The following is a 56826-nucleotide window of genomic DNA, read 5'->3' on the forward strand; positions in this document are numbered from 1 at the left end:
TGGCAGCTCCACCGGGGACTCCAACGGGCGTGGCGTGCAGTAGGTTGCTGGGTATGGAAAAACCGAAGTTCCGCAAGACCGTGGTGAAACCCGGCACCGATGCAAAGGCCGATCAAACCGTCGAGACCGGGGCAGTAGACATGGCGACAGAGGAAAGCGACGACGGCGCCACGCAGGTGCACGTCAACGTCGAAGAGGAACCTAGGCGTGGGCGGATCGCCTCCTGGATCGTCACCGGTATGGGCGCGATTTCAGCGCTCGCGGCGGCCGCGGCCACCGCGTCCGTGGGCCTGAACAGCGCGAATACCTCGAACGCACTGGAGGACCTTGCCAGTAACAGCGAAGAGCAGGCGCAGATGCAGCTCAACCTGGCACACCAGGAGCAGGTGCTTCCGGTTCGCCTGACTGCCGAAAAGGTCGATGTCGAGGCACCTGAGGGCTTCGAGGTAATCGAGGTCACGGTGGCAAACCCGGGCGAGGCGATGCTCATGGGCGCACGCATTCAGCTGCCCGGGGATGCCGTTGCGCTGGATGGCACTGGTGGCGAAGACCTCGTGCGCACCAACGTGATCAACGCGGACGTGGTGGTCGACGAATTCGTGGCGCGTGCGTTCGTTCCATCAGGTGCCGACGCGGACGACAGCATCGCCGCCGGATTCACTACCTCGTGGGACCCGCGCGAGCGATGGGTGATCGCGCCTTTGACGGCGCCGACGCTGACGTCGTGTGTCTACGGCGGCGACGTGGCGGCCGGCGGCGGGGACAACGGAGGCACCGAAGAAGCCAGCGGCCAGGAAGTCAGCGGCCAGGAAGTCAAGGTCGGCGATGTCAGCGATATCGGCGAGCGCATGTGGGTGGGCTGCGACGCGGTGTACGACGACGCCTTCGGTGAAGGCGGTCTCGCCGGTCTGGCCGACCTCGACGATATGGGCGACATGGGCGACATCGCGGACGCCGCGAAACAGCTTGGCACGGAAGACGAGGAGCCGGTGACTCGTTCCCGCTACTCCGGCAGCGTGATTGAGATGCAGCCGCCGAAGACGGAGCCGTTGAACGACGAGGACGCGGAGAAGTTCCGCCCGTTCATCGAGTCACTTCAGCTGTAACGTGCCATGCTTGTCTTGATTGCGCTTGCGGTGGGCGGGATCATCCCAATCCAAACTGCCGCGAACTCCCGGCTACGTTATAGCGTGGGCAACCGCCCAATCCTGCCCGCCCTCATTTCGTTTTCCACCGCGCTTGCCTGCGCCACCCTGGCGACGGTGCTGTTTAAGGGCAACCCGTTGCCGCAGTTCGCCCCGGAAGGGCAGGCCACGTGGTGGGTTTGGCTCGGGGGATTTTTCGGCGTCTGTTTCGTTATCGGCAATATCGTGTTGTTCCCCAAGCTCGGTGCGGTGCAGACGGTGGTGCTGCCCATTTTGGGGCAGGTGGTGATGGGACTTGCCACCGATCAATTCGGCCTGTTCAACTCGCCGCAGCTCGAAGTAACGCTGCCGCGTGTACTTGGCGCGCTTGTGGTGTTGGCGGGCATTGCGTTCGTGCTGGTAACTAGCCGTGGAGGGGTCTCCGGTGGTACGGCGGACGGGCCTGAAGTGTGGCTCTACCGTCTTCTCGGGGTGGCCATCGGCGCGGGCTCGGCTGCCCAAACCGCGGTGAACGGGTACCTCGGCACCATAGCGGGGTCCTCGCTGCACGCATCCGTGATCAACCTGTTCGTCGGTTCGCTTCTGTTATTGATCGCCGCCGCGATCACCAGCCCGAAGCAATTGGTCACGCGTCCCACGCCTGGGCCGTGGTGGATGTGGCTCGGCGGCGTTGTGGGCGCGATCTACGTTGCGGCTGGCGCCACGATCTCCCCGCGGATTGGCACGGCAACCACAGTCATCGCGTTCAACGCCGGCACGATCGTCGGCGGGCAGATCATGGAATCCTTCGGCGCGTTTGGTGCGAAGAAGAACCCGTTGACGCTGCCGCGGATCATCGGGCTCGCGCTCATCTTCGCAGGCGTGCTTATGGTGCGCCTGCTCTAACTCTCAACCCGCACTCGAATGAACAGGGGGATCAAGTGTTGGTTGAGGGTTGCCTGCTGCGACGGGTGTGACGCAAGATCGGCATCGAGTCGCACGAGTTACATGAGGCCGTTGGGGAAGACGAACCTCTCGTCTCGCGCTCCGCCGCACAGAACCCGCCTACGTCTAGTCAACGTGGGCGGGCCCGCCTAGTCACCGGGGATCACAGCGGCGAAAGCGCGCCGCCCGCCAAGGAAGGTCCCCGATCAATGACACTCACACTTGCCGCACCCGCCGAAACGCTCACGTGGACGCTGCGTATCGAATCGATGCCAGCGCGGGTCCGCGGAGACGCCGAAAAGCTATTGCTCCTCCTGCCTCCCGCGCAGGAGTACGGCGATGTCTGGTTCACGCGTTGGCGCCGCGCCCCGGATCGCACGTACGGGTGCCGCGAAACCCTGCGGGGTACATACTCCGAGGTGGGTACCTTCGCGGAGGAGTTGGAGCGGCTCTCGCGTACCCATAACTTCGTGGCACAGATCTCGGCGCGTACCTACAGTGGGCTGCATGAGTAACCCATACCGCGTACAAAACCCGAAAACGAACGAAATCGTCGAGACCTTCGACTACATTAGCGATGACGCGTTAGAAGAAGCGCTTTCCACCGCCGACGAGGCATTCGCGCAGTGGCGCGAGAAGTCCTTCGAGGAGCGCGCTGAGGTGCTGCACAAGATTGCGCAGCTTTTCGACGAGCGCCGCGACGACCTCACCAAGATCATCGCCGAGGAGATGGGTAAGTCCATCGCCGAAGGCGACGGCGAGGTGGACGACTGCGTAGAGATCTTCAATTACTACGCCGACAACGGCGCTGAATTCGGAGCGGACGAGGAGATCCCGACCAACCAGGGCGGCACCGCGATTATGCGCAAGGTCCCGCTCGGCGTGATCGTGGGCATCATGCCGTGGAACTTCCCGTATTACCAGGTCGCACGCTTCGCGGCACCGGCGATTATGGCGGGCAATGTTGTGATGGTGAAGCACGCGGAGATCTGCCCGCGCTCCTCGCAGGCCATCCAGGACATCTTCGAAGCAGCCGGCGCACCGAAGGGCCTGTTTACCAACATTTATGCTTCCCACAGCCAGATCTCCACGCTGATCGAGGACGACCGAGTGCAGGGCGTTTCCCTCACCGGCTCCGAGCGCGCCGGGCGCGAGATCGCGGGCCAGGCAGGCAAGGCGCTGAAGAAGTGCGTGCTTGAGCTCGGCGGCACCGACGCATACATCGTCCTCGACGCCGACGACGTGAAGGAGGCTGCGAAGACCGCTTGGGACAAGCGCATTGGCAACACCGGCCAGGCGTGCACCTCCAACAAGAAGATCATCGTGATGGAAGACATTTACGACGAGTTCGTCGACGAGCTGGTCTCTCTGGCCGAGAGCTACACCGAGGGTGACCCGCTCAACCCGGGTGAGGGCAACGAGTTTTACCCGCTGTCCTCCCGCGACGCCGCCGAGAAGCTCGTGCAGCAGCTCAAGGTCGCCGTGGACGAGGGTGCGACCCTGCACACGGGCGGCGAAGTCACCGGCGAGGGTGCCTACATCACCCCGGCCGTGATCACCGGCATTCCGGCCGGCACCGACTCCTTCTATGAGGAGTTCTTCGGGCCTGTCGCCGAGGTGTACAAGGCGGGCAGCGAGGATGAGGCCGTCGAGCTGGCCAACGACTCCCGTTACGGCCTTGGCGGCGCCGTGATGTCGACCGACCCGGAGCGTGCGAAGAAGGTCGCAGCCAAGATCGACACCGGCATGATCCACGTGAACATCCCGCAAGCCCGCGGTGCGGAGCTGCCGTTCGGTGGTGTGAAGGCCTCCGGTCTGGGCCGTGAGCTTGGCCCGCTGGGCATGGACGAGTTTGTGAACAAGCAGCGCTTCTACGTCGCTGGGTCCGACTCGAAGGTGTAAGCCCCGTGGCCGACGTACTGCAGAAGCGCACGCACACCTCGGCGCACGGTGTGGTGCGCTACTGGGTGACGCCGAATCCAAACCCGGAGCAGCCGTGGCTCGTGTTCTTACACGGCATGCTGGTGGACCACCGTCTTTTCGATGGCCAGATCGAGCACTTCGCGGACCAGGCGAACCTGTTGGTGTGGGACAGCCCGGGGCACAACGAATCCCGGCCGTACTCGCTCGGTGCGCTCAGCGTGCTGGGCGTGGCTGGTGAGCTCGCGGACATCCTCGCCGCGGAAAACATCACCTCGCCGGTCCTGGTGGGGCAGTCCTTCGGCGGCATCGTTTCCCAGGGGCTCATGCAGCTGCGCCCGGAGCTCGCGGCGGGGTTCATCGGGGTAGACACGTTGCCGCTCAAGCGTGAGTTTTGGTCTGGCCCGGCGCTGGTGGCGCTACGCGGCACAGGTCCTGTGCTCCGACTGCGTCCGTTTGAGAAAGTACTGCGGTCTGCGCCGAAAGAAACCGCAGCTACGCCCCAGGGCCAAGCCGCCACCCGGGAAATGCTCGGCGAGTACGGCAAAGAGGAATACTTCACCATCGCCGCGCGCACCTTCGAGGAACTCGCCGAGGCAATCGCGCTGGAGCTGCCCTACGGGGCGAACTGCCCAGCGATGCTGCTGTGCGGCGAGCACGACAGCACCGCAGGAGCGAAGCGGCTCAACCGCGAGTGGTCCGAGCAGGAAGGGCTGCCACTGCGGTGGATTCCGGGTGCCGCGCACAACTCTCCGGTTGACAACCCCGAGGCGATCAGCGCCGAGATTGAGCGCTTCCTGCGCGAAGAGCTCTAGCCCCCGCGCGGTCTGGCCCTAATCCCCTTCGGCGTCGGCGTAGAACCCGTCGCCGAACGGGTCGTGGACGCGCTCCGCCAAAGCTGCCACCGAGTCCACTACCGCTGTGGGGCGGAAGGGGTACTTCGCTATCTCCTCGTCGTCCGAGATGCCGGTGCGCACCAACACCGTGCGCAGGCCCGCCTCCAACCCGGCTTTCACATCGGTGTCCATCCGGTCGCCGATCATCACCGTGTGCTCCGAGTGGGCGCCGATGTTGTTCAGCGCTGAGCGCATCATTACCGGGTTGGGCTTGCCCACGTAGTACGGTCGCTGCCCGGTCACCGCGGTAATCATGCTGGCCACGGAGCCAGTCGCCGGCACCACGCCGTTCGGCCCCGGCCCGGTGAGGTCCGGGTTCGTGGCAATAAAACGCGAGCCGCCGCGGATCAAGTTCGACGCAGTGGTCAACGCCTCAAAGGAGTAGGTGCGGGTCTCTCCCAGCACCACAAAGTCCGGGTCCGCGTCGGTGAGAATCCAGCCCATCTCGTGCAGCGCGGTGGTCAGGCCCGCCTCGCCGATAACGTACGCGGATGCCTCGCCGGCCTGCTGCGAGAGGAACTTCGCGGTGGCAGTGGCGGAGGTCCAGATCCGCTCGGGCTCAATGTCTAACCCCATGCGCCGCAGCTTCGCCGACAAGTCGCGCGGGGTTTGCATCGAGTTGTTCGTCAGCACCATGAACTCGATGTCGTGTTCGCGCAGCGCCGTGATGAACTCCTGCGCGCCCGGGATCACGTCACCTTCGCGGTGCAGGACGCCGTCCATGTCGGTGAGGTAGGAAATCATTGCGTTTCTACGCCTCCAAGAAATCTGCGAGTTCGCCTGCGGTGGGGTGATCTTGGTACACGTTTTCGTCGATAAGCACCCCGAACTGCTCCTCGATGCGCACGGCGAGCTCGATGCGATCCAGCGACGCGATCCCCGCGTCGTCGAGCCGGGTGGCGCGCTCGACCTCTGCGCCCGAGACCCGCTCGACAAGTTCGGCGAGCTGAGAAAACGTGTCCGCCGAGGCCTGCTCCGGTGCGTCCTCGACGATATCGAGCTTGCCCAGGTCCAACCGCTGCGAAAGTTCCATGCAGCTATGATAGGCGAATGCTTAGCCCCGTCGATTTCGTCCGCGACCTCACCCCGGCCAAGCGCCGCACATTCGCGGAGGCGCGCAGGGGCCTGCACAGCGGGGAGTCGGGGATCGGGTTGCGCTACGACCGGCACGGCACGGTGCAACACGGTGCGGTAGAGGTGTATTACTACGAAGTTGGTCCGGTCGACGCGCCGCTTGCTGTGGTCTACGCGCACGGCTTCAACATCGCCGCCGAGGAGTTCTACATGCAGGTCGAGGCACTTCGCCCGCTCGGGGTGAGGCAAGTGCTTGTCGACGTTCGCGGACACGGCCAAACCGGCCGCATCGACCCCGGGTTGCTTACCATCGACGCCGCCGCAGACGACATCGCCGCGGTGATGGAGCATTTGCTTATCGACGTTCCCGTAGTCACCGTCGGACACTCCCTCGGCGGGCCCATCTCCCTGTCGCTCATGCGCCGCCACGACTTTTGCTGGGCGGGCAGCGTGCAGGTCTCTGGTGCCGTGGACCCGTTCACCGCCCGCGGGATGCCGCGCGCACTCGGCGGCGCGTTTGGCTCTGCGCTGGAGGCGATGGTGGAGAAACTGCCGCACACCGCAGAGGGCCTGCGGGTGGCCATCACATCGACGCTCGCGCCCGCACTTGCCCGTTGGTTCTACTTCCGGCCGATGAACTACCAGATCATCCAGTTCCACGCGGCGTTGATCCAGGAGACACCGCTTGCTACCTACGCGGGCTACTTCGACGACTTGAAGGACCACTCGGAGCGCGCCGCCGCCGGTGTACTTGCCGGTTTGCCCGGCTACATCCTGGTGGGGGAGCGCGACAACGTCACCCCACTTGAGCAGTCGGCCCAGCTGGCGGAAATCTGGCCCGACGCTTATTATCAGGTGCTCCCGGAGTCCGGCCACATGCCGACTCTCGACGCGCCCGCGGCCGTGACGTGCGCCATCGCCCGCGTCATCGAACGCGTCACATCCGAGACCAACCCCGAGCCCGATCCCGGCCTCGATCCCGGCCCCGATCCCGACCCCGATCCCGACCAGGAGGAAACCGAATGATCCGTAGCGCTTCTGTCTCGCTAGGCGCCGCCGTGTGCCTCGTGGCCGGGCTTGCGCCCGCCGCTACCGCAGCGACCATGGCGGATCAGTACGACCCGTACTTCGACATCACGCCGCAGGTGGTGTTCGCCCAGGGCGGCGATTCCTTCAGTACTCCCATTTTTTACGAGCTCAAGGGTGTGCCCGAGGGGACAACGTGGGACTTCTTACGAGGATCAGCTTCGACCTACAAAGGCTTCTGTATGGCCGAGAAAGATCCGGAGACCGGTAACTTTCGTGCGCAACTTTTTAACACTGACTTCGCCCCGCTCAAACCTGGAGTGAACACGTGTGAGCGGATTACCGTCCGGGTGAACTACCCCGAGGATGAGTCGTGGGAATATCTCGACGTCCAGCCCGAGCTCATCCCGTCCGACAACATGCTCTACGAGCCACAGTATGAGACGAGAACCGCCGACCCAGGTGATCCGATCGAGCTCACACCCGAAAACCGTTGGTCGATCGGACTGCCCGAGAACGCGGAGTGGGAGCTGAAGGTTCCGGCTGGTCGCGCCGACTGGCGGGCCAGCATAGACCCGGCCACCGGCGTGATCACCGCGACGGTGCCGAAAAACGCAAACCGCGGCATCGCGTTCGGGGTTGTCACCACGTTTAGCGACGGGACCGTGCGTGAAACCACCGCCCGTGTAAACAACACCGGCATCGGAGCGGTGTTCACGCCGCAGGTCGCCCCGGAGGAAGAGCCGCAGCAGCCGGGGCCAGAGCAGGTTGCGGGCTCCACGCCGCTGAAAACTCTCGCGGTGATTTTCGGCGTCCTCGCCGTCCTCGGCATCGCAGCAGCCGTTGCGATGCCGCACCTTCCGCAGTTCTAGCCACAGCACAACAAAAGGGGGACAGAAAAGGAGAATCCCCCGGCTCGCACCGGGGGAAACGTCGATAAGCAAATGTTTCTTACTCGACGGCGTTCTCCTCGCCCTCATCGTCCGAAGCCTGGTTCGGCTTCGCGGCGGTCGGGTCGTCGATCTTCAGATCCTTCGCAGCCTGCGCCGCGACATCCATGTCAATCTTGTCCTCGTTGGCCAGGCCCAGGAGCGCTGCGACCACCATCGACTCGGCGTCGATGTTGAAGAAGCGGCGAGCTGCCTCGCGCGTATCCGCGAAGCCGAAGCCGTCCGCGCCCAGCACGATGTACTGGCCCGGCACGTACGGGCGGATCTGCTCCTGCAGGTCAGAGGCGAAATCGCTGGTAGCGATGTACGGGCCCTCAGTCTGCTGCAGCTGGGTGGTGGCAAACGCCGTGCCCACGTCCTTGCCCGGGTTGAGCAGCTGCTCGTTGGCAATACGCTGGCCGTCGCGGGCGAGCTCCGTCCAAGACGTCACAGAGTAAATCGCGGCGCCAACGTTGTACTCCTCCTGCAGGATCTCCTGCGCGCGCAGTGCCTGCTGCATACCCACACCGGAAGCGAGCAGGGAAACCTTGTTGTCCAGGTCCTTGCCCTCGTCGTAGAGGTAAATGCCCTTGTGCAGGCCCTCCACGTCCAGGTTCTCCGGGCGAGCCGGCTGGTGGTGCGGCTGGTTGTAAACGGTGATGTAGTACATCACGTTCTCACCGCCGTCCTCGCCGCCGTACATGCGCTCGATGCCCTTGGAAATCAGGTACGGCATCTCGTAGGCGAACGCCGGGTCGTACGGAATCACGGCCGGGTTGGTCGACGCGAGGATCGGGGAGTGGCCGTCCATGTGCTGCAGGCCCTCGCCGAACAGGGTGGTGCGGCCAGCGGTTGCGCCGATGATGAAGCCGCGGCCCATCTGGTCGCCAGCTGCCCAGAAGTTGTCGCCTGTGCGCTGGAAGCCGAACATCGAGTAGAAGATGTACATCGGGATCATCGGCTCGCCGTGGGTGGCGTACGAGGTCGCCGCCGCAATAAAGCTTGCCGACGAGCCGTCCTCGTTAATGCCCTCGTGCAGGATCTGACCGTCCGTAGCCTCACGGTAGGAAAGCTGCAGATCGTGGTCCACCGGCACGTAGTTCTGGCCGTGCGGGTTGTAGATCTTCAACGTCGGGAACCAGGAGTCCAGGCCGAAGGTGCGGGCTTCATCCGGGATGATCGGCACGATGCGCTTGCCGATCTCCTTGTCACGCATGAGCGCCTTGAACGTGCGCACCAGCGCCATGGTGGAGGCGACTTCCTGCTTGCCCGAATCCTTGAACAGGGCCTTAAACGTCTTCTCAAAGTCCGGCAGCTCAAGCGGCGTGAACTTCTGGCGACGCTCCGGCAGGTAGCCACCAAGCTCCTCGCGGCGGGCCTTGAGGTACTTGATCTCCTCCGCGTCCTCGCCCGGGTGGTAGTACGGCGGCATGTACGGATCCTTCTCCAGCTCCTCGTCGGAGATCGGGATCTGCTGCTTGTCGCGGAACAGCTTCAGGTCCTCGGCCGCCAGGTTCTTCATCTGGTGGGTCGCGTTGCGGCCCTCGAAGTTGTGGCCCAGGCCGTAGCCCTTAATGGTGTGGGCGAGGATGACCGTCGGCTTGCCCTTCGTTTCCAGTGCACGCTTGTAGGCGGCGTAGACCTTGCGGTAATCGTGGCCACCGCGGCGCAGCGCCCAGATTTCCTCGTCGGTCATGTCCTCGACGAGCTTCTTCGTGCGCTCGTCGCGGCCGAAGAAGTGCTCGCGCACATACCCGCCGTCGTTCGCCTTGAACGTCTGGTAGTCGCCGTCCTTGGTGGTGTTCATGATGTGAACGAGCGCACCGTCCTCATCCTTCTCCAGCAGTTCATCCCACTCGCGGCCCCAGACCACCTTGATCACGTTCCAGCCAGCGCCGACGAAGAAGCTCTCCAGCTCCTGAATGATCTGGCCGTTGCCGCGCACCGGGCCGTCGAGACGCTGCAGGTTGCAGTTGATCACGAAGGTCAGGTTGTCCAGGCCGTACAGGGAAGCCATGTGGATCAGGCCGCGGGACTCCGGCTCGTCCATCTCGCCGTCGCCCAGGAATGCCCAGACGTGCTGCTGGTCGGTGTCCTTGATGCCGCGGTCCTGCAGGTACTTGTTAAAGCGGGCCTGGTAGATCGCGTTCATGGGGCCAAGGCCCATCGACACGGTGGGGAACTCCCAAAACGCCGGCATGCCGTGCGGGTGCGGGTAAGACGGCAGGCCGCCCTGCTCGCGGGAGTGCTCCTGGCGGAAGCCGTCCAGGTCGTCCTCGCTCAGACGGCCCTCGAGGAACGCGCGTGCGTACATACCCGGCGAAGCGTGGCCCTGGAAGAAGATCTGGTCGCCGCCCTGGGGGGCATCCTTGCCCTTGAAGAAGTGGTTGAAGCCAACCTCGTACAGCGCCGCGGCGGACGCGTAGGTGGAGATGTGGCCACCGACCTTGATGCCGGGGCGCTGCGCACGGTGCACCATGATGGCCGCGTTCCAGCGCATCCAGCGGCGGTAACGCTTCTCAATCTGCTCGTCGCCCGGGAACTCCGGCTCGAGGTTCGTGGGGATGGTGTTCACGAAGTCCGTCGACGACAACGCCGGCAGGTCCACGCGCTTCGCGTTCGCGCGCTCGATCAGGCGCAGCATGAGGTAGCGGGCGCGCTCCGGGTCGGACTCGTCGAGCAGGCCGTCGAGGGAGTCCATCCACTCCTGGGTCTCTTCCGGGTCCGCGTCATGCAGGTAGGAAGCCACTCCCTCGCGCAGGGAAAGGATGTTGGTGTCAACCTGCTGCGCGTTCTTCGCGCGCGCGTCCACCATGTCTTGTTCGGTTGTGTTTCCAGCGTTGTCCGCCACGAAAACCTCCTCGGGTGCATACGAGCATTGTCGGGGTCAATGGTACGTGGTTTCCGGTGTGGTTTCCGGCAGTCGGCAATCTTTGGTGACACTAATCACCCGAGCTGCTTGGTTCACGCGACGTGGGCCCGTTCCCGCAGTACTATGCCGGGTATGTGCCACCTGGCACGCCGCCCGAAAACACGTTTACTTTCTTGGAGGATGGAGAGACTTGAGTGCCACAGGAGTGGACACCTACGCCGACCGACTCGGCGTGAGCCCCGATGATGTCGTGCAGGAAATCGGCTGGGATGAAGACGCCGACTCCGCAATTTCGGAGGCAATCGAGGACGCCATCGGCGCCGAGCTTCTCGACGAAGACGCGCAAGAACCCTGCGACACCGTCCTCCTTTGGTTCCGTGACGGCGATGGTGACTTGGTAGACGAGCTCGTCGACGCTTCCCGCAACCTTGGCGGGCAGGGGCGCATCTGGCTGCTCACCCCGCGCGCGGACAAGCCCGGCGGCATCCACCCGGGCGAGATCTCCGAGTCGGCGCAGCTCGCTGGCTTCGTGCAAACCAAGGCGGACCGTTTCGGCGGGTGGCAGGGATCCTGCCTGACCAGTCCAAAGCGCTAAATGTCTGCGTGGTGAGCGCCCCGGTTTTGGGTCTAGCGCGTGCAGTTTGTTACTCTTTCCGAAGCGCGCCGTTAGCTCAGCTGGAAGAGCAACTGGTTTACACCCAGTAGGTCGGCGGTTCGAGCCCGTCATGGCGCACTACCACAACCCTTTCCCGGCCCAACCGGGGAGGGGTTGTTTGCTTCGCTGGTTCGGTCGCGCTGACCTGGGGGATCCCGAAGCCGCGCGAGCAAAAAGGGAACTACAACACCCGCGCTTCGATCGCCGCGAGGATGCCCAGTTCAAACACCGGTGAATCGCTGTCGAAGTCCACGTCCGCCACATCCCATTCCCCGAAGCGCACGCGGGCGGACCCGGTCTTCGCCCCAGAGTGGTCCGGCACTACAGCCAGCTCCCACAGGTTTTGCCCGGCGGCGTGTGCGGCTTTCGCGGCGCGCGCTTCTAGGTCGGTGTACGGCGACATGAGGGTAAACAGCTCTTCGCCTTCGGGGTCGCGAAGCGTAAGCAGTGAGCCGAAGGGCCGGTCGGGGAACGCGGTGGGGTCGTCGGCGATGGCGTCTTCCACATCGTCCGGCTCCACGTCTGGGGCGAGCTCGACACCCGCGGTGACCAGTACGTCTAGGATTTCGCGCACCCTGTTCGGGTCCGGTGCGAGGTCGCGGTTGTAGGCCATGGCGTAACTCCCCTTCGTCGCGGTGCGGCTTAGCGTTCTCGCTCCTTATCGTAGGCCTTCGCCCACGGGTTGGCGCGCGAGGAACCGTAGCGTTGCCGGGGAGCAGTTTGCTTGACGACGTCCACCTGCCCCTCCGCGTCCGCGTCCTCGGGAGGGGGCCCGGCGGGGGACGCGGTGGCGTCGGCAAGCAATTGCTCCTGCTCCTCGGCGAAGCGGCGACGCTCGCGCTGCTCGGCGAAGATGAAGTAGATCAGGCCGGCGGGCGCGGCGATGCCGAAGAGGATCCATTGCAGGCCGTAGGAGAGGTGGTTTCCCGTTTCGAGCTGGGGCAGCGGGATCGCGGCGAGTTCGCCCGGTTCGCCTGAGAGCAGCTGCAGGTAAGGGGAGACCAGGTCTTGGCCAAGCAGGTCGCCGACCTGGCCGGGGCTGATGGAGTAGACCATCTCGTAGCCCTGCTCGTGGAGTGGCGCGGAGGGGTGGACGCCCTCGTCGGCAAGCATGAGCCCCGTAATGGTCACGTCGCCGGTGGGGGCGGGGGTGATGTCGGGCACCTTCGTGCCGTCGACGGCAGGCACCCAGCCGCGGTTGACCAGGATCGTCGCGCCGGAATCCAGCGCGAACGGGGTGAGCACCTGGAACGCCGGGTTGCGGTCCACCGGGCGCATGCGCAGAAGCACGTCTTCGTCCGAATATCTGCCGGTGGCGGCTACCCGCGACCACTCGTCCTCGGGCGCGAGCGTGCCGTCGGGGCGCAGTACGTCGCCGATGGGGCGCGGGGCGTTGTCGAACGCCTCGGTGATGTGCTCGTTGCGCTCCACCAGCGCCTCGTTCTTGCCCAGCTGCCACGGGGCGAGGAAGGTGAAGGCGTAGTAGGAGAAGACGCCGATGAGAATCGCCGCGATAACCCACCCGGGGGTGAGAAACTGCCTGAAACCGCTGCGCTTCTTCGTCACACCGGGCTAGTTTAGCTGCTCGCGAACCCAGGCAATAATGCCGTCAGCAGCGGACTCAATCTGCTCGCGCGTTACGGTGAAGCCCTCCGGGCCGCCGTAGTAGGGGTCCGCCACGCCCGCGCCCTCCTCAGCGGCGGGGTCGAACGAACGGATGAGGCGCACTTTGTCCTCGTCGACGCCCCGGGCCACCAGCTCCGAGACGTGGTTGGTGTCTAACGCCACGATGAGGTCCGCGTCGAAGCGGTCGCCGCCGAACTGCGCCGCGCGGTGAGCTTCCCCGTCGTAGCCGTGTGCGGCAAGTTCCGCGCGGGCGCGCTCGTCCGCCTTGTTGCCTACGTGCCAGCCGCCGATGCCGGAGGACGTCACGCGCACTTGGTCGCGCAGGCCAGCGTCTTCGAGGCGGGAGCGCACGATCACCTCGGCCATCGGGGAGCGGCAGATGTTGCCGGTGCAGACGAAATCGATGTGCAGCGAGTTAGTACTCACGGATAATCCTTTCCAGCTCGGTGGCGTTCGAGGCCCGGAATCGGGCGAGGTCCCATTCCTCGGCAGCGCCGTAGCCCCAGGTGACGGCTACCGCGGGAAGGTCGAAAGTGGCGGCGCCCTCAAAGTCGTGCTTCCGGTCGCCCACCATAATCGGTCGCTCGGGGGCGAAGCCTTCGAGCACGTAGCGGATCACGTCCACCTTTTTGGAACGCACACCGTCGTTGGACGCCGCCCCCAGAAAGTCGACGTAGTCGAGCAAACCGGCGCGCTGAAGCGCCAGGCGAGTGAAGTGCTCGCTTTTGCTGGTTGCGGTGCACACCGCGAAGCCGTCGTCAAGCGCGAAATGCTCCATCAGCTCGCCCATGCCCTCGAAGACGGTGAAGCGTTGCCAACCCTCGTCCGACATGTAGTCGGAGTAGGCGCGCATGGCGCGCTCGACTGTCGGCTCGTCCATGCCGAGGGTGTGCATTGTCTCGCGCATGGGTGGCCCGGGGATGCGCCGGATGAATTCCTCGTCGGGCACGTCCCAGCCCACTTCGCCAAGGCCGATGAGGAATCCTTCGCGGATGCCGGGGAATGAGTCGATGATGGTGCCGTCGACGTCGAGAAGCAGGGTGGTAGTCACGCCTCCCCACCATTCCAAATTTGTAGGCTGGGTGCCATGGTTCAAGTCAAAGATGTCGTGGAGAAGCTCGAAGCCGCCTACCCGCCCCAGCTCGCCGAGAGTTGGGACCACGTGGGTTTGATCTGCGGGGACCCGGAGGCGCAGGTGGGCAAGGTCGCGTTTGCGCTGGATTGCACGCAGGCTGTGGCGGAAGCGGCGGTGGCGTGTGGTGCCCAGATGCTCGTGGTGCACCACCCGCTGCTGCTGCGCGGGGTGCACTCGGTGGCCGCGAACACCCCGAAGGGCAAGGTGGTGCACACGCTCATCTCCGGCGGCTGCGCACTGTTCGCCGCGCACACGAACGCGGATTCCGCGCGCCCGGGCGTCTCCGACATCCTCGCTGAGCTGGTGGGTATTACCCCGGGCCGCCCGATTAAGCCGGTCACCCTGGGTGGCACCGATAAGTGGGGTGTGCACGTGCCCCCGCAGGACACCCGCCGCCTGAAGCTCGCGCTGTTCGAGTCGGGGGCCGGCGCGATCGGGGACTACAGCGAGTGCGCGTTCTCCATCGACGGCACGGGCGAGTTCACTCCGCTCGACGGCGCCGACCCCACCGACGGGCAGGTGGGCGAGCACTTCACGGCCGCGGAGACGCGGGTGGAGTTCGTCGCGCCGACGAGGTTGCGCCGCACGCTTATCGACGTGCTCCGCGCCAACCACCCCTACGAAGAGCCTGCATTCGACGTGGTGCAGCTGGAAGACACCGAGGACCTCTCGCAGGCCACGGGCCTGGGGCGTATAGGCGAGCTGCCGGAGCCGATGACCCTGCGTGAGTTCACCCAGCAAGTGGCGGACAACCTGCCGGAGACGGTGTGGGGCGTGCGCGCCGCCGGCGACCCGGAGCAGATGGTGCAAAAGGTGGCTGTGTCCTCCGGCGCGGGCGACAGCTTCTTGGACGATGTGGCGAAGCTCGGCGTCGACGTCTATGTCACCTCCGACCTGCGCCACCACCCGGTGGACGAACACCTGCGGGCAGGCGGACCGGCGGTGGTGGACACCGCGCACTGGGCCAGCGAGTTTCCCTTCACCCGTCAGGCGGCGGGTATCGTGGCGGGTCTAGATGTAGCAACGGAGATCGTTGAAATCCGCACTGACCCGTGGACGGTTTCGGCGCACCCGGACCGTCCAGAACGCTAAAGGAGCCACCACTTATGCACCTGCAGCCAGACTTGCAGCCCGTCCTCCTGCAGCTCGCCGAGACCGAGCGCGCCGCCGGCCAGCCGAAATCCGCACGACCCGAGGAAAAAGAGTTGCAAAAGCTTCTCGACGAGCGCGAGCGCCTCATCTCCGCCTCCTCCGCCGCCCAGCTCGCGGTAGACGACATGGAGCTGGAAATCCTGCGTATCCAGGAAGACGAGCGCAAGCTGAAGCGCCGTGAGATGGACGACAAGCGCCAGCTCGGTGCGGAGACCGACCCGGAGCGCCGCAAAGACTTAGAGCACGACCGCTACGCAGCGAAGTCCCGCATCGCCGACCTGCTCTCCGAGCTGAAAGAGGCGATGGGGGAGGTCAAGGCGCTGCGCAACAACCGCGACGTGCACGCCGCCCGCGTGGACGACATCGAGCGCAAGGTTGAGGCGGCGCGCCGGGCGGCTGCTGCGCTGCCGGAGGAAGAGACGGTGGACACAGAGGCACTGCGCGCCAAGCTGCCGGAAGATGTACTCGAGGCCTACGACGACATCGGCGTCGCGCGTTTCAACGGCCGCACCTGCAACTCGTGCTTCATTCAGCTGCCCCCGGCGGAGCGCCAGGAGGTGCTCGCCGCGGCGGAAGACGAGCTGCCCAACTGCCCGAACTGCGGCACCTTGCTCGTGCGCGTGAACCCGGCCATGAATCCGACGGAGCAGTAAAAATGCGGGTTGAGCTGTATTGCGATGGTGGCTCGCGCGGCAATCCGGGTGTCGCCGGCTCGGGCGCAGTGCTTTACGACGAGCACGGGGACACCCTCGCCGAAGTCGCCTACGTGGTGGGCAAGAAGGCCTCAAACAACGTCGCCGAGTACCACGGCCTCATTCGGGGCCTCGAGGCCGCCCGCGACTTAGGCGCCACCGAGGTGGACGTGCACATGGACTCCAAGCTCGTGGTCGAGCAGATGACGGGGCGCTGGAAGATCAAGCACCCGGACATGCAAAAGCTCGCAGTCGAAGCGCGCAAGCTCGCCGGCGAGTTCGGAAACGTCACCTACACCTGGGTGCCGCGCGCGAAGAACAAAAAGGCCGACGAACTGTCTAACGTCGCGATGGACGCCGCCGCCCGAGGGGATGCACCAGGAATCGTGGAAGGCACCGGGGTTGTGAAGGGGGCAGAGGTGGCACCGGCAGGCGTCGATAAGCAAGCCAAGCCCACGAAAGAGACCTCGCGGAAGGCGCCCTGGGCCGAAGGGCCCCGCACCCGGTTCGTGCTGCTGCGACACGGACAAACCGAGCACTCGAAAGACATGCGGTTTTCCGGGTCCTCCGATCCGGAGCTCACCGAAACCGGCAAGCAGCAGGCAGCGCGCGCGGCCGAGGCACTGACGCAGTTCGCGGGTATCGACGCTATCGTGGCCTCCCCGCGTCGGCGCGCGCAGCAAACCGCGCAGGCCGCGACCGATGCGCTCGGCTTCGAAACCTTCGACACGGTGGAGGACTTCCGCGAGATCGACTTCGGCGCATTCGAAGGGCTCACCCGCGACGAAGCAATTGCCAAGGACCCGGACGCTTTCGACCACTGGCAGAGCTCGCCGAACAACGCCCCGCCGGAGGGCGAATCCATCACCAGCTTCCACCGACGCGTCACCCGCGCGCGCCTCAAGCTGCAGGAACGCTACGAAGGCAAAACGGTGCTGGTGGTCACGCACATGATGCCGATCAAGTCGGTGGTGCGCCAGGCGCTCGGCTCTAACGCGGAGAGCCTGCAGCACTTCTTCCTCGACCTTGCCAGCATCACCGTGGTGGAGTTTTACGGCGACTACGGGGTGGTGCGCTGCTTCAACGACGTGGCGCACCACCGGGTGTAGGGCGCGCTGGGGAGTTCTTCCCCAAACCCGGCTACCTACACGCAGCTAGGTCCCTAGTACGCGTACACTTATACACGCGAATGAGCTGGCCGGGTGACCGCGGCGTATGCGAACCACCCGCGAATGCGGGCAGGCGCGCGTCGAGGAAAGTCCGGACTCCACAGGGCACGGTGGTTGCTAACAGCAACCCGGAGCGATCCGCGGGAAAGTGCAACAGAAAGTAGACCGCCACCGGTTTCGGCCGGGGGTAAGGGTGAAAGGGTGCGGTAAGAGCGCACCGGCATGCGTGGTGACACGTGTGGCCAGGTAAACCCCACCGGGAGCAAGGCAAGAATCCCTGCCGTAAGTGGCAGGGATCGTCGGACGCGATGAGGCTGCCCGCCCATGTCCGAAGGTAGCTGCTCGAGGCCGCGCGGCAACGCACGGTCCAGATGGATGGTCGCCGCCCCGGAGACGGGGCACAGAATCCGGCTCATAGGCCGACTCATTCGCCCTAAATTTGGCACGATGGGCATTCATGAAGCTCTACGCCGCGCCCCTGGATTTCAGCGACATCGCCCGCGAGTTCAGCGTGCCCCGCGGCTTTAACGCCGCCGTGCACCAGGAGGCTGCAGAGCTGGAGGATAGGTTTGCGGGGCAGCGTCGCGACGCCCGGGACATCCCGTTTGTCACCATCGATCCGGCGGGTTCCATGGACTTAGACCAGGCGGTGCATATTGAGCGTGGTGACGGTGGCGATGCTGGTAACGGCGGCTACGTGGTGCGCTACGCCATCGCCGACGTGGCCGCGTTCGTGGAACCGCAAGGCCGGGTGCGCGAGGAGTCGCTCGAGCGTGGCCAAACCATCTATCTGCCGGACGAGCCTGCGCGCCTGCACCCGGCGGAGCTGTCCGAAGGATCCGCATCGCTGCTTCCCGACGTCGACAGGCCCGCCGTTTTGTGGACGTTCCACCTGGACTCCGCGGCCGAGGCCCGAGACGCACACGTTGAGCGTGCGCTGGTGCACTCGGTGGCACGCCTGGACTACGACGGGGTGCAGGAGGACTTCGAAGCAGGGCGTCCGCACCCCTCGATCGAGCTGCTGCCAGAGGTAGGCAAGCTGCGGCAGCGATCGTCGTTAAGACGCAAAGCCATCAACCTACGCCTGCCGTCCGTGCGTGTGGTGGGCGATGAGGCCGGGCACTTCGAGCTGATGATCGAGCCGCGGCACCCGGCGATGGACTACAACTCCGAAATTTCGCTGCTCACAGGCATGGTTGCGGGCCGAATGATGGTTGACGCGGGTGTGGGGTTCCTGCGCACGCTTGGGCCTGCCGACGAAGCCGCAGAGGCCGAGTTCCGCCGCGAGGCACGCAACCTCGGCTTCGAGGTGACAGGCGAAATCGGAGAATTCCTCGCAGGCGTGGACGCGGACACCCCGCGCGGTATGGCAGTGATGCGAGAAGCGCAGAAGCTGTTGCGAGGCTCCGGTTACGTCGACCTGGAAGAAAAGCATCCAGAGGTGCACGCGGGCATCGGCGGGTATTACTCGCACGTCACCGCGCCACTGCGCCGACTCATCGACCGCTACGCCACCGAGGTGTGCCTTTCCATCTGCTCCGGCGACCCGGTCCCGGAGTGGGTGCGCGCGGAAGCGCCGCGCGTGATCAAGACGATGGGCAGGTCATCCCAGCTGGCGAGCTCCGTGGAGAAGGCCTGCCTGCACCTCACCGAGGCCACCGTGCTGGAGCCGTGGGTGGGGCACAACTTCGACGGCGTGACACTGAAAACGAACGAGGAGCGCGCCCGCATCTTCGTGGTGGACCCTCCGGTGCTCGCTCAGTCGCTGGGCACGCCAGAGGAAGGCCACGAAACGAAGTTCTCCCTCATTAAGGCCAATCCCGGTGCGCGCGAGGTGGGGTTCGCGTGGCCAGCTGACTAAGGGGCTGCCTCGTCTACTCGGGCCACCTCACCGGGCAGTACTTCGACCACTTCGAACTCCGCAGCCATGCGTTCAGCGAAGTCGTCCGCGGCGTCTAGGGGGACGAAGGCGATCACTGCGTCGGAGGTGCCCGTTGCAGCAGGGCGCGCTGCCTGCGCACCTCGCTCACGCGCCAGGGCCACCAGCGCGTCCGGGGTTTCGAGGTCGTGCTGCTCCGACGGCGAATTCAAAAGCGTGAACAGTTCGTTGCCGCGCCTGGAACGCAGCGCCTTCGCGGCAGCGAGCGAGCGCAGCGTTTCCGTTTCGCAGAACTGCACCCAGCTGCGCGCCACGTCCGCCTCAGGTGCGGTCTCATCGCCTGCTTCGGAGCGGGCGTTGACCCACTGCACCACGCGCTCGACGTTCTCGGGCAGCTGGCGCAGGGACGTGACGCCGAAATTCGCTGCCGCCGCGTCGATGAAGTCGCGCCGCGCTGCGATCGCTTCCTTTTGACGGTCGTGCGGCCTGCCCAGCTCGGTCGCCAGGGAGAACACCCGCACCCCGTGACGCGATGGGGACGGGGCTTGGGTGAGCGAGCCGTCAGCGTAATCCACCACGGAAATCTGCTCGCCACCACGCAATGCCACCGTGTGCCGGGCGCGCAGTAGTGCGAGAGAGGAGTACGTGGCCACGGCGTGGGAACACACCTCGGCCAGGCGGGTGCGAAACGGCGCCGTGTCTACCTCGTCGCTGCCACCAGCGAGTGCGAGCGCGATCGCGCAGTCGCAGGCGTAGAGCGCCCCGAGGCCCGCGCCGAGTGGGACGTCGCCAGCGATCGTGATATCCAGGCCTGCGGTGTCGCGCGAGAGCAATTGGCGTTGGATGAGGGTTTGCACCAGGCCTGCCCAGCGACGCGCCAGCGGGTCCTGCGGGGTGCTGTCCGAAAGCTCAGCCAACGTCGTCTGCGCTTCGAAGGTATCGCCGAGCGAACTGGTCGCCGCGATGGAAATCACATCGTCGTCGCGTTCGCTGAAGGCCGCTGCCGCGCGCAGGCTAGCTGTGCCTGCGAGCGTGACACCGCCGAAGTGATCGACGTTTTCTCCGATGAGCACCCAAGTCCCCGGGGCAGAGGCCACGCGCTTCGGGTCGGCGCCGGTGCGTGCCCGGTGTGCTTCGCGGGCGCGCTCAACGGGCGCGGTGTCAGGTGCGACGTAACGTGCCATGGATCTTCGCCCTTCTTCTTCAGCCGGTAATTCCAAACCGGGGGTTGGCCCGTGCGGGGCCGTGACGCGCCCCACCCTACCAACCGCGTCGGTAGGGTTGGACAAAGAAAAATTTCCCGCAGAAAGGACAACACCGTGGCCGACGAGAAGTTCTACTACAACCCCTCCAACGGCGAAGTCACCCAGGGCAAGGAGGCCGCCTGGGATAACCGTATGGGCCCCTACGACACCCGCGAGGAGGCCGAGCAGGCCCTACAAATCGCGGCGCAGCGCACCAAGCGCGCCGACGCCGCGGATGAGGCAGACGACAACTGGGGCGAGCCCGCTGACTGGGAGAAGTAACTCTCAGCTCACCCCGGCTGGATCTACGGCTTGACCTTCTTGAAGGCCTTCTTCACCTCGCGGATCGTCTCGTCGTAGCCGTCGAGGGCACGCTGCCCGCGGTCCAGCTCGCGCTGGTAGAGCATGCCGTAGGAGAACGTGTCCTCGCCGCGCTCGCGCGCCTCCGCTGCGAGACGCTCGATGCGGTCGCGTGAGGTCACCGCGTCCTGGAAGTCGCCGAGCTGCGACTGTAGCGCCTTGCACGCCTTGGCAAGCCGACCCGACTTCAGACCTGCGCCCTGTGCCGCGACAGCAGAGTAGCGCAGTTTCTTCGCGGCTTTGCGCACGTCGTGGACGTAGTTTTCCCGCTCGTGTAGCGGCAGGTCGGTGTCGTTGTAGTGCTCGTCGACCTTGTCGTGGCGCTTCTTCAGTTTTTTGTAGCCGCGCTTCAGGTGGTCGTAGAGCACGTCCTTCGATTCGGGCTTCTCGTCCTCGTCACCTTCGTCTTCGTCGCCAACCTCATCATTATCTCCGTCGCCGGCGACGGGTGGGTCGGCCAAAAGCGCGTCGATATCGTCGAGAAGCTGCATGAAGCGCTCCGAATCGAGCATCTCCACAATCCGCGCGTGGGCGTCGTTGTACTCCCGGCGCATGTCGCCGGCGATATGGCCCTGTGCGGTGGCATCGATGAGCCCGGACTCGTCCATCTCGAGCAGGTCGGTGAAGCGCTCCTCCACCACCTCAGCGTCGCGCGCCTCGCCGAGCACCGCGGCGGTGTACTTCAGCTCCGCCTGGAGGTGCTCGAGCTGCTCGCCTTCCAAAATGCCCTCGAACGTCTCCAGCAGCGAGCGCATCTCGCGCGTGGCCACACGCAACTGGTGCACGGAATCGAACTCGTCGTCGCGCACCCTGGGCTCCCACGCCACCATTGCGTCGCGCTGAGTGCGCAACGCCTTGACGACGGCTGCCGCTGGCGAATCCTCATCCTTTTTTGCCGCCGCACGCTCCGCCTCCAAGTGCGGGGGCAGGGGAGCATTGCGCACCGAGTCGCCCAACGCGGTGGACAACTTAGACGGCGAGGAGGATTTGCGGGCACCCGCCGAGATCAAAAAGCTCGTGGCCTGGTTGATCAGGCGGTCGCCTTCCTCAGTGCCCGCGTACGCGTCGCCAAGCTCAAGCTCCCACTCGCGCCAACTCGTGCGCTGGCCGCCGGGAAGCAACGACCAGGCGGTGACGTGGTCGTCGCAGAATTCGGCGACCGGGGTGTCCTGCGCGTCGCCGAGCGTGATCTCCACGCGACGGTTGTCCACCTGCGCAATCGGCACCAGCGGCTCGTTGCGCACGATCGCGCGCACAGCAGCGATAAGCGTTTCGGGCACCACCGTCGGGTCCTCGAGCGGGACGCGCATTTCGCGACGGCCGTTCTCCAGCGGAATCTTCATGTGCCAGCCCTCGTCGTTACCGCCTGTGCGGCGACGCAGCGTGATCTTTGAGCGGGTGAGCCGCAGATCTGCGGTGTCGTAGTAAATCGCCGACAACTTCTGCTTCTCGGTGGACACGATGCGCTCCACGATCGGCAGCTGCTTGAGGTCCGGAATGCCGGTGCCCTCGTCGACGGCCAGCTTGACTTCAACTTCCAGGAAATTCTCGGGCTTGGAATCAGCCATGGTGAACGTTCCTCCTCTAATTCATCACTACCGGCGAGTCTACCGTGACCAGCAGCACGCCTTTTTGGCGTCGCGGCGCCCGCTAGAGTGAGGTGCATGATCTCGCATTCCGACGCTCAAACGGACAACGTGCTGCGATTGGTGGAGCAGCAGGACATCGCTTTCATCCGGCTGTGGTTCACCGACATCTTCGGTTCGCTGAAAACGGTCATGATGTCGCCGGCGGAACTGGAGAGCGCATTCGAGGAAGGCGTCGGGTTCGACGGTTCTTCGATCGAGGGCTTCTCTCGCGTCTCCGAATCCGACACGCTCTTGCGCCCAGATCCGTCGACGTATCAGCCCCTGCCGTTCGATGAGAACTCCGGGATTCAGACCGCGCGGATGTTCTGCGACATCACCATGCCGGACGGCGATCCCCTCTACGCCGACCCGCGCGAGGTGCTGCGCCGCCAGCTCAGCGTGGCGCGCGACATGGGGTTCGAGTTCGTGGCGAGTCCGGAGATCGAGTTCTATGTGGTCAAACCTGGCGGCGAGGGCGAGCTACCTGTGCCCGCGGATAAGGGCGGCTACTTCGACCAGGCGAAGCGCAACGAGGCGCCGAAGCTGCGACGCCATGCGGTGAGCGCACTGGAGTACATGGGTATTGTCACTGAGTTCTCCCACCACGAGGGCTCACCGGGGCAGCAAGAGATCGACCTGCGCCACACTGACGCGCTGACGATGGCGGACAACATTGTCACCTTCCGCTACGTAGTGAAAACCATCGCGGAAATGAACGGCGTGCACGCCACATTCATGCCGAAGCCGTTCCCGGACCTGGACGGTTCGGCGATGCACACCCACTTCTCCCTGTTCGAAGGCGACACGAACGCGTTCCACGACCCGGACGACGAGATCAGTTTGTCCAAGACCGGCCGCCAGTTCGTCGCGGGCATCATCGAGCACGCAGGCGAGATCTCCGCGGTGACCAACCAGTGGGTGAACTCCTACAAACGCCTCCAGTTTGGTTCCGAAGCGCCAACCGCAGCCACCTGGGGCATCTCAAACCGCTCGGCGATGGTGCGCGTGCCCACCTACCGCCTGCACAAGGCGGAGTCGCGCCGGGTGGAGGTGCGCTCCCTGGATTCGGCGTGCAACCCCTATTTCGCGTTTGCGGCGGTGCTCGCCGCGGGGCTGAAGGGCATCGAGGGCGGATACGAGCTGGACGAGCCTGCGCGCGACGACGTGTTTGCGCTCACCCGCCGGGAACGCCGCGCTATGGGGTACCGCGATCTGCCGGGCTCGCTCGATCAGGCGTTGCGCCACCTGGAGCGCTCCGAATTCATGGCGGAGGTGCTCGGCGAGCAAGTCTTCGAGTTCTTCCTGCGGCGCAAGTGGGACGAATGGCACGAATACACCTCCCAGATCACCCCCTGGGAAGTAGAAAACGGTTTGGACCTGTAGACGATGAAGCCCGCGAAACTCGGCCTGACCTCCCCTCGCGCCGCAGAAGACCTCGAGCAACTTGGGTTTGATGACAACGCGCTGCTGTACACCCTCGCCGGCGCCGGGGATCCGGACCTCGCACTGAACAATGTGCACCGTCTTGCCGGCGCCCTGGAGAGCGAGTGGGAAGAGCTGCGCGAAGAATTGCTGGCAACCCCGGTGTTTCGCACCCGCCTCTTCGCGCTACTGGGCGGCTCGACAGCGCTCTCGGACCACCTGGTGGCCAACCCGAAGAACTGGCGGCTGCTTACCCAGGAGGTGCCAGCGCCGGGGGAGATGTACGCCGAGATGCTCTCCTGCGTCGGGGCAGTACCGGCGTTCGATGGGGCTGCGCCCGCGTCATGCGATGGCCCCGGGTTGTATAGGGCGGGGCAGGAGTGCGCGGACGCTACCGTCGCAAAGCATAAGCTCCGCTCCACGCACCGTGATGTGATGATGCGCATCGCTGCTGCTGACCTCGCCGGTACATTCGCCGCGGTCAAAGGACACGGCGAGGGTGAGGCGATGGGCTATGCCTACACCACCGAGCGGCTCACCGCGCTGGCGGATGCGGCGCTTACCGCGGCGCTCGCGGTGGCGGTGCGCGAGGTCTACGGCGACGACGAAGTGGACGCGAAGCTCGCCGTGATCGCCATGGGCAAATGCGGCGCGGGCGAGCTGAACTACATCTCTGACGTGGACGTCATCTTCGTGTCTGAGCCCGTGACCCCGAAAATCACACGCACGGCGAGCGAGATGATGCGCATCGGCTCCGCCTGCTTCTTCGACGTGGACGCCAACCTGCGCCCCGAAGGCAGCTCAGGTGCGCTCACCCGCACGCTGGATTCGCACGTGAGGTACTACAAGCGCTGGGCTGAGACGTGGGAGTTCCAGGCGTTGCTCAAAGCGCGGCCGATGACGGGCGATATGGAGCTTGGCCAGGCGTACTCCGAAAAGCTCGCGCCGTTAGTGTGGGAGGCCTCCCAGCGCGATTCCTTCGTGGAGGACGTGCAGGCCATGCGCCGGCGGGTGCTAGAGAACGTGCCCGCAGATATGCGCCACCGCGAGTTGAAGCTCGGCCCCGGGGGCCTTCGCGACGTGGAGTTCGCCGTCCAGCTGCTCCAGCTCGTGCACGGGCGTATCGACGACTCGCTGCGGCAGCGAAACACCCTCGAGGCGCTGCAGGCGTTGGCCTCCGCTGGGTATGTGGGCCGCGAGGACACCCGGGCACTCACCGACGCCTATGAGTTCCTGCGCCTGCTCGAGCACCGCCTGCAACTGCAACGCTTCAAGCGCACCCACCAATTGCCGGAGCCTGACGACGAGAAGCGCAACCGCTGGCTCGCCCGCACCGCAGGTTTCACCGCCGATTCTCGCGGCACCGCCGCAGACGGCATGCAGCGCCAGCTCAAGGGCGTGCGCAACGAAGTGTCTAACCTGCACGAGCGCCTTTTCTACCGCCCACTGCTCGCCTCCGTGGCGGACATGTCGGTTGGTGAGGCGTCGCTGTCGGCGGATGCGATCAAGGCGCAGCTAGCCGCACTTGGCTACCGCCACCCGGCGCGCGCCTACGACCACCTCTCGGCGTTGGTGAAGGGCACTTCGCGCAAGGCGAAGCTGCAGGCCATCCTGCTTCCCAGTCTCATGCATTGGCTCGCCGATACCGCGGACCCGGGCCAGGGGCTGCTGAACTACCGCAAGCTGTCCGAAGCGGCGGTGGATCGCAGCTGGTTCCTGCGCATGCTTCGCGACGAAGGCATTGCCTCCCAGCGCCTCATGCACATCCTCGGTACCTCGCCGTACGCGTCTGACCTGATCATCTCTGCGCCCGAGGCGGTGAAGCTGCTTGGCGACGGTTCCAACGGCCCGCGCTTGGTGGAGCCGAAACCGGACCAGGTGTACAAGGCGATCGTCGCCTCTGCGAAGCGCCACCAGGAGAACCCAGACAAGGCTGTGTCGGTGGCGCGTTCGCTGCGTCGCGCGGAGCTCGCCCGCATCGCTTCGGCGGACCTGCTGGGGCTCATGGAGCCGCGCCAGGTTTGTCTCGAGCTGACCTACGTGTGGGAGGCGGTGCTTGAGGCTGCGTTGAATGCCGAGATCCAGGCCGATCTCGCTGCTAGTGGGGCTAAGGAGGCACCGGCGCGCATCGCTGTCATCGGTATGGGCCGCCTGGGCGGTGCGGAGCTGGGGTACGGCTCAGACGCCGATGTGATGGTGGTGGCCCAACCCACCGCGGATGATGATGGCGGCAAAGAAGATGAGGCCCTTGCCTGGGCGGGCAAAATCGTCGACCAGATGCGGGGCCGCCTGTCCAAACCTTCCAGCGACCCGCCGTTGGAGGTGGACCTGGGCCTGCGCCCGGAGGGGCGCAGCGGCGCAGTGGTGCGCACCGTTTCCTCCTACGAGCGCTACTACCGCGAATGGGGCGAGGTGTGGGAGCGCCAGGCGCTACTTCGCGCAACCACGATCGCGGGCGACCGCGAGGTCGGTGCGCAGTTCATCGAGGCTATCGACGGCTTCCGCTACCCGGACGGCGGCGCGAAACCATCCGATATCCGGGAAGTGCGCCGCATCAAAGCCCGCGTGGACGACGAGCGCTTGCCCCGCAACGCGGATCGCGCGACTCACACGAAGCTCGGCCGCGGCGCACTCGCCGATGTGGAGTGGACAGTGCAGCTCCTCCAAATGCTGCACGCCCACTCGCACCCCGAGTTGCGGACCCCTTCCACGCTGGATGCACTGGACTACCTCGCCGAACTCAGCGACGTAGAGGTCCTGCGCGCTGAGGACGCCCGTACGCTGCGCACCGCCTGGCTCACCGCCACCCGCGCTCGCAACGCGATTGTGTTGGTGACGGGTAAGCGTACCGACCAACTGCCCGCGCCGGGCCCGCAGTTGGCGCAGGTCGCCGGATCCGCCGGATACGACCCGGACGACCAGCAAGAGTTCTTGGAGGACTACCTGCGGATCACACGCCGTGCGCACCGCGTGGTGGAGGCGGTGTTCTGGGGCGAGGAACCCACCCGCGAGTTCGACTAGCAGCGTTGTTCGCTGCGCTGGAGTGCTGTGGCGCGGCCTCGCTACCGCGCAGTGGCGCAGTGGATGTGCGGGGACCCACCCAGCCCCGCACAGTGTTTACTTCGGCTGTTTATCCTCGCCGGTCGAGCCGGCGTCGGTATCACCGGCACCCTGCTGAGGGTTCTGCTGCGGTTGCGGCTGGGCCGGCTGGCCGGGCTGTGCCCAGCCCTGCTGCGACTGCTGCTGGGGCTGGCCCCACTGGCCCTGGTTCTGCAGCGGCTGCGCCCAACCCTGCTGAGGGTTCTGAGGTTGCTGCTGCGGCTGCGGCGGCTGCTGGCCCCACTGGCCCTGATTCTGCTGCTGAGCCTGCTCATTCTGCTGCGCCTGCTGCGCCTTCTGGGCCCGTTCGGCCTTCTGCTGCTCAATGCGGTTCTGTGCGCCTTGGCGAGCGGAGTTGAACTGGGCTTCGACGCCCTGCTTACCCTTCGTCAGCATCATCACGGAGATGGCCAGGCCAGCGAGGGCGATGAGCAGCCAGACCCACCAGCCAAATCCGAGGCCGATGGAGGCCAGGGTGTCGAACGCGAAGGCTGCGTAGATGACGTAGAGCAGCTGCACGCCAGCGGCGATTGTGCCCAGCAGCGCGGCTTCGCGCATCTTCGATGAAAATGCGAAGTACGTGGCCACACCGAGCAGCGCGAGCACGACAACGGTCAGCACCACGAACTCAGTGGCGGTGTTGCCGATGGAACGAGTGACCTCGGGGGGCAGGTACGCCTCAATCCAAGAACCCAGACCGCTGCCGTGCACCTTGGCCTTGCCCCACCAGTTCAGGCTGAATCCGATAGAGCCGACGCCCTCGGTGCGCTCTGTCACGCTGCGTACACGCAGGAAGCTGGTGAGGAACGTGAGCAGGAGCAGCCCGCCATAGAACCACACGGTCCAGTCGATGCTCTGCTTCGTTGAGCTGGATGGGGTAGAGGACTGAGTCCAGCCCTGCTGCGGCTGCTGGCCCCGCTGGCCCTGGCCTTGCGGCTGCCCCCAACCCTGCGACTGCGGCTGCCCCCAACCCTGCGACTGCGGCTGCGACCAGCCCTGCGGCTGCTGCGGCTGCTGTGGCTGCTGCGGCTGTGGCGCGCCCGCCCCCTGGCTGTTGCTGCCCGCGTTCTCTGGCTCCGGGGTGGAGCCCGCGTTGGATCCCGGTGTTGTCATTTCGAACCTCTCAATCGGGTGAGTGTTTGGAATCGAAAAAGATATTACAATGCGCCTTTTCGCCGCGCCCGGGTCCGCGGGGAGTGGTACCCGTGCGGGGTGGGGGCCGGGAGGCGTCGATAAGCAATATGCTTTGGGGCATGGCCGTACACATCACCATCGACCTTGCAGAAGCAACCTATTCCGACCTTGTTGCGCTCGTGGACGCGGCGCGCGTGGCGGGCGTCGAGCCCACAGCTGCCCTTGAGCTAGAGGACACGACGCTGGGCATCCGCGTCGAGCCGGAGCAGCGCACACCTGCCGCACCCACGCAGACGGGTGAGCGACGCGACCCCGCCAGCACGCTGCCGCCGCTTGGGGATGCGGCGATCCGCTCCGTGGTGGACATCCTCACCGGGCGGCAAGAACCGCCGCGGAAGTAGCGGCGCGTGCCGTAGACTCATTCGCCGTGGATTACATTTCGACGCGAGACAGCTCCGCCAGCGCATACACCTTCACGGACATCCTGCTTATGGGGCTTTCCCCGGATGGCGGACTGTTCATGCCCGCGGTGTACCCGACGATCAGCAGCGAAACTCTTTCGCAGTGGCGCGAGCTTATCGACACTAAAGGGTATGCCGCGCTTACCGCCGAGGTGCTGAAGCTCTTCGTCGACGACATTCCGGAGGCCGACCTTGAGGCGATCGCCGCACGGGCGTACCGCACGCCCGTTTTCGCCGACGAAAAGATCGTGCCGGTGACCAAGCTCAACGACGCTCTCTATATCGCGCACCTTTCCGAAGGCCCCACCGCCGCGTTCAAAGATATGGCGATGCAGCTGCTCGGCGAACTCTTCGAGTATGAGCTGGGCCGCCGCGGCGAGGAGATCAACATCCTGGGCGCAACCTCCGGTGATACGGGCTCGTCCGCCGAGTACGCGATGCGCGGGCGCGACAACATCCGCGTGTTCATGCTCACCCCGGCGGGGCGCATGACCCCGTTCCAGCAGGCGCAGATGTTCGGCCTCGACGACCCGAACATTTTCAACATCGCCCTGGACGGCGTATTTGACGACTGCCAGGACATTGTCAAGGAGGTCAACTCCGACCCGGCGTTCAAAGCGAAATACTCCATCGGCGCGGTGAACTCCATCAACTGGGCCCGCCTTCTGGCGCAGGTGGTCTACTACATTTCCTCCTACCTGAAGGTCACCGAAACGAACGACGAGCTGGTGTCGTTCTCCGTGCCCACAGGCAACTTCGGCGACATTTGCGCAGGCCACGTTGCGAAGCAGATGGGTCTGCCGATTGACAAGCTCATCGTTGCCACGAACGAAAACGACGTGCTGGACGAGTTTTTCCGCGATGGCGACTACCGTCCGCGCTCTGCGGCGGAAACGCATGCGACGTCATCGCCGTCGATGGACATCTCCAAGGCGTCGAATTTCGAGCGCATGATTTTCGACGCAGTGCTTCGCGACGGCCGCACTACCGCCGACCTCTTCGGTAACAAGGTGAAGCAAGGCGGGTTCTCCCTCGACGAGCTTGGTGGCGCCGAGGTGATGGAGCGAATTAGGGACGAGTTCGGGTTCCTCTCCGGTTCTTCCACGCACCAGAACCGTGTTGAGACCATCAAGCGAATCAAGGACGAATACGACGTGCTGGTCGACCCGCACACGGCCGACGGTATCCAGGTGGCGCAGAACCTGGCAGGCGAGGTGGAAAGCCCCATCGTGGTGCTGGAGACGGCGCTGCCGGTGAAGTTCTCCGATACCATCGTGGAAGCCCTCGGCGAGGCCCCGGAGATCCCGGAGCGTTTCGCAGGAATCATGGAGGCGGACCGCCACGTGACGGACATGCCGAACGATGCCGAGAAGGTCAAGCAGTTCATCGCCGAGGCGATTGACAACACCGACGTGTAAGGGAAGGGTGCGAGAGTCATGGCACAGGAACAATTCGCGGGCCCGGAGCACTACACCGAGTTCGACCCGGAGAAGTTCATCCGGGACATGAAGATCAAGGCCGAAGAAGCGAAGAAGGGTGACAAGTTCTTCCAAGACGAGGCCGATGACGCCGGCGAGACCCCACAAGCGAACGGGGAGTAGGCACCTCGGGTGACCTCAAGCAGTAACACCCCGCATTCGGTTGACAGCCCAGGCGGGGTGCGCAAGTATCAGCCGGAGCACGGCCAGCAGTGGGCGTTCCCGGAAAGCAACACGTACCCCGCGCCAGGCCCAGCGCACGCCGCCGCACCCGCCGGCGGCGGTTTAAGGCTCGGCGGGTGGATCACACTTATCATCGCCACCCTGTGCCTCGTGGCGATGGTGGTGTGGCTCGGCCTGCACACCTCCCAGGTGCCCACGGGCACGGTGGAGCAGCGCGAGGCGCTCGAAGAGGTGCAAACCCCCGGGGACGCCCCCGGTGGTGTACCTGGCGAGGCGCCACCTCCCGCCGACGCCACGAATGTTCTTGCGCCGGCGTTTGCCCCTTGGGCTCCGGGCACGAAGATCCAGTCCACAGACCACCACCCCGCACCGGGTGAGCAGTTTACCGCGCAGTCCTGCACGGCTGCCTTCTCATTCACCGGCGCCGACGGGCGCGCGTACGCCGTAACTGCGGGTCACTGCGGCCGGGAAGGGGACCTGGTTTGGCCCACCAACGCCACAACCGCGGTGGATTACGCCCAAGAGGTGGGGCACTTCGTCTTCTCCGGGCTGTATTCCGAGGGCCCGCCGGAGACGAATGGCGTGGATGTGGGCATCATCGAGATCACCGACACGCAGCGCTACATGGAGGTCATCGGCTCGCCGATTCCTACCGGTATTGCCGACGGCATCGGGCCGGTGGAGCGGGTGTGCAAGACCGGCGCAACCACCGGCTACACCTGCGGTAAATTCGAGGACACCCAGCGGGTGCAGATAGTTAACCTCAACACCGACCAGGAGCAGGAAACGTTTGGCGATATTGCGTCGGTGTGCGCCGCCTCCGGCGACTCGGGCGGGCCGGTATTCACCGAGGTGAACGGCCGCGCCACCATCATCGGGGTGGTCTCCGGCACCGAGGCCGGGCGCTCCGGTGAGGAGTGCTTCGAGGGGATGGAGAACCCGAAGCTGATGAGCTATTCAAACGTGGAGCAGCTCATGGCGGTAATCAGCCACGCCGTCCCGGACGCGCAATGGGTGCCGCAGCGCTGGTAGGTCGGCCCCAGCCGACAACGCGGGCCTAGAGCCCCCAGCGCTCGCGGAATGCCTCGCCGGTCGGGCCGCGCTGAATGGTGTTGCCGCTGCGGCGGTCCTTTTCCATCATCACGACCTCCTCGTCGCCATAGGCGGTGAGGGTGAGGTGGTCGACATCATCCGGTAGTTCCACCTTCCGCCACGACTTCACCAGTGCGTCGAGCTTCTTGGTGCCGCCCACGTCCATCCAGTTCACCTGGGCTTCGTGGCGGTTGTTGCGCTGGGGGAAGTTAACAAACGCGACGGAATCCGCGTGCTCTTCCACTCCGAGTTCCATTAATTCCTGAATGGTGGTCGGGGGAATCGTCGAGAAGCAAAAGCCCCAAAAGTTCAGCCGCATGCCCTCTTTGCCCTCGAGGGTCGCTGTGTCCAGGCAGTTCTGATCCAGCAGGCGGGAGACGTGGCCCGCGAACTCCTCCGGCATATACTCCACGCCCTCAGCGATGTCGCCGCGCAGCTTTACCCCGGTTTCAGTGGCGCCCACCTCGGCGTTTTCGATGAGGTGGGGGCGCACGCTCGCGGCCACATTGCTCGCATCCGCCGGTGCCGAGTTGAACGGGCGACGCGGCTGTTCCAGCTTCAGCGTCTGCGCCTCCGTTGACCCGGAGTAGCTCACCAGTGCCCCGCCCAGGACCGCAGCCGCAACCACCAGCGCCCCGTACCCGGCCACGAACGCCGGGGTTGGGATGCGCTGCAACCACGTCCGTCGCACCGACCGCTGGCGGGCAGGCGTCGGGATGTCCGGCTGCGCCGGCTCCTCGGGGGCGCGGTAGAGGGTGCTCATAAGCTGTGCAGTCTAGTCCAACTACACTCAGTTTCCGGTGTGCTGCACACCCGCAGATATCGACGAAAGGATGCGCCAATGCCTATCCCGGATTTCATCGTGCAGATGCGAAAAAAGATCGGCACGGACCCGATGTGGATCCCCAGCGTGTGCGCCGTAGTACTGCGCGACACAAACTCGAAGTCCGCGTGGGCTGTGCCGGAGGTGCTGCTAGTTAAACGTGCGGATAACGGCCAGTGGACTCCGGTGACCGGCATCGCGGACCCGGGGGAGGAAGCGCACGACACCGCGGTGCGCGAGGTGCTGGAAGAAACTGGTGTGCGGGTGGAGCCTGCGGCGATTCTGGGCGTCGGCTCGGTGGGGCCGGTGACGCACGGCAATGGGGATGTGGCCAGTTACATGTCGGTGCAAATCCGCTGCGAGGCGGTCGACCCGCAGGCGGAACCGGTGGTCGGCGACGATGAGTCCGTAGATGTCGGTTGGTTCCCGATCTCCCAGATGCCGGTGACAGACCCGAAGTGGCGTCTGGTCATCGCGGATGCCGCAGCGCAGCGCCGCCACCCGCAAAGCTTCGCCCCACGCATGGGGCTGCGTAAGCGGTGAGGACGTTGTGCGTGTAGGCATCGACGTTTCCGAGCACCAGGCCGGTTTCGACTTCTCGGCCGCGCCGCTCGATTTCGCCATCCTGCGCACCACCGACGGCACCTACCAGGACACTGCCTTCGAGCAATTGCTTATCGACGCCACGCGTGCCGGCCTCGACGTGTCCACCTATCACTACCTCCGAGCTCCCTCTGAAGGCACCACCGTCACCGAGCAGGTTACCGCCGCGCTCTCGCTTCTCGACGGCCTCCGGTTCCCTATGTGGATCGACGTCGAATCCCGCGCCGGCCTCTCGCTCGAAGATGTGCGCGCGTGCCATGCCGCCTTCCTCTCCGCGGGAGTGGAGGTCGCGGGTATCTACACCACCGCCTCGTACTGGCGCCGCCACATGCGCAGCGGTTTGGGTGGCTTGCGTATGGCCGACCCGGCACAGTTCGGCAACCTGTGGCTCGCCGATTGGGGCACGAACCCAACGGTGGATCTCGCGGCATCCCCGGAGCTGCCGACTACCTGGCCCCGGCCCCTCGGGTTTCCCGAGCCCGCCCTGTGGCAGTTCACCTCCCGGGGGCGCATTGGCGGGGTAGAGGTGGACCTGAATTTGGCGATCTAGGTGGTCGTTGCTCCGAACAGTGAGCCCACCGCGAACGTTGCCGCCAGCGCGAGGGTGCCGCCGACGAGGATGCGCATGACGGCGCGGCCGACGGGGGCGTCGCCAAGCTTCGCGGAAAGCGTTCCGGTGAGTGCGAGCGCGATCAGGGTCACCGCGAAGATGACTGGAACCCGCCACGTTGTGGGGGCGAGCAAGGCCGCGGCGAAGGGGAGGACCGCGCCGAGCAGGAACGATAGAAACGACGCGATCGCCGCCGACCACGGGTTGACCTGCTCGTGTTCGGCGTATCCCATGACCCGCTCGGAATCGCGCTGGGAAGACACGGAGACGTACTCGCCGAGCGCCATCGACACCGCGCCGCCCACAACCGCGGCGAGTCCCGACATCGCAATCGCGCGGGAATCCGTGGTCGCACCCGCTACACCGACGACGACAGCGGCGGTGGAGACGATGCCGTCGTTGGCACCGAGTACGCCTGCCCTGAGCCGGTTCAACTTCTCGCCGGTGCCCGCTTCAGTGTCCGCTGAGCGTTTGCCGGGTTCCGGAATGGTCTCAGGGATCGGGGTGCTTATCGTCTCAGTCATGCCCCCATGATGCTGACGGTAATTAAATTGCACAAGGAAACCAAGGCTACGTTTGCAAAGGTCAGCCTTGTTTTCCTTAGGTGACCCTCCCTTTCAGGACCTATCGAGTTGCGATAATATCGAAATGCGAGAATATCGATAGTCGATAGGGAATCTTTCAAGGTTGAACTTGAGAAAGGAACGGATCATGACAACCGAAAAAGACCGCACCGTAATCTCGAAGTTGGACGCAGCCGGGATCGCCGTTGTGTTCCTGTGGTTCCTCCCCGAAATCTTCACGATGCTCTCACGGGGCATCGTGATCACGCGCTTGTCTCCCGCGGTCGAGGGCGACATCGTCTTCGCGGACATTCCTCAGGGGGCGCAGTGGCTCTACGCTATCGGCCTCGGCGGCAAGTACGTGTGCTTGCTCCTCGCAACGCTGTTGCTTAGCCGCGCGCTTACAGACATGTCCCGCGGTGCCGTGTTCACCGAACTCAACGCGAAACGTCTCACCGTTAGCGCCTGCGCAGTCTTCGCGTTTGTGATCTTCCGCCTCGCCTTCGAGGGATTGGGTAACAACATGGTCGCGTCCGAGCTCGGTATCGACGGCTGGTGGGACATCGTTGGCGCTGGCACGCCCCTTTCGGAGTTCGCTCCGGCGATGCTCTTCGCCATCTCCGTCAGCGCGTTCGCCACTATTCTGCGCCGCGGCGCGAAGCTCGAGGAGGATGTCGATGGCCTCGTCTGATTCTGAACCTCAGGTTGTATGCCACCTCGACCGGCTGATGGCGCAACGCGGCATCACCGGCGCCGCCCTCGCGCAGGAGGTTGGCATTACGCCCGTGAATCTATCGGTGCTGAAAAACAACCGCGCAAAAGCAGTGCGTTTTTCCACCCTCGCCGCGATCTGCCAGGCACTCGACTGCCAGCCCGGTGACGTGTTCTCAGTCGAGCACTAGCTTATCGACGTTTCCTTGCGCCCCTCTATGACCCAACCCACGAACCGGCCCGAGCACAGTGCCCAGTGGATGATAAGGAGCACAGGGATGGTCAAGGCAACGAAATCAAGCCACTCCGAGCCGTTGACCAACGCGACTTGGTGGCCACCCATGCTGATCGTGCCGGGTGGGAACGTGCACGCCCACCAGGCGGGGGAGTAGTCCACCCACTTTGCAACGTTGGGGTAGAAGGTGAACATCGCGAAGATGGCGAGCGGGATCGCGATGACTAGAGCGGTGAGCCCGTAGTAGACGGAGTAGGCGCTGGGATAGAGCACCTGAAGGGCGGTGGTGGACTGGCCAACCACGCCTAACGGCACCCATGCGGTCGCTGATTTCGCGCCACTCAAATCACCCCGCCCCCGCCACGTTGCCCAGTACACGTAGATGAACACTGGCACGGCGGTAAGCAGCGACATCGCAAAGAGTGCGGTGCCCAGCACGAGGTACAGCTGGCCGTACTCGCGGGCGCACCATCCGGCTACTGATGCCGAAATCATCGGCCCGACCAGTGGCAGCCCCCACGTGAACTTCGGATCCCCTTGGAAGCGAGTCAGCTGGATCGCCCAGGTCACCACAGTCGCGGGCCCGCCAACCCAAAACGCGACGAGGCGGAACATCCCATTGTCTGTCAGCCCCGATAGTGCCGCGCCCAGTGCGAGGATGCCGATGAAGAACATCGACCACTCAGCCATTGTCGCCTGCTCGAAACTAGGGTGCCGGTGGCGCAGAAAACCTGTGACCAGCACAGCGAAGATGACGCAGGCGATGGCGACGAAGATGCCCGAGGCGAACATCATGTCTTCTTCCACCAGCAATCTGGCGACGATGGAGGTACCCATGAGGCTTCCGCCCCACGCAGGGCCGGGCGGGGGCAACTCGCGGTATTTGTCGGTCACCCGGCTTATCGTAATCCCTATGGGCGCCTGAGTGATGGGCGGCTTACCACAGTCCAGTCTGCGCAGGCGTTCGCACGGGGACCCTGACAGGCGCGTGCGACGCCTGAGCACTACGAACACAGCGACGGTGGTGGCCAAGGTCATCACCACCGACACCGCCAGGTCCTTGGAGGAAGCGGTTGCAAGGTCCACCCCGTCTACTCCAAACGCATCCGGGGCGTAGGCGAACGTGTTGCCCACAGCGTGAATCGCCGCAGCCGCCTCGATTCCGCCGGTGACGTGAGTCAGGAATGACGCGCAGACCGCGAAGACGGTCACGCTCACCATGCCTTGCCAGCCGTAGTGGTGGCCGGAAAGGAAGAACAGTAGCGGTAAAAGGTAAGCGACCCAGGCCGAGGAAAACCACTGGCCCGATATCTGCACCAGCGAACCCCGGAAGAAAAGTTCCTCAGACAATGATTGCAGCGGAGCTAACGCCACAATCACCGCGAGAGCCGCAACGTTGAGAGGTTCGAAAGTGGCCTTCTCCCAATCCGAAAGTGCAATGGCGTAAATGCCCTCTGCGCCAAGAAAGAGCAGTGCGGGCACGAGCGCGATCAGGAAGTAACCCCACCGGAACCGCAGTTCCACGGACCACAATGCTCTCGGGTCGCGGCCGGTAATGCGCGCGGCAAGAAACCCCGCAGGCAGCGCCGCCACCCACCCGATAAAGGTGACGACTGCGAGGTAGGGGTGGTTCGCAAACTCGAACGGCTCGAACGCACTCGGCGATGGGTGGACGACTTTCTCCAGAAGAAAGAACGCTCCCGTAGCCGCACCGGTGAGCGTCACCAGCAATACGAGTGCAAGAAGCAGTTCGAGAAGGGGGCGCCACCATCGGGGCCGTGCCGGGGTCGCTCCTCCCGCGCACTCAACATTCGAAGTTGGCAGGCGGTGCCAGCGACCTAAAAGATGATAGGGGTGTGCTCTGCTTTTCCGCTCCACATCCCCCATGGTAGTGGCGCCAAAAGTGAGCGCGACCTAGCAGTCGTAGTACAGCTCGAACTCGAGCGGTGTCGGCCGCAGGCGCGCCGGAGTGACCTCGTTGGTGATCTTCAGACGCACGTAAGCCTCGATGAGATCGTCGGTGAACACGTCGCCCTCGGTGAGGAAGTCGTGGTCCTCGCGCAGCGCAGCCAGCGCAGCCTCAAGCGTGGTCGGTGCCTGCGGAATGTCCTTGGCCTCTTCCGGCGGAAGCTCGTAGAGGTCCTTGTCCACCGGGGCGTGGGGCTCGATGCGGTTCTTCACACCGTCGATACCAGCCATCATCATCGCCGCGAAACCGAGGTACGGGTTGCCCGACGGGTCCGGGGCGCGGAACTCGATGCGCTTCGCCTTCGGGTTCGAGCCCGTAATCGGAATGCGCACCGCCGCGGAACGGTTGCGCTGCGAGTATACGAGGTTAATCGGCGCCTCGAAGCCCGGCACCAGGCGGTGGTAGGAGTTCAGCGTCGGGTTAGTGAACGCGAGCACCGCACCAGCGTGCTCCAGCACACCGCCGATGAACCAGCGGGCGATGTCAGACAGGCCGCCATAGCCGGACTCGTCGTAGAACAGCGGCTCACCGTCCTTCCACAGGGACATGTGCGCGTGCATACCGGAGCCGTTGTCGCCCGCGATCGGCTTCGGCATGAACGTTGCCGTCTTGCCGTACTCGTAGGCCGTGTTCTTCACGATGTACTTGAAATCCTGCATGTCGTCCGCGGCGTGGAGCAGGGAGTTGAAGCGGTAGTTGATTTCCTGCTGGCCACCGTTGCCCACCTCGCGGTGGAAACGCTCCACCTCAAAGCCGGCGTTGGCGAGGTTGCGCACCATCGCATCACGCACCTCGACCGTCTTGTCGTGCGGAGGCACCGGGAAGTAGCCGCCCTTCACGCGGTTCTTGTAGCCCAAGTTCGGGCCACCGTCGACGTCCGTCTCGGCGCCGCGATTCCACCAACCCTCTGCTGCATCGATCTCGTAAAATGCGTGGTCGCCCTCCACCTCGTAGCGCACCGAATCGAACAGGTAGAACTCGGCTTCCGCGCCGAAGAAGCAGGTGTCCGCGATGCCAGTGGATGCCAGGTACTCCTCAGCCTTCTTTGCAATGTTGCGCGGGTCACGCGAGAACGGCTCGTGGGTAAACGGGTCGTTGACGAAAAACTTGATGTTTAGCGTCTTCGTGGAACGGAACGGGTCGAGGCGAGCCGTGGCAAGATCCGGCATGAGCGTCATGTCGGACTCCTCGATCGTGGTGAATCCGCGGATGGAGGAACCGTCGAAAGCAAGCCCCTGCTCCCACACATCCTCGTTGAACTCGGAGGCGGGGATGGAGAAATGGTGCTCGATACCGGGCAGGTCGGTGAAGCGAACGTCGACAAACTCCACGCCCTCGTCAGCAATGAACTTCTGGACGTCTTGGATGTTGTCGAAAGACATGGTGTGCTCCTTGAATTGCGGGCGATTGAACGCATCCAAGTTTATAGAAAAGCGCCGTTGCGTATCCCGCCACCCCGCCCACTAAGCTGCTTGAGCATGGCGGATTCTTCACGATGGCAAAACGGTCCCGAACTGCCCAACCAATTTACGGGGGAGGAGTACATCCCCGAGTACCCGGGCGAGCAGTTCGGCATGCCCGCAGAAGGCCCGGGCTCGCAAGCCTCTGTGGCCCGGCGCATGGGGGCTGTACTCATCGACTGGATCATCTGCCAGATTGCCGCCGTACTGATCACCATGAACACCGACCAGCTGGGCGACTGGCCCACGCTGACCTACCTGCTGTGGCTCATCCTCGGCATTCTGTCCGGCTGGTTGCTCGCACGCACGCCCGGGATGGCCATGCTGGGCATGGGCGTCGCGCGTGTCGACGCTGAGGTACCTGTTGGCTTTTGGCGTGCAGCCGTGCGCACTATCCTGACCGGGTTCATTCTTCCCGCCGCGATGGTGGACCAAGACGGGCGCGGCCTGCACGACCGCGCGACCAACACCACGGTGATCCGCGGTTAAATTACTGGTTGATGGGGCGCACCGAACCGTCGAGTTCCTTGCCGAAATCGATGTAGCGCGAAAACGTCCATGTTTTGTCCGTCATCATGCGCGCCACCGTCAGGCCCGCGGCGATGAACAGCACAACCAAGGTGACCTCTGTGAACCGGGTGATCGCATCCTGGATGTCGCCGACCGCGAAGTTGTGCACGCCCGCGTAGATGGTGGTGCCGGGGATCATCACCACCGACGCTGGAATGGTGATGGTCACGCGAGGCACGTTTTGTATCCGGCCGGCCAAAGCCCCGATGACTCCAATGAGCAGTGCCGCGAGGAACGCGGCGAGATAAGGACGCACGTCCAGCGCCAGCAGCGCGAGACGCACGAGGTTTGCCACCATCCCAAGGGCAGCCGCCATAAGCGCCATCCGGCGCGAGGAGTTGAACAGCAGCGCGAAGCACCCGACCGCGACAAAGCTTGATACCGCTCCAGAGATAAAGAACTCCGCGTCGTACACCTGGGCCCGCGCCGGTGCTTCGGGCGTGCCCGAGAGCATCGCCACCACCGACACCACCAGCATGATCACCGTGATCACCTCCAGCGCGAAGAAGAGCCGGGGGATGCCGGCGGTGAAATCGAAGCGCGAGAGATCCACAAACGACGAAAACAGTGGGAAACCCGGGATGAGGAAGAGCACCGAGGCGATGAAACCGGGGGAGATGTCGCCTGGGGTGGGAAGCACGTACGCGAGGATCAAATACAGCGACGAGGCCACCCAGGCCGCCACCGCCGTTACCCCGAGCAAGTTTAAGTGCGTGTGGTGCAGTTTCACCCGCACCCACTGCCCGGCGGCGGAGCAGAGAAACACCAGCGCAGCTGTAGCCAGCCCAAAGCGATTCAGCACCGCGAAGCCTGCGCACGCCAGCCCCGCAGCAATGCACGCGAGCCACAGCGGCCAACGCGGGGTAGGGATACCCTCAATCTCTTCAAGCACCGCGTTGACCTCATCCGCGGTGCGGTAATCCTGCAGCAGCGAATGCGCCGTAGATTCCAGCGCCTCGATACGCGACGCGTTCACACCCGGAACCGGTACGTCCGCGACCACAGTGCGAAACTCCTCGCCCTTGTGAAACGTCGCGCTGATGGTGTTGAACCCCACCAGCACATCCGCGTTGTCGAAGCCCAAGGAACGCGCACACCGCTTCACGCACCGGATTACCCGGTAACCCGACGCGCCTGCGGTGAGCAGCATCATGCCGAAGCGAAGGCACGTGTTCGCCTCTGCAGCCATTTCCGCATGACCGTGTGAACGGGAGGGGGAGAAAGAATCTGCCACGCCGGTAGTGTAAACAGGGCACGAAAAAACCGCAGCGCAAGCGGTGTTGCGGTGCGGTTTGGTCGCGGCAGCCGTCGTAAAGCTACTTGCCCCCTTGGCGCTGCTGCATGCGGCGCATCTTGCGGTTCATGCCCGACATGTTCTGCGCCTGCTTCGGCATCGGACCACCCGGCAGACCCGGCATGTTGCCGTGCTTCGAGCGGGAATCCATCGCCTCCAGCTTCGCGTTGAGGGAGTACACCTCGTTCTTCTGGTAATTCTTCGGCAGCTTCAGCAGGTGCTTCTGCAAATCGCGGGTACGCACCTGGCCCTCGCCCTCGCCGGCGTACACCTCAAAAATCGGCACGCCAGCCAGCAGGCGGTCAACGCGCTTGTGCTCCTTGGCCATGAGCGTCTTCAGCCGGTTCGGATTACCCTCGCCCACCAGGACAACACCGGGGTTGCCCACCACCCGGTGCACCGTGTCCATGTGCGTGTTCGCTTGCACACCAGGGGTGGTCAGCCACACGATGCCCATGGTGTTCTTCATGTTCTCCAGGGTCCAACCCGCGGCGCCAGGGGTGTCGCCCACCTCGTCGTACATCGACTTCTCCAGACGGCGGGAGAAGGTGAACATAGCCAGCACCGCACCGGCGATGAGACCGAGCACCAGCATCCACCATTGGCCGCCCCACAGCCGGCCGATGAGGAAGAACAGAAGGCCCATGCCCAAAAAGCACGCGAGCATGATGGGGATGAGCTGCTTGTCGCGCTTGCGCTGGATGTTAAACGCCTGCTTGATTTGCCCGCGCGTCTGCTTGCCCTGCGCACGCTTCGCCGCGCGTTTTTCCTGTTTCGCCGCCTTTTGGGCGGCCTTGTCCGCTGCCTTGTCCTGTGCCATGCCACATACCGTAATGCACCCGGGGAAAGGCACCAAAGCTCACCCGGGCGCGCGCCCTGCCGAAACAGCGGGCGCGCCCCCGGGTGCAAAGGAAAGCTACCGGGTGGTCACCGGGTGGTCGGCGGATGCACCGTACTTCTGCAGCAGGGTCGAAGCCTCCTGATCGGTGGCGCCCTGCGAGGTCTCAGCCAGGTGTTTTAGGTTCTCCGGCAGCTCGCGGCCGCGGGCCTGCATCGCCTCGACGTACAGCTTGCCCGCACGGTAGGACGAACGCACCAGCGGGCCGGACATCACGGCGCCGAAGCCCATCTCGTACGCGGCGTCGCGGTACTCGATGAACTCCTCCGGCTTCACCCAGCGATCGATCGGGTGGTAGGTGGGGCCGGGGCGCAGGTACTGGGTAATGGTGATGATGTCGGTGCCAGCATCCACGAGGTCGTTGAGTGCCTCGAGTACTTCCTCGCGCGTCTCGCCCATGCCGAGAATGAGGTTCGACTTGGTGATCAGCCCGAAATCGCGCGCCTGGCGAATGACATCCAGCGAACGGTCGTAGCGGAACGCCGGGCGGATGCGCTTGAAAATGCGCGGGACCGTCTCCACGTTGTGCGCGAAGACCTCCGGCTGCGCCTCGAAGACCGTCTGGAGCAGTTCCGGGTTGCCGGAGAAATCCGGGGTGAGGTTCTCCACGCCGGTGTGCGGGTTGAGCTCGTGGATCTTGCGCACGACCTCGGCGTAGAGCCATGCACCTTCGTCCTCCAGGTCATCGCGGGTCACGCCCGTGATGGTGGAGTAGTTCAGGTTGAGGTTCTTTACCTCTTCAGCCACTCGGCGCGGCTCGTCGCGGTCGAGCGGGTCGGGGCGGCCCGAGGCGATATCGCAAAAGTCGCAGCGGCGCGAGCAGCGCGAGCCGCCGATGAGGAAGGTCGCCTCACGCGACTCCCAGCATTCGTGGATGTTTGGGCAGCCAGCCTCCTGGCACACGGTGTGCAGGCCCGCGCCTTTGACCTTTTGCTTCATGTCCTCGTACTCGGGACCGGTTTTGACGGAGTTGCGGATCCACCGCGGCTTCGTCTCGATCGGGGTTTGCGCGTTACGCGCCTCCACTCGGAGCAGTTTGCGGCCTTCTGGTGCTACAGTCACGCCTCCTACCGTAACCGACGTGTCAAACCTTTAGTCGGGTCGGGCATTGCCTTGAAGGAGTGGTCTGCTACCACCAGCTCGCCAGCGAGAGCGCGGTGCAATTGCTTGACGACGTCACCTGCCATCTCATCTGGCGTGACCTCTTTACCCAGCTCCAAGCTCATGGTGGTCACATCCGCATCGTCGATACCGCACGCCACGATGTGACCGTAGTGGTCAAGCGTGTTGTTGCAGTTCAGGCTCAACCCGTGCATGGTCACGCCGCGCGTGATGCGGATGCCAAGTGCCGCGACCTTGCGATCCCGGGTGGGCGCGGCCGGGTCAGCCGCCGGCGTGGTTTCCGGCACCCAGACGCCCGAGCGGCCGTCGATGCGCCCGGCGCTTTCCACGCCAGCGTCGCGCACCGCCTGGATGAGCGCTTCCTCAATGCGGCGCACGTAATCAACCACGTCCACCGGCTCGGCGAGTTTGATGATGGGGTAGACCACGAGTTGGCCCTCCCCATGCCAGGTGATGCGCCCGCCACGGTCCACCGGCACCACCGGGACGGGGTATTCGGGGTCCGGCATGTCTTCGGGCTGGGTGCGCTTCCCGGCGGTGAACGTCGAGGGGTGCTCGAGCACCAAGATGGTGTCGCCCACCTCATCTTTCGCCCGCTTCGCAGCGATGTCTGCCTGCAAGTCCCAGGCCTGTTGATAGTCCACGAGCCCCAACTCGCGCACGTCGATGGGCGCGGTTGAGGCTCGGATGGACTTGTCGGCGGGGAAGAAGGGATCACGGGGCGCAGTCATACGCCCAACCCTAGTCCGCCCTCACTCCGCCAGGTTGAGGGGTTAGAGGGGGTTAGACGCCGTTGGCGGACGCGTACTCGTCGGCCGTGAGCAACGGTCCGACCTCGGACACCTCAACCTCAAACAGCCAGCCAGTACCGTACGGGTCGGAGTTGATGGTCTCCGGTGCGGACTCAATCTCCTCGTTCACCGCGGTCACGGTGCCGGTGACGGGGGAGTACAGGTCGGACACGCTCTTGGTGGACTCGACCTCACCACAGGTCTCACCCGCGGTTACCGTGTCGCCCACAGCGGGCAGCTCAGCGAAGACGACCTCGCCCAGGCGGTCAGCAGCTACGTGGGTAATACCCACCTTCACCTTGGAACCAGCAGCGGCATCCGGGGTGGAGTCGATCCACTCGTGGTCCTCGGAGTAGTAGAAGTCCTGCTTCAAAGCCATGGTTATGCGTCCTTTCGGGAGTAAAACGGTGTCTGCACAATGGTAAACGGGTAACGGCGCCCGCGGATGTCAATTTCCACTTCGGTGCCCACTTCCGCGTGTGCGGGGTCCACATGCGCCAGCGCGACCGGGTGGCCGAGCGTCGGCGACGGCTGGCCGGAGGTGACCACGCCAATCTTGTCATCGGAGCCTGCGAGGAAGACCTCTGCGCCCTCGCGGGCGGCGCGGCGCTGGTCTGAGGACAGGCCAGCGATGACCACGGAAGGCTCGCGGCCCGCCAGCGCCTCCTTGCCCACAAAGTCCGCTTCTTTCTTGGCAAACGCACGGCCCATCCCGGCTTCCACTGGGGTGATATCAGTGGTCAGCTCGTGGCCGTAGAGCGGCATTGAAGCCTCCAGCCGCAGCGAATCGCGCGCGGCCAGACCGCAGGGGGTGCCGGAGCCGATCACGGCGTCCCACACAGCCTGCGCGTCCTCGTTCATGCAGAACAGTTCGAAGCCGTCCTCGCCGGTGTAGCCGGTGCGGGCGACGAACACCTCGACCGGTTCACTGCTGCCCCCGTTGTCCGAACGGAGTGAGGACCACGTACCGGAGTAGTAAGAGAGTGCGTCGGGGTCGTCGGCAAGCAGAGGCTTAAGGGCTGTGAGCGCGCCAGGGCCCTGAACGGCAACCAGCGCGATCGCCTCGGAATCGTTGCGCAGCTCCACGTCGAAGTCGCCCTTGCGGGCCTGGAACGCCTCCCACACCGCCGGGGTATTGGCAGCGTTGGGTACGACCATGAAGTGGTTCTCGCCGAACTTGTAGGTGATCAAGTCGTCCAAAATCCCGCCATCCTCGGCCACGATCATGGAGTACTTCGCCTTGCCGTCCTTGAGCGCGCTCAGGTTGGAAATTAAGGCGTAATCCAAAAACGCTCCGGCATCGGGGCCCTGAACGTTGATCTCGCCCATGTGGGAGAGATCGAAAATGCCTACGCCGGAACGCACCGCCCGGTGCTCATCGAGCTCATTGCCGTACTTCAGTGGCATGTCCCAGCCACCGAAATCGGTGAAGGTGGCGCCGAGTGCCTCGTGGGTGGCGTGCAATGGGGTCTGCATATGCACAGTCTCCTTTACTTCGAATTCTCTTCGGTGATCACGGCGTCGACTTCCTCGACAGCTTCAGGCGTGATGTCGAACGCCTCCGGCGGCGGACAGGCGCACTGCAGGTTGCGGTCACCGAAAGCTTCGTCGATGCGACGTACCGGCGGGAAGTACTTGCGTCGCACCAGGCCCTCCACTGGGTATGCGGCCTGTTCGCGGGTGAATTCGTACGGCCACTCGTCGCGCACCACGCTGTGGGCGGTGTAGGGGGAGTTGTGGACGACGGACTTCTCGTACTCCACGCGACCGTCGATGATCTCCTGGATCTCCGCGCGAATCGAACGCATCGCTTCGATGAAGCGGTCCAGCTCGCCCAGGTCCTCGGACTCGGTGGGCTCCACCATCAGGGTGCCCGCCACCGGGAACGCAAGGGTAGGGGCGTGGAAACCGTAGTCGATGAGGCGCTTGGCCACATCGGCCGCGGTAACCCCGGAAGCGTCGGTAAGCTCACGCAAATCCAAAATGCACTCGTGGCCCACCAGGCCGTTCTCACCGGTGTAGAGCACCGGGAACGAATCGTTGAGCTCATGCGAGATGTAGTTCGCGCCCAGCACCGCATGTTCGGTCGCAGACTTCAATCCTTCGGCTCCAGACATCGCGATGTACGCCCAGGTGATCGGCAGCACGCCCGCGGAGCCGTAGAGCGCCGACGCAATCGGCGCGCCCTTGGCGTCCGCGGCCTCTTCTTGCGAGACGTTCGGATCTGCCGGCAGGAACGGGATGAGGTGCTCCTGCACGCCGATCGGGCCAATGCCCGGGCCGCCACCGCCGTGCGGGATGGTGAAGGTCTTGTGCAGGTTGAGGTGGCTCACGTCGCCGCCGAAGTCGCCGGGGCGCGCGATGCCGGTCAGGGCGTTCATGTTCGCGCCGTCGATGTAGACCTGCCCGCCGACCGCGTGCACTTTGTCGCAGACTTCGCGCACCGTGTCCTCATACACCCCGTGCGTGGACGGGTAGGTGATCATGATCGCCGCGACGTGGTCCGCATGCTGCTCAAGCTTTGCGTCCAGGTCGCTCATATCGATGGAGCCGTCTTCAGCGGTCTTCACCACCACTACGCGCAGGTTTGCAAGTGTGGCGCTTGCGGCGTTCGTGCCGTGCGCGGACGCCGGAATGATGCAGATGTCGCGCTCGGTGTCGCCGTTCGCCACGTGGTAGCGGCGAATTGCCAACAGGCCCGCGAGCTCGCCCGTCGCGCCGGAGTTCGGCTGGACGGACACGTCGGCGTAGCCGGTGATTTCCGTCAGCCAGGTCCGCGATTCGTCGATAAGCTCCTGCCATCCCGCGGTGTACTCCTGCGGCGTGTAGGGGTGCACATTCGCGAACCCCGGCCACGTGATGGATTCCAGCCCGGCCGTCGGGTTGAGCTTCATGGTGCACGAACCCAACGGAATCATCGTGCGGTCCAGTGCGAGATCCTTATCACCCAGCTCGCGGATGTAGCGCATCATTTGTGTCTCGGAATGGAAACGGTTGAACGTCTCGTGCGTGAGGAACTCGGTCGAGCGCTTCAGCTCCTCCGGGATCCGGCGACCAGCCTCGCCCGGCTTCGCACCGAACGCATCGAGCAGTACTGCGAGATCCTCGTCGGAGCAGTCCTCGCCGAAGCTCACGGCCACAGCTCCCTCGAGAGGTCGCACGAGGTAACCAGCAGCAGCAAGCTTATCGACGACTTCCTGCGCACCTTCCACCTCAACCACAACCGTGTCGAAGAACTCTGCGTGGCGAACCTTGCCTCCTGCGGCCTCGACCCCTGCAGCGAACGACGCCGCACGCCCGTGGATGGTCTCGGCGATCTCGGTCAGGCCCTTCGGACCGTGGTACACGGCGTACATAGACGCGGTGACCGCCAGTAGCGCTTGGGCGGTGCAGATGTTGGATGTCGCCTTCTCACGGCGGATGTGCTGCTCGCGTGTCTGCAGCGCGAGACGGTACGCCGGGTAGCCTTCCGCGTCCTTGGACACGCCGACCAAACGCCCCGGCATTTGGCGCTGCAGCTTCTGGCGTACAGCCATGTACGCCGCGTGCGGGCCGCCGAAGAACAGCGGAACGCCGAGGCGCTGCGTGGTGCCAATGGCGATGTCCGCCCCGAACTCACCAGGGGATTCAAGCAATGTAAGCGCGAGGATGTCCGCGTCCACACACGCCAGGCCACCACGTTCGTGCACCGCGTCGATGATCGGGCGCGGATCCGCCACATCACCCTCTGTGCCGGGGTACGCGATCACGGCTCCGACGATGTCTTCTGCCACCACGCCGTGGCTCAGATCCGTGACCTCCACTTCGAGGTCGAACACCCGGGCACGTTCCGCAGCGACGTTGATCACCTGCGGGTGCAGGCGCGAATCCAGCAGAACCCGGCGGCCCTTCTTCACCACGCGGGACATCAGGCCGACGGCCTCGGCGGCGGCCGACGCTTCGTCGAGAAGCGACGCATTCGCGATATCCAGCCCCGTGAGGTCCTGCACCATCGTCTGGAAGTTCAGCAGCGCCTCAAGACGGCCCTGCGATATTTCCGCCTGGTAGGGGGTGTAGGCGGTGTACCAACCAGCGTCCTCCACCACACCGCGGCGGATCACCGGCGGGGTGAGGGTGGAGGAAAAGCCCTGACCGTAGAACGCCTTGAGCACCGTATTCTTGCCGGCGAGTTCGCGGAGACGATCCTGCGCTTCGTACTCCGTGAGCCCCTCGGGCAAGTCCAGCGCGCGGCCCAGCAGGATGCCCTGCGGCACTGCGGCGGAGATGAGCGACTCAAGCGAGTCATATCCCAGCCGCTGCAGCATGACCTTCTGCTCGGAGGCATCGGGGCCGATGTGGCGAGAAATATAGTCCAACGAAAGCTCCTTGTCGCTCACTGCGAATCGATCCAGCCGTAAGTATAAATGGCGCGCCGACGCTAAAAATCCTCCACTGCTGTATCGCCGAAGAGCCAGGTTATGGAAATGGCGCCGGGGTCTGGGACCTCGTTCGCGGATTCACCGATGTAGGAAGCACGCCCCTTCTTCGCCTGCATGCCGCGGGTGGATTTCGCACCTTCGACGGCAGGCTCCAGAATCTGCTCCAATACCGCGGCGATGTCGGATCCATCCGCGCTCGCCGCCGCCTTCGCCGCGGGCGCGAGCGCATCCACCACCGTGTTGTCGCCCTCCTTCGCCCCGCCGAGCTCAGTGATAGCATCCACACCGTCTTTCAGGCCCTTCGCCAACGTCTCTGCGAATTCAGCCGCATCGGCGTCGCGCGAATCCACGCCCGCTTCCGCGAAGACCTCACCCATCACGCGGAAGAAGGTGCCGAGAACAGCGCCGGACGTGCCGCCCGCGCGCACGAGCATGCGGTGGGCGAAGAACTCCAGCACCTCCGCATCCGAACCCTTCACCGGCGTCTGCACTTTCCCGAACGCCGCCTCCAAGTTCTGGCCGAAGTCGCCGTCGCCCGCTTCGCGGTCCAGCTCCGTCAGGTCGTCAAAGCCCTTCTGCAGCCTGTCGACGAATGCGCTCAGCCACTCGTTCTCGCCGCCCTCATCGGACTGCTCAACATCATCGATCATCACCGCGTTCTCGAACGTTGGGTCGCTGACCACGGCTGGCCAAGCTGGCGCGGCGGTATCGGCGTCGAGCAGCTCGATGAGCTCGTCGTCAAGCACTGTGACCGTAAGCGAGATACCCGCCATGTTGAGCGAGGTGACAAGCGAGCCGCGCAGGCCGCGACGGACCGTCGCCCCACGCTCGCCGAGCTGCTTGACCGCCTCTCCGAAGACGAGGTCGATCTCCAGCTCGCTGGTGCCACCAAGACCGTTGACCAGCAGCGCAACATCGGTGCTTTCGTGCTCGGTGCCTTTCACCTGGTGCTCAAGAGAGTCTTTAATACCGTCGAGCAACTCAGTGACTAACCTGCTCGCGGTCGGGGTCTCATCTGTCTGGTCGCGCCGTTCCACTCCGGGCTCACCGTGGATGCCCACGCCGACCTCAATCTGGAACTCATCCAGGTCGAACGTCTGCCGGTCGCTGGTGGGCAGGTGCCCCGGCTGAAGCGCCACAGCCATAGAGCGGGACTGGTCCGCCGCGCGCTGAGCGAGCTCCGCGACCTTCTCCAAGTCATCGCCTCGCGCAGCCGCAGCACCCGCAATCTTTTCCACGATGATTGTGGCGCCGGTGCCACGGCGACCGGGGGAGTCGTCGTCGCCGATCTCGGTCGCCACATCGTCGGCAACCAGCACCTGCTTCACCTCGACGTCGGTGCTGTTATCGGCGACGGTGAAGTTCATCACGTCACCCGTGTAGTTCTTCACCACGTGCACGACGCCTTTACCACGGTCCGCCCATTCGGTCGCCGCCGTGATCTGCACCGCGTTAGGGGAAGTGAAAAGGAGTCCGGGGCAGGCTGCGTCGAGCATGCCCGCGCCGACGAATCCCGCGTGCATTGGTTCGTGGCCAGACCCGCCTCCGGAGATCACCGCCACGTTCTCGCCGTCCCCGCGGTCCGCCAGGGCGATAAACCCCTCGTCGTGCCACTCGGCGTACGGGTGCGCGGCCACGAGACCGCCGAGGGCCTCTTCCATGAAGTCGCTGGTGTCGTTACGAAACGATTTGAAGCTGTGCTTCTTCGGCTTGTCGCCGGTGTCCTGCTGGATGTTCTTTGAGTCCTGATCCTGTGCCATGACGTCCAGTGTAGAGATTCAGGCCACTTAGGTGGATATCGCGGATCGGCGTCACAGTAAGTATGAGGCGAAGCAAAGTGCCGCTTCGAGAGTATGCAGCTGCATACTCAGCCAGCGTGCTTGACCTCGGACGCGCAATAAGAACGCCAAAGCCCGGCACCAACCGGAGTTGGCGCCGGGCTTACCGGCGGGTTGCTAGGAACCCAACGGGCTCACTCTCGAGCGGGGACTAGAGGGCGAGATCGTCCTCGAAGTCGCCCTGCTCGATGCGGTCCTTGATGGTGGTGACGAAGCGACCTGCGTCCGCGCCGTCGATCAGCTGGTGATCGTAGGTGAACGGCAGGTAGCACATCTGGCGGATCGCGATGGAGTCGATACCGTCCTCGGTAACAATCACTGGGCGCTTCTCAATCGCAGCGGTGCCCAGGATGCCGGCCTGCGGCGGGGTGAGCACCGGGGTATCCAGCAGCGCGCCCTCGGAACCGATGTTGGTCACCGTGAAGGTAGCACCAGACAGGTCGTCTGGGCGCAGCTTCTTGTTGCGCGCGCGGTCCGCCAAGTCGGCGATCGCCTGAGCGATGTCGGCGAGGTTCATGTCCTGCGCCTTCTTGATCACCGGCACCAAGAGGCCCTGCGGGGTGTCCACAGCGATACCGATGTTCACGTCCTCGTGGTACGTGATGGTCTTGTCGGTGGCGTTGTAAGACGCGTTGACGTTCGGGTGGGACACAAGCGCTTCCGCCGTGGCCTTGATGAAGAACGCCAGGTACGTGATGTTTGCGCCGTGCTTCTCGACGAAGGCCGGCTTGACCTTCTTGCGCAGCTCCGCAACGCGGGTGACATCGACCTCCTGAACGTGGGTGAGCTGAGCAGAAGTCTGCAGGGACTCGACCATCTTCGCAGCCGTAATCTCGCGAATGCGGTTGACCTTCTGCGTGGTGCCGATAAGCTCCTGCTTCGCCGGGTCCACAGACTTCGTGGACCAGTTGGAGCGCGGACCCTTCTGCTCCGGTGCAGCAGCGGAGGAGTCGGCTGCCTCGCCCTTCGCGGAGCCACCCTCCGCGGCCGCGAGCACGTCCTGCTTGCGGATGCGGCCGCCGACACCGGTGCCCTCGATGGAGTTCAGGTCAACGCCGTGCTTGTCGGCGAGCTTGCGCACCAGCGGGGTGACGTACGGGACGTTGCCGTCGTTCTTGTCCAGCTTCGCGGAAGCGTTCGTGCCCTCGGCCTTGCCGTCCTTCGCGGCCTTCTTCTCCTCGCGCTCGTTTGCAGCGGAGCCCTTATCGGCCTTGTCGTCGGCCTTCTCAGCCTTCTTCGGCTCCTCCTTCTTCGGCTCCTCCTTCTTCTCCTCGGCCTTCGGCTCTTCGGCCTCCTCGACCTCTTCTGCCTCGTCATCCGCATCGTCGGCCTCAGCAGCAGCCTCGGCGTCGCCAATGATCACGATGACATCGCCAACCTCGACGGTGTCGTCTTCCTCAGCCAGGATCTCCAGGATGGTGCCCTCAACCGGGGACGGGATCTCGGTGTCAACCTTGTCGGTGGAGACCTCGAGCAGCGGCTCGTCGACCTCAACCATGTCGCCGACGGACTTCAGCCAGGTGGTGATGGTGCCCTCGGTGACGGATTCACCGAGCTCCGGCATCTCAACCTTGGTGCCCTCGCCGGAGCCCTTCTTGTTCTTCGCGGAGTCCTTCTTCTCGGACTTCTTCGGGGCGTCCTCCGGGTTGGCGCCTTCGCTGTCGGCGGAGTTGTCCTCATCGACCTCTTCGTCGGCGTCGGCGACGTTCTCCTCGCCGCGGTCCTCTTCGTCGTCCTCGTCGTCCTCGTCCGCACCTGCCGCGTCAGCGTCGCCCACGCGTGCGATGACATCACCGACCTCGACGGTGTCGTCCTCCTCGGCGAGAATCTCAACCAGGGTGCCGGCAACCGGGGACGGGATCTCGGTGTCAACCTTGTCGGTGGAGACCTCGAGCAGCGGCTCGTCGACCTCTACCTCGTCACCGACCTCCTTGAGCCAGGTGGTGATGGTGCCTTCGGTGACGGACTCGCCCAGCTCGGGCATCTCGACGTCGGTTGCGGAGCCGGAAGCCTTCTTACCGGAAGCCTTCTTCGGCTTCTCCTCAGCCTCTTCCTTCTCCTCAGCCTCGTCGGCTGCGTCATCCTCGGCATCCGCTTCCTCCGCGTCATCAGCGTCGTCGGAGTCAGCTTCCTCGCCCTCGTCACCGATGATGGCGATCACGTCGCCGATCTCAACGGTGTCGTCCTCTTCAGCCTTGATCTCCAGGATCACGCCAGCGACGGGGGAGGGGATCTCGGTGTCAACCTTGTCGGTGGAGACCTCGAGCAGCGGCTCGTCGACCTCGACGGTGTCGCCGACCTCCTTCAGCCACGTGGTGATCGTGCCTTCGGTGACCGATTCGCCCAGCTCGGGCATCTCAACTGAGTGCGCCATGTTTCCTTAAGTCTCCTCATCGAACAGTTGGAAGCTATACAGCTAATGAGCGTACCTGCATTCATCCCCACGCGTTGCCCGAGGGGCACCTAATTTTCAACATGGTGCCCCGTATGATGTGGGACGTGTTCAACCTCTTCGGCAACCGCAAAAAGTCCAGCCATTTCACGCCTCCGCGCGCACCAGGCGAGACGATCCGGCCTGACGACGCGCAGTATCTGCGCGATTGGGTGCAGGGGCGGAAGTTCGTGGAGGGGTTCGTGGAGCCAGAAACCATGGTCAACGAGATGTCAGTCGTCCTCGTGGACGAAGTAGGCAACTACACACGCCGCCGCATCGGTGGGCCCAAGGGCATCGACGAGGTATCGAAGTCATTGGGCATTTCGCTTTACGACGTCGAGGAGACCGGGTACCCGGACCGCATGCGCAAAAAGATCGAGCAAGAACGCATCCTGCGCAAGCGCGAGGAGCAAAAGGAACGCCGCGCCAAATTCGAGCGCGGCGAAAACCCTTACTCCGGCAGCTAGCTGGCAGAACTACTGAGCGATGCGGGTGAGCGTTTCCACGATGGTGCGCACGGGCACACCGGTTGCCCGCTTCGGGGTGTAGCCGGTTCCACTACCGCCGTTCCACGCGGGACCTGCGACGTCGATGTGCGCCCACTGCGTGCCCTCGGTGACAAAGCGCGACAGGTAAAGCCCCGCGAACAACATACCGCCGGTGCGTGCGTTGTGGGTGTTGCGGATGTCGGCGACCGGGGACTTTAGCTCCTCTTCCTGCTCTTCAAGCAGTGGCATTGCCCATGCAGGTTCACCGACGTCGCGCCCAGCCTGGGCGACCATATCGCGCAGCTCGTCGGAGCCCATCACACCCGCCGTCTTCGTGCCCAGAGCAACCAGCTGTGCACCGGTGAGGGTCGCGGTCTCGATGAGGTAGTCCAGGTTGTCGTCGCAGGCGCGGGCGATAGCGTCCGCCAGCACAAGGCGCCCCTCTGCGTCGGTGTTGAGTACCTCGCTGGTCACGCCGCCGTAGTGGGTGATCACATCACCGGGGCGGGTGGCGGTGCCCGATGGCATGTTTTCGGCGAGCGGGAGCCAGGCGTCGATGCGCAGGTTGAGCCCCAGCCGCGCCGCGGCGACGATGGCTGCGAGCTGGGCCGCCGAACCTCCCATGTCGGAGATCATGTCCTCCATCTTCGCCGCCGGCTTGAGAGAGATTCCGCCGGTGTCGAAGGTGATGCCTTTACCCACCAAGCCCACCCGCGTGGCTGCGCCCTCAGGCGCCCAAGTGAGGTGGACCAGACGCGGCGGGCGGGAGGAGCCACGGCCGACAGCCAGGATGCCGCCGAAGCCCTGGGCCTCCAGCGCGCTTTCGTCCAGCACCTCGATCTGCACGCCGGCAACCGAGGCGGCTTCACCCATGATCTCGGCGTACGTCTCCGGGTAAAGCAGGTTTGACGGGGTATTGACCAAGTCGCGGGCGAGGTTCACGGATTGCGCGAGGATCACGGCGCGGTCGAACTCCCCGCGCTGGGCCTCGTCCGCGACAACCGTGACCTGAGGGGCAATAAGCGTGTCCCCGGGGGTGGACTTCAAACCGGTGTAGGAGTAACCGCCGAGCAGCAGGCCCTCCACGGTCGGGCCGACACCGAACTCGCCGGATACAGCGGCTGTCTCACCGTCGGCTAGCGCCCTCGCGGCTACGCCTGCGCCCCGGCGGACCGCTTCATCGCCGATCTCGGCGGCGTCGCCGAGGCCGAATGCGAGGTACACGGAGCCGTCGACAAGCACCCGCGTGGCCTCACCCGCAGCCCCCTTCGCGCCGACTGCGGTGAGTGCCTCGAAGACCCCCTCGGCCCCGAGCTTGGTCACCGGAATCTCCAGGCCCTCCTCGCCTTTGGCGACCGGGATAAGCCGCACACAACCATCGGGGCCTTGGGCGGCGAAGCGCACAGCGACAGTGCTGCCGCGGGCGGGGAGGGAGACCGGCAAAGCATCCGGAGCAGACATGGGTGAAACCACCTTTCGTAATCGGTACACGTTCGAGACTCCGAGCGTACCCAGTGCAGGACACTGCCATCGTCGCGGCGAGTATCGTGGCACACATGTCTGAGCTCGAATTCACAATCACCCCGTCCGAAAACCCCGCCAGCGAGGAAGATCGCGCCAAGGTGCTCGAGAACCCGGCGTTTGGCCAGGAGTTCACCGACCATATGGTGACCATCGAGTGGACCGAAGATGCCGGCTGGCACAACGCGCAGGTGCGCGCGTACGAGCCTGTCTCGCTTGACCCGGCATCCAACGTGTTCCACTACGGTCAGGCCATCTTCGAGGGGCTGAAGGCATACCGCCACGCAGACGGCTCCATCACTGCATTCCGCCCCGAACAAAACGCCGAGCGCATGCGTAACTCTGCGCGCCGCATGGCCATGCCCGAACTGCCGGACGAGATCTTCCTGGAAGCCGTGCGCCAGCTCGTCGAGGTGGACCAGGCGTGGGTGCCGGAGGCAGGGGGCGAGGCGAGCCTTTACCTGCGCCCGTTCATGATCGGCACCGAGAAAACCCTCGGGGTGAAGCCGTCTTCGAGCTACACCTTCTTCGTCATCGCCTCCCCGGCTGGCGCCTACTTCACCGGCGGCGTGAAGCCGGTGAGCGTGTGGATCTCCCACGAATACGTCCGCGCGGCCCCCGGCGGCACCGGCGACGCGAAATTTGCAGGCAACTACGCCGCGTCCCTGCTCGCGCAGGCTGATGCGCAACAGAAGGGCTGCGACCAGGTGGTGTGGCTGGACGCGTGCGAGCGCAAGTACGTCGAAGAGATGGGCGGCATGAACCTCATGTTCGTCGAGGGATCCGGCGACAACGCGAAGGTGATCACGCCGGAGTTGTCCGGCTCGTTGCTGCCCGGCATCACCCGCAAGTCGCTTCTGCAGGTGGCAGAGGATCTCGGCTACGCCACCGAGGAGCGCAAGATCACCGTCGAGGAGTGGCAGCGCAGCGCCGAGGACGGCACCATCTCTGAGACCATGGCGTGCGGAACCGCGGCCGTGATCACCCCCGTGGGCACGGTGAAGAGCAAGGACGGCGAGTTCACCGTCAACGGCAATGAGGCGGGCGAGGTCACTATGGCCATGCGCGAGCGCCTGCGCGGCATCCAGACGGGCGAGGTGGAGGACACCCACGGCTGGAACGTCACCCTCATCGAGGGCTAGGTAGTTGGGCTAGGGCTGCTTATCGACGGCTCCGCTGAGCACGTCACCCACCAACTCCGCGGCCAGGTTCAGCTGAGGAAGCGCGGCGAGCGCCCCAGCTGCCTGGCCCGTTGTCATATCTAGCGCCAGGACGGGGGTCAGGCCGAGCGCCTGCAACGCGCCGACGTGCGAAGGCTCCGGTGAGAGCTGCCCAGCCATGCACCAGCGCTTCGCGCCAGGTGCCAAGCGCTCTGCCACGTAGGCTGCCTGGGCCACGTAGGCGCCGTCGATAAGCAACGGCGTCTTGCGTACCGCAGCCTGGGCGATAAGCCCCACCAAGCAGGCGAAGTCCGGCCCCGAGATGTCTGTCAGTACGCCGGCGGTGTCGGCGCTGCGGCCGCGAACGCGGAACATCGCATCGCGGATTACGGCCACTTTCGTCTTCCACACCTCGTCGTTGATACCGGAGCCGCGACCGATGGCTTCTACGGGTTCGGTGAACGTGAAAGTGCCGTGGATGGCGGCGGCAACGGTGGTGTTTCCCACGCCCACGTCGCCGGGGATGAGGATGTCGGCACCGGCGTCAACCTCGCTGTCCGCGATCTGCACGCCGAGAGCGAGAGCTTCCTCGAACTCCTCGGGCGTCATCGCGGGCTCGGTGTCGATGCAGCCGGTGGGGTGGTCCAAGAACTCGTCGACAAGCCGCACGCTTGCATTCGCCAACCGTGCCGCGGCGTGCACCGGACCAGCGCCCGCGGCGATCTGCTCCGCCTGCGCGCGGGTTGCCTCAGGCTTCCACGCGGACACCCCATGTCGCGCGATGCCGTGCTCACCCGCGACAACCACCGCGCGTGCGCGGGCGAACGGCGCAGGGATCTCGCTGTGCTGCGCAGCCGCAATCCACCCTCCCACGGCGCCGAGGCGACCAAGCGAACGGCCGCCCGGGGTGCGCTCGAGCTCATCGGCGATGCGGCGCGCATGCGACTCGGCGGGCGCTTGAACTGGAGGAAACTCTGCTGGGGCCACGAGAATCGAGCCTAGACCTTCGCGCCGATGGACACCTGCGGCTTCGGCGAGCGCCAGTTACGCGGCTGAGTGGAGCGCGAGAACGCATACATGCCCAGGCCGAAACCGGTGTCGGCCTCAGGGAACTTCGCGCGAACCGCCCGGTTGGCGCGGCTACCGATGATGAAGCCCTCGATGACGATAGTCAGGATGAACACCATCGAAGCGATGCTGAGGAACGCGGCTACGCGGGGCAGCCAGGTGCCGATCAACATGGCCAGCAGCATCACAAGCGCGACTGGCATGACGTAGTTATTGAAGAAGCGCTGCGAGTCCACCCAATCGCGCACGTAGCGGCGCACTGGGCCGCGGTCGCGTTCCATGAGGTAGCGCTCGTCGCCCGCGTCGATATACGTCTGCATCTCGCGGTTGCGCGCGCGGTTTTCCTCGCGCTCCTTCTTCTTATAGGCCTTCCATTCCTCTTTGGACATGGATTTCTTGAGCTCTTTGCGGCGCTGTTGTTGTTGTGCCGGGCTCAATGCGTTCGGGTCGCGCACCACGCCGCGTTTGACCTCTTGGTCGTGGCGCTTCGGAGTTGGCCGGCCCTTCGGCGGGGTGTAGCCCTTCGGGTACTTCGGCTCCTCGGGGGTCTGGGTTTCGCCGCTGGCGGCACCTGTGTCGGGCAGTTCGACCTTGGTCGAGCCGCCGGCCGCCTCAGCTGCTTGCTCGGGTTTCTGCCAGGGAAGTTTCACGCCCACTAGGCTACAAGGCCGGAGGCGTGGAATACGCACCGGGCTAGGTTGGTTGCACCCGTGGAATTGAGTGTGCCCCTTACCCCGTATAGTGGCGGGGCGTACGATGGGGCAGCACTCCACATCAATACACGTGCGAAGGAGAATCTTTCATGACTGCACCTGCATCCACCACCGGTGTGACGCTGACGGACGCCGCGGCTGCAAAGGCTAAGGCGCTGCTGGACCAGGAGGGCCGCAACGATCTCTCCTTGCGCATTGCCGTGCAGCCGGGTGGCTGCGCTGGCCTGCGCTACCAGCTCTACTTCGACGACCGTGACTTGGACGGCGACAAGGCGGACGAGGTCGGCGGCGTGCGCCTCGTGGTGGACAAGATGAGCGTGCCGTACCTGATGGGTGCGACCA

Annotated in this window: 54 protein-coding genes, 1 tRNA gene, 1 other RNA gene and 1 pseudogene (2 of these 57 running past the window's edge); 30 read left to right on the plus strand and 27 right to left on the minus strand. The window is 64.6% G+C overall.

Going from position 1 to position 56826, the window contains the following annotated elements:
• From HWX32_RS03045 to HWX32_RS03070, 6 genes are all read left to right on the plus strand, one after another.
• Window positions 1-43, plus strand: the final stretch of a protein-coding gene (locus HWX32_RS03045; protein WP_175934662.1) for a trimeric intracellular cation channel family protein. 875 nt of this gene lie to the left of the window's left edge; the window shows 43 of its 918 coding nt (coding positions 876-918); the start codon falls outside the window, past its left edge; it ends in the stop codon at window positions 41-43.
• Between the two features lie 10 nt (window positions 44-53).
• On the plus strand, window positions 54-1106 hold the full coding sequence (locus HWX32_RS03050) for a hypothetical protein (protein ID WP_175934663.1): 1053 nt from the start codon (window positions 54-56) through the stop codon (window positions 1104-1106).
• A gap of 6 nt (window positions 1107-1112) precedes the next feature.
• Entirely contained in the window at window positions 1113-2030 is a 918-nt protein-coding gene (locus HWX32_RS03055; RefSeq protein WP_175934664.1) for a DMT family transporter, read from the plus strand.
• Between the two features lie 248 nt (window positions 2031-2278).
• Complete coding sequence (locus HWX32_RS03060; RefSeq protein ID WP_175934665.1) at window positions 2279-2584, plus strand: hypothetical protein; 306 nt, start codon at window positions 2279-2281, stop codon at window positions 2582-2584.
• The gene (locus HWX32_RS03065) at window positions 2577-3971 is read left to right on the plus strand and encodes an NAD-dependent succinate-semialdehyde dehydrogenase (RefSeq protein ID WP_175934666.1); all 1395 of its coding nucleotides are present in this window, start codon (window positions 2577-2579) and stop codon (window positions 3969-3971) included. The genes HWX32_RS03060 and HWX32_RS03065 overlap by 8 nt, the downstream gene beginning before the upstream one ends.
• A gap of 5 nt (window positions 3972-3976) precedes the next feature.
• The gene (locus HWX32_RS03070; RefSeq protein ID WP_175934667.1) at window positions 3977-4804 is read left to right on the plus strand and encodes an alpha/beta fold hydrolase; all 828 of its coding nucleotides are present in this window, start codon (window positions 3977-3979) and stop codon (window positions 4802-4804) included.
• A gap of 18 nt (window positions 4805-4822) precedes the next feature.
• Here HWX32_RS03070 and HWX32_RS03075 read toward each other — a convergent pair whose 3' ends face one another.
• Window positions 4823-5629 carry an HAD-IIA family hydrolase gene (locus tag HWX32_RS03075; protein WP_175934668.1) on the minus strand — a complete coding sequence of 269 codons (807 nt, stop codon included), beginning with the start codon at window positions 5627-5629 and terminating at the stop codon, window positions 4823-4825.
• A gap of 7 nt (window positions 5630-5636) precedes the next feature.
• On the minus strand, window positions 5637-5918 hold the full coding sequence (locus HWX32_RS03080; protein WP_175934669.1) for an acyl carrier protein: 282 nt from the start codon (window positions 5916-5918) through the stop codon (window positions 5637-5639).
• A gap of 17 nt (window positions 5919-5935) precedes the next feature.
• On the opposite strand from HWX32_RS03080, the gene HWX32_RS03085 reads away from it, so the two are divergent.
• Entirely contained in the window at window positions 5936-6985 is a 1050-nt protein-coding gene (locus HWX32_RS03085; RefSeq protein WP_175934670.1) for an alpha/beta fold hydrolase, read from the plus strand.
• On the plus strand, window positions 6982-7857 hold the full coding sequence (locus HWX32_RS03090; protein WP_175934671.1) for a YPDG domain-containing protein: 876 nt from the start codon (window positions 6982-6984) through the stop codon (window positions 7855-7857). Before HWX32_RS03085 ends, HWX32_RS03090 begins: the two co-directional genes overlap by 4 nt.
• A gap of 79 nt (window positions 7858-7936) precedes the next feature.
• Here HWX32_RS03090 and aceE read toward each other — a convergent pair whose 3' ends face one another.
• A complete protein-coding gene (aceE, locus tag HWX32_RS03095) occupies window positions 7937-10729 on the minus strand; it encodes a pyruvate dehydrogenase (acetyl-transferring), homodimeric type (RefSeq protein ID WP_175935015.1) in 2793 nt (930 codons plus the stop codon).
• A 247-nt stretch (window positions 10730-10976) separates the two neighbouring features.
• Here aceE and HWX32_RS11180 point away from each other — a divergent pair, with 247 nt between their 5' ends.
• Both HWX32_RS11180 and HWX32_RS03105 read left to right on the plus strand, forming a co-directional pair.
• A complete protein-coding gene (locus tag HWX32_RS11180; RefSeq protein WP_075468814.1) occupies window positions 10977-11381 on the plus strand; it encodes a DUF3052 domain-containing protein in 405 nt (134 codons plus the stop codon).
• A 65-nt stretch (window positions 11382-11446) separates the two neighbouring features.
• Window positions 11447-11519 (plus strand) — tRNA-Val (locus HWX32_RS03105).
• 103 nt (window positions 11520-11622) lie between these two features.
• Here HWX32_RS03105 and HWX32_RS03110 read toward each other — a convergent pair.
• Genes HWX32_RS03110 through HWX32_RS03125 form a run of 4 tightly spaced genes read right to left on the minus strand, consistent with a single transcriptional unit; the run spans window position 11623 to window position 14118 of the window.
• Window positions 11623-12054 carry a hypothetical protein gene (locus HWX32_RS03110; protein WP_175934672.1) on the minus strand — a complete coding sequence of 144 codons (432 nt, stop codon included), beginning with the start codon at window positions 12052-12054 and terminating at the stop codon, window positions 11623-11625.
• A 29-nt stretch (window positions 12055-12083) separates the two neighbouring features.
• On the minus strand, window positions 12084-13007 hold the full coding sequence (locus tag HWX32_RS03115; RefSeq protein ID WP_175934673.1) for an SURF1 family protein: 924 nt from the start codon (window positions 13005-13007) through the stop codon (window positions 12084-12086).
• 6 nt (window positions 13008-13013) lie between these two features.
• On the minus strand, window positions 13014-13493 hold the full coding sequence (locus HWX32_RS03120; RefSeq protein WP_175934674.1) for a low molecular weight protein-tyrosine-phosphatase: 480 nt from the start codon (window positions 13491-13493) through the stop codon (window positions 13014-13016).
• A complete protein-coding gene (locus HWX32_RS03125; RefSeq protein WP_175934675.1) occupies window positions 13483-14118 on the minus strand; it encodes an HAD hydrolase-like protein in 636 nt (211 codons plus the stop codon). Before HWX32_RS03125 ends, HWX32_RS03120 begins: the two co-directional genes overlap by 11 nt.
• Window positions 14119-14154: 36 nt before the next feature.
• Here HWX32_RS03125 and HWX32_RS03130 point away from each other — a divergent pair, with 36 nt between their 5' ends.
• The 5 genes from HWX32_RS03130 (at window position 14155) to HWX32_RS03150 (ending at window position 19076) form a co-directional block, all read left to right on the plus strand.
• Window positions 14155-15294, plus strand: coding sequence for a Nif3-like dinuclear metal center hexameric protein (locus HWX32_RS03130; protein WP_175934676.1), 1140 nt, complete (start codon window positions 14155-14157; stop codon window positions 15292-15294).
• A gap of 14 nt (window positions 15295-15308) precedes the next feature.
• Window positions 15309-16007, plus strand: a complete 699-nt coding sequence (locus tag HWX32_RS03135) for a zinc ribbon domain-containing protein (protein WP_175934677.1) — start codon at window positions 15309-15311, stop codon at window positions 16005-16007.
• A 2-nt stretch (window positions 16008-16009) separates the two neighbouring features.
• On the plus strand, window positions 16010-17155 hold the full coding sequence (locus tag HWX32_RS03140; protein ID WP_175934678.1) for a bifunctional RNase H/acid phosphatase: 1146 nt from the start codon (window positions 16010-16012) through the stop codon (window positions 17153-17155).
• A gap of 81 nt (window positions 17156-17236) precedes the next feature.
• An RNA gene (rnpB, locus tag HWX32_RS03145) (RNase P RNA component class A) lies at window positions 17237-17646 on the plus strand.
• A gap of 26 nt (window positions 17647-17672) precedes the next feature.
• The gene (locus HWX32_RS03150; RefSeq protein ID WP_175934679.1) at window positions 17673-19076 is read left to right on the plus strand and encodes an RNB domain-containing ribonuclease; all 1404 of its coding nucleotides are present in this window, start codon (window positions 17673-17675) and stop codon (window positions 19074-19076) included.
• Here the strand turns inward: HWX32_RS03150 and HWX32_RS03155 are convergent.
• Window positions 19073-20278, minus strand: a complete 1206-nt coding sequence (locus HWX32_RS03155; protein ID WP_175934680.1) for a galactokinase family protein — start codon at window positions 20276-20278, stop codon at window positions 19073-19075. The genes HWX32_RS03150 and HWX32_RS03155 overlap by 4 nt on opposite strands.
• Window positions 20279-20413: 135 nt before the next feature.
• Between HWX32_RS03155 and HWX32_RS03160 the strand changes: the two genes are divergently transcribed.
• A complete protein-coding gene (locus tag HWX32_RS03160; RefSeq protein ID WP_075468804.1) occupies window positions 20414-20620 on the plus strand; it encodes a hypothetical protein in 207 nt (68 codons plus the stop codon).
• A gap of 23 nt (window positions 20621-20643) precedes the next feature.
• On the opposite strand, the gene HWX32_RS03165 is transcribed toward HWX32_RS03160, so the two are convergent.
• The gene (locus HWX32_RS03165; protein WP_175934681.1) at window positions 20644-22266 is read right to left on the minus strand and encodes a CYTH and CHAD domain-containing protein; all 1623 of its coding nucleotides are present in this window, start codon (window positions 22264-22266) and stop codon (window positions 20644-20646) included.
• Between the two features lie 96 nt (window positions 22267-22362).
• On the opposite strand from HWX32_RS03165, the gene HWX32_RS03170 reads away from it, so the two are divergent.
• Both HWX32_RS03170 and HWX32_RS03175 read left to right on the plus strand, forming a co-directional pair.
• Window positions 22363-23709 (plus strand): glutamine synthetase family protein, encoded by a 1347-nt coding sequence (locus HWX32_RS03170; RefSeq protein ID WP_175934682.1) that lies wholly within the window; start codon window positions 22363-22365, stop codon window positions 23707-23709.
• Between the two features lie 3 nt (window positions 23710-23712).
• Window positions 23713-26769: a bifunctional [glutamine synthetase] adenylyltransferase/[glutamine synthetase]-adenylyl-L-tyrosine phosphorylase gene (locus HWX32_RS03175; protein ID WP_175934683.1), complete on the plus strand. Its 3057-nt coding sequence runs from the start codon at window positions 23713-23715 to the stop codon at window positions 26767-26769.
• A gap of 96 nt (window positions 26770-26865) precedes the next feature.
• On the opposite strand, the gene HWX32_RS03180 is transcribed toward HWX32_RS03175, so the two are convergent.
• Window positions 26866-27960 carry a hypothetical protein gene (locus HWX32_RS03180; RefSeq protein WP_175934684.1) on the minus strand — a complete coding sequence of 365 codons (1095 nt, stop codon included), beginning with the start codon at window positions 27958-27960 and terminating at the stop codon, window positions 26866-26868.
• A gap of 140 nt (window positions 27961-28100) precedes the next feature.
• On the opposite strand from HWX32_RS03180, the gene HWX32_RS03185 reads away from it, so the two are divergent.
• The 4 genes from HWX32_RS03185 to HWX32_RS03200 are packed head-to-tail and all read left to right on the plus strand — an operon-like array spanning window position 28101 to window position 31135.
• On the plus strand, window positions 28101-28382 hold the full coding sequence (locus tag HWX32_RS03185; protein WP_175934685.1) for a hypothetical protein: 282 nt from the start codon (window positions 28101-28103) through the stop codon (window positions 28380-28382).
• Window positions 28383-28408: 26 nt separating this feature from the next.
• Window positions 28409-29860 carry a threonine synthase gene (gene thrC, locus HWX32_RS03190; protein WP_175934686.1) on the plus strand — a complete coding sequence of 484 codons (1452 nt, stop codon included), beginning with the start codon at window positions 28409-28411 and terminating at the stop codon, window positions 29858-29860.
• Between the two features lie 18 nt (window positions 29861-29878).
• Entirely contained in the window at window positions 29879-30043 is a 165-nt protein-coding gene (locus HWX32_RS03195; protein WP_165603589.1) for a hypothetical protein, read from the plus strand.
• 9 nt (window positions 30044-30052) lie between these two features.
• On the plus strand, window positions 30053-31135 hold the full coding sequence (locus tag HWX32_RS03200; RefSeq protein ID WP_254868245.1) for a S1 family peptidase: 1083 nt from the start codon (window positions 30053-30055) through the stop codon (window positions 31133-31135).
• Between the two features lie 25 nt (window positions 31136-31160).
• On the opposite strand, the gene HWX32_RS03205 is transcribed toward HWX32_RS03200, so the two are convergent.
• Entirely contained in the window at window positions 31161-31958 is a 798-nt protein-coding gene (locus tag HWX32_RS03205) for a hypothetical protein (RefSeq protein WP_175934687.1), read from the minus strand.
• A 78-nt stretch (window positions 31959-32036) separates the two neighbouring features.
• Between HWX32_RS03205 and HWX32_RS03210 the strand changes: the two genes are divergently transcribed.
• Both HWX32_RS03210 and HWX32_RS03215 read left to right on the plus strand, forming a co-directional pair.
• Window positions 32037-32561 carry an NUDIX domain-containing protein gene (locus HWX32_RS03210; RefSeq protein WP_175934688.1) on the plus strand — a complete coding sequence of 175 codons (525 nt, stop codon included), beginning with the start codon at window positions 32037-32039 and terminating at the stop codon, window positions 32559-32561.
• 7 nt (window positions 32562-32568) lie between these two features.
• Window positions 32569-33171 (plus strand): glycoside hydrolase family 25 protein, encoded by a 603-nt coding sequence (locus HWX32_RS03215; protein WP_075468795.1) that lies wholly within the window; start codon window positions 32569-32571, stop codon window positions 33169-33171.
• On the opposite strand, the gene HWX32_RS03220 is transcribed toward HWX32_RS03215, so the two are convergent.
• On the minus strand, window positions 33168-33755 hold the full coding sequence (locus HWX32_RS03220) for a VIT1/CCC1 transporter family protein (RefSeq protein WP_082259880.1): 588 nt from the start codon (window positions 33753-33755) through the stop codon (window positions 33168-33170). The genes HWX32_RS03215 and HWX32_RS03220 overlap by 4 nt on opposite strands.
• 187 nt (window positions 33756-33942) lie before the next feature.
• Here HWX32_RS03220 and HWX32_RS03225 point away from each other — a divergent pair, with 187 nt between their 5' ends.
• Together HWX32_RS03225 and HWX32_RS03230 are read left to right on the plus strand one after the other, a co-directional pair.
• A complete protein-coding gene (locus HWX32_RS03225; RefSeq protein ID WP_075468794.1) occupies window positions 33943-34485 on the plus strand; it encodes a DUF2975 domain-containing protein in 543 nt (180 codons plus the stop codon).
• The gene (locus tag HWX32_RS03230; RefSeq protein WP_121509089.1) at window positions 34472-34696 is read left to right on the plus strand and encodes a helix-turn-helix transcriptional regulator; all 225 of its coding nucleotides are present in this window, start codon (window positions 34472-34474) and stop codon (window positions 34694-34696) included. The genes HWX32_RS03225 and HWX32_RS03230 overlap by 14 nt, the downstream gene beginning before the upstream one ends.
• Here HWX32_RS03230 and HWX32_RS11185 read toward each other — a convergent pair.
• From HWX32_RS11185 to glnA, 3 genes and pseudogenes are all read right to left on the minus strand, one after another.
• Window positions 34693-35634 carry a TDT family transporter gene (locus HWX32_RS11185; RefSeq protein WP_303049140.1) on the minus strand — a complete coding sequence of 314 codons (942 nt, stop codon included), beginning with the start codon at window positions 35632-35634 and terminating at the stop codon, window positions 34693-34695. The genes HWX32_RS03230 and HWX32_RS11185 overlap by 4 nt on opposite strands.
• 240 nt (window positions 35635-35874) lie before the next feature.
• Window positions 35875-36627 (minus strand): annotated as a pseudogene (locus HWX32_RS11190) (lysostaphin resistance A-like protein); the annotation flags it as partial.
• 27 nt (window positions 36628-36654) lie between these two features.
• Entirely contained in the window at window positions 36655-38091 is a 1437-nt protein-coding gene (glnA, locus tag HWX32_RS03240) for a type I glutamate--ammonia ligase (RefSeq protein WP_175934690.1), read from the minus strand.
• A gap of 96 nt (window positions 38092-38187) precedes the next feature.
• Here glnA and HWX32_RS03245 point away from each other — a divergent pair, with 96 nt between their 5' ends.
• Window positions 38188-38658 (plus strand): RDD family protein, encoded by a 471-nt coding sequence (locus HWX32_RS03245; RefSeq protein ID WP_075468790.1) that lies wholly within the window; start codon window positions 38188-38190, stop codon window positions 38656-38658.
• Between the two features lies 1 nt (window position 38659).
• Here the strand turns inward: HWX32_RS03245 and HWX32_RS03250 are convergent, their stop codons facing one another.
• From HWX32_RS03250 to sucB, 9 genes are all read right to left on the minus strand, one after another.
• Window positions 38660-39973, minus strand: coding sequence for a threonine/serine exporter ThrE family protein (locus HWX32_RS03250; protein ID WP_175934691.1), 1314 nt, complete (start codon window positions 39971-39973; stop codon window positions 38660-38662).
• Window positions 39974-40055: 82 nt separating this feature from the next.
• Entirely contained in the window at window positions 40056-40853 is a 798-nt protein-coding gene (locus HWX32_RS03255; RefSeq protein WP_175934692.1) for a DUF4191 domain-containing protein, read from the minus strand.
• A 96-nt stretch (window positions 40854-40949) separates the two neighbouring features.
• A complete protein-coding gene (gene lipA / locus HWX32_RS03260) occupies window positions 40950-41993 on the minus strand; it encodes a lipoyl synthase (protein ID WP_075468787.1) in 1044 nt (347 codons plus the stop codon).
• A 5-nt stretch (window positions 41994-41998) separates the two neighbouring features.
• A complete protein-coding gene (gene lipB, locus HWX32_RS03265) occupies window positions 41999-42784 on the minus strand; it encodes a lipoyl(octanoyl) transferase LipB (protein ID WP_075468786.1) in 786 nt (261 codons plus the stop codon).
• A 52-nt stretch (window positions 42785-42836) separates the two neighbouring features.
• Window positions 42837-43223, minus strand: a complete 387-nt coding sequence (gene gcvH, locus HWX32_RS03270; RefSeq protein ID WP_175934693.1) for a glycine cleavage system protein GcvH — start codon at window positions 43221-43223, stop codon at window positions 42837-42839.
• A gap of 2 nt (window positions 43224-43225) precedes the next feature.
• Window positions 43226-44320 carry a glycine cleavage system aminomethyltransferase GcvT gene (gene gcvT, locus HWX32_RS03275; protein WP_175934694.1) on the minus strand — a complete coding sequence of 365 codons (1095 nt, stop codon included), beginning with the start codon at window positions 44318-44320 and terminating at the stop codon, window positions 43226-43228.
• Window positions 44321-44334: 14 nt separating this feature from the next.
• A complete protein-coding gene (gene gcvP / locus HWX32_RS03280; protein WP_175934695.1) occupies window positions 44335-47199 on the minus strand; it encodes an aminomethyl-transferring glycine dehydrogenase in 2865 nt (954 codons plus the stop codon).
• Window positions 47200-47261: 62 nt separating this feature from the next.
• The gene (locus tag HWX32_RS03285; protein ID WP_175934696.1) at window positions 47262-49022 is read right to left on the minus strand and encodes a dihydroxyacetone kinase family protein; all 1761 of its coding nucleotides are present in this window, start codon (window positions 49020-49022) and stop codon (window positions 47262-47264) included.
• 229 nt (window positions 49023-49251) lie between these two features.
• Window positions 49252-51474, minus strand: a complete 2223-nt coding sequence (gene sucB, locus HWX32_RS03290; RefSeq protein WP_175934697.1) for a 2-oxoglutarate dehydrogenase, E2 component, dihydrolipoamide succinyltransferase — start codon at window positions 51472-51474, stop codon at window positions 49252-49254.
• A 125-nt stretch (window positions 51475-51599) separates the two neighbouring features.
• Here sucB and HWX32_RS03295 point away from each other — a divergent pair, with 125 nt between their 5' ends.
• Window positions 51600-52001 carry an oxidoreductase gene (locus HWX32_RS03295; RefSeq protein ID WP_175935017.1) on the plus strand — a complete coding sequence of 134 codons (402 nt, stop codon included), beginning with the start codon at window positions 51600-51602 and terminating at the stop codon, window positions 51999-52001.
• 9 nt (window positions 52002-52010) lie between these two features.
• Here HWX32_RS03295 and HWX32_RS03300 read toward each other — a convergent pair whose 3' ends face one another.
• Window positions 52011-53483 carry a leucyl aminopeptidase gene (locus tag HWX32_RS03300; RefSeq protein WP_175934698.1) on the minus strand — a complete coding sequence of 491 codons (1473 nt, stop codon included), beginning with the start codon at window positions 53481-53483 and terminating at the stop codon, window positions 52011-52013.
• A 95-nt stretch (window positions 53484-53578) separates the two neighbouring features.
• Between HWX32_RS03300 and HWX32_RS03305 the strand changes: the two genes are divergently transcribed.
• Entirely contained in the window at window positions 53579-54685 is a 1107-nt protein-coding gene (locus HWX32_RS03305; RefSeq protein WP_175934699.1) for a branched-chain amino acid aminotransferase, read from the plus strand.
• Window positions 54686-54694: 9 nt separating this feature from the next.
• Here the strand turns inward: HWX32_RS03305 and HWX32_RS03310 are convergent, their stop codons facing one another.
• A complete protein-coding gene (locus HWX32_RS03310; RefSeq protein WP_175934700.1) occupies window positions 54695-55690 on the minus strand; it encodes a nicotinate-nucleotide--dimethylbenzimidazole phosphoribosyltransferase in 996 nt (331 codons plus the stop codon).
• An 11-nt stretch (window positions 55691-55701) separates the two neighbouring features.
• The gene (locus HWX32_RS03315) at window positions 55702-56421 is read right to left on the minus strand and encodes a DUF3043 domain-containing protein (protein WP_175934701.1); all 720 of its coding nucleotides are present in this window, start codon (window positions 56419-56421) and stop codon (window positions 55702-55704) included.
• A 152-nt stretch (window positions 56422-56573) separates the two neighbouring features.
• Here HWX32_RS03315 and HWX32_RS03320 point away from each other — a divergent pair, with 152 nt between their 5' ends.
• Window positions 56574-56826 carry the 5' portion of an iron-sulfur cluster assembly accessory protein gene (locus HWX32_RS03320; RefSeq protein WP_075469288.1) on the plus strand. 92 nt of this gene lie beyond the right edge of the window, so the window shows 253 of its 345 coding nt (coding positions 1-253); its start codon is at window positions 56574-56576; the stop codon falls past the right edge of the window.

Source organism: Corynebacterium sp. Marseille-P4321, from assembly GCF_903645305.1.
In the GTDB taxonomy this organism is placed as follows: domain Bacteria; phylum Actinomycetota; class Actinomycetes; order Mycobacteriales; family Mycobacteriaceae; genus Corynebacterium.

Bases quoted from the DNA above. Each gene is read 5' to 3' on its own strand.
- HWX32_RS03050 (WP_175934663.1), top strand. From the start codon at position 54: ATGGAAAAACCGAAGTTCCGCAAGACCGTGGTGAAACCCGGCACCGAT.
- glnA (WP_175934690.1), bottom strand. From the start codon at position 38,091: ATGTCTTTCGACAACATCCAAGACGTCCAGAAGTTCATTGCTGACGAG.
- HWX32_RS03060 (WP_175934665.1), top strand. From the start codon at position 2,279: ATGACACTCACACTTGCCGCACCCGCCGAAACGCTCACGTGGACGCTG.
- HWX32_RS03300 (WP_175934698.1), bottom strand. From the start codon at position 53,483: ATGTCTGCTCCGGATGCTTTGCCGGTCTCCCTCCCCGCCCGCGGCAGC.
- gcvH (WP_175934693.1), bottom strand. From the start codon at position 43,223: ATGGCTTTGAAGCAGGACTTCTACTACTCCGAGGACCACGAGTGGATC.
- HWX32_RS03170 (WP_175934682.1), top strand. From the start codon at position 22,363: ATGATCTCGCATTCCGACGCTCAAACGGACAACGTGCTGCGATTGGTG.
- HWX32_RS03150 (WP_175934679.1), top strand. From the start codon at position 17,673: ATGAAGCTCTACGCCGCGCCCCTGGATTTCAGCGACATCGCCCGCGAG.
- HWX32_RS03085 (WP_175934670.1), top strand. From the start codon at position 5,936: ATGCTTAGCCCCGTCGATTTCGTCCGCGACCTCACCCCGGCCAAGCGC.
- HWX32_RS03245 (WP_075468790.1), top strand. From the start codon at position 38,188: ATGGCGGATTCTTCACGATGGCAAAACGGTCCCGAACTGCCCAACCAA.
- HWX32_RS03195 (WP_165603589.1), top strand. From the start codon at position 29,879: ATGGCACAGGAACAATTCGCGGGCCCGGAGCACTACACCGAGTTCGAC.
- HWX32_RS03155 (WP_175934680.1), bottom strand. From the start codon at position 20,278: ATGGCACGTTACGTCGCACCTGACACCGCGCCCGTTGAGCGCGCCCGC.
- HWX32_RS03220 (WP_082259880.1), bottom strand. From the start codon at position 33,755: ATGACTGAGACGATAAGCACCCCGATCCCTGAGACCATTCCGGAACCC.
- HWX32_RS03135 (WP_175934677.1), top strand. From the start codon at position 15,309: ATGCACCTGCAGCCAGACTTGCAGCCCGTCCTCCTGCAGCTCGCCGAG.
- HWX32_RS03255 (WP_175934692.1), bottom strand. From the start codon at position 40,853: ATGGCACAGGACAAGGCAGCGGACAAGGCCGCCCAAAAGGCGGCGAAA.
- lipB (WP_075468786.1), bottom strand. From the start codon at position 42,784: ATGACTGCGCCCCGTGATCCCTTCTTCCCCGCCGACAAGTCCATCCGA.
- HWX32_RS03185 (WP_175934685.1), top strand. From the start codon at position 28,101: ATGGCCGTACACATCACCATCGACCTTGCAGAAGCAACCTATTCCGAC.
- HWX32_RS03140 (WP_175934678.1), top strand. From the start codon at position 16,010: ATGCGGGTTGAGCTGTATTGCGATGGTGGCTCGCGCGGCAATCCGGGT.
- HWX32_RS03230 (WP_121509089.1), top strand. From the start codon at position 34,472: ATGGCCTCGTCTGATTCTGAACCTCAGGTTGTATGCCACCTCGACCGG.
- HWX32_RS03055 (WP_175934664.1), top strand. From the start codon at position 1,113: ATGCTTGTCTTGATTGCGCTTGCGGTGGGCGGGATCATCCCAATCCAA.
- HWX32_RS03075 (WP_175934668.1), bottom strand. From the start codon at position 5,629: ATGATTTCCTACCTCACCGACATGGACGGCGTCCTGCACCGCGAAGGT.
- HWX32_RS03225 (WP_075468794.1), top strand. From the start codon at position 33,943: ATGACAACCGAAAAAGACCGCACCGTAATCTCGAAGTTGGACGCAGCC.
- HWX32_RS03210 (WP_175934688.1), top strand. From the start codon at position 32,037: ATGCCTATCCCGGATTTCATCGTGCAGATGCGAAAAAAGATCGGCACG.
- HWX32_RS03285 (WP_175934696.1), bottom strand. From the start codon at position 49,022: ATGGCACAGGATCAGGACTCAAAGAACATCCAGCAGGACACCGGCGAC.
- HWX32_RS03080 (WP_175934669.1), bottom strand. From the start codon at position 5,918: ATGGAACTTTCGCAGCGGTTGGACCTGGGCAAGCTCGATATCGTCGAG.
- gcvT (WP_175934694.1), bottom strand. From the start codon at position 44,320: ATGCAGACCCCATTGCACGCCACCCACGAGGCACTCGGCGCCACCTTC.
- HWX32_RS03305 (WP_175934699.1), top strand. From the start codon at position 53,579: ATGTCTGAGCTCGAATTCACAATCACCCCGTCCGAAAACCCCGCCAGC.
- HWX32_RS03065 (WP_175934666.1), top strand. From the start codon at position 2,577: ATGAGTAACCCATACCGCGTACAAAACCCGAAAACGAACGAAATCGTC.
- HWX32_RS03090 (WP_175934671.1), top strand. From the start codon at position 6,982: ATGATCCGTAGCGCTTCTGTCTCGCTAGGCGCCGCCGTGTGCCTCGTG.
- HWX32_RS03205 (WP_175934687.1), bottom strand. From the start codon at position 31,958: ATGAGCACCCTCTACCGCGCCCCCGAGGAGCCGGCGCAGCCGGACATC.
- HWX32_RS03175 (WP_175934683.1), top strand. From the start codon at position 23,713: ATGAAGCCCGCGAAACTCGGCCTGACCTCCCCTCGCGCCGCAGAAGAC.
- aceE (WP_175935015.1), bottom strand. From the start codon at position 10,729: ATGGTGGACGCGCGCGCGAAGAACGCGCAGCAGGTTGACACCAACATC.
- HWX32_RS03165 (WP_175934681.1), bottom strand. From the start codon at position 22,266: ATGGCTGATTCCAAGCCCGAGAATTTCCTGGAAGTTGAAGTCAAGCTG.
- sucB (WP_175934697.1), bottom strand. From the start codon at position 51,474: ATGGCGCACTCAGTTGAGATGCCCGAGCTGGGCGAATCGGTCACCGAA.
- HWX32_RS03130 (WP_175934676.1), top strand. From the start codon at position 14,155: ATGGTTCAAGTCAAAGATGTCGTGGAGAAGCTCGAAGCCGCCTACCCG.
- HWX32_RS03110 (WP_175934672.1), bottom strand. From the start codon at position 12,054: ATGGCCTACAACCGCGACCTCGCACCGGACCCGAACAGGGTGCGCGAA.
- HWX32_RS03180 (WP_175934684.1), bottom strand. From the start codon at position 27,960: ATGACAACACCGGGATCCAACGCGGGCTCCACCCCGGAGCCAGAGAAC.